This is a genomic window from Candidatus Protochlamydia sp. R18, from assembly GCF_000648255.1.
Taxonomy (GTDB): Bacteria; Chlamydiota; Chlamydiia; order Chlamydiales; family Parachlamydiaceae; genus Protochlamydia; species Protochlamydia amoebophila.
In genome coordinates, this window is record NZ_BASL01000613.1 from 1 (window position 1) to 41,936 (window position 41,936).

At 34.1% G+C, this 41,936-nt stretch carries 37 protein-coding genes, 2 tRNA genes and 1 pseudogene; 13 read left to right on the top strand and 27 right to left on the bottom strand.

What is annotated here, in order from left to right:
- Positions 1 to 476 (bottom strand): annotated as a pseudogene (locus TY19_RS01805) (IS982-like element ISPasp2 family transposase); the annotation flags it as partial.
- A 176-nt stretch (positions 477 to 652) separates the two neighbouring features.
- Here TY19_RS01805 and TY19_RS16105 point away from each other — a divergent pair.
- From TY19_RS16105 to TY19_RS16110, 4 genes are all read left to right on the top strand, one after another.
- A complete protein-coding gene (locus TY19_RS16105; protein ID WP_158383103.1) occupies positions 653 to 823 on the top strand; it encodes a hypothetical protein in 171 nt (56 codons plus the stop codon).
- Between the two features lie 312 nt (positions 824 to 1,135).
- Positions 1,136 to 2,035, top strand: a complete 900-nt coding sequence (locus TY19_RS01810) for a hypothetical protein (RefSeq protein ID WP_042279560.1) — start codon at positions 1,136 to 1,138, stop codon at positions 2,033 to 2,035.
- Positions 2,036 to 2,118: 83 nt separating this feature from the next.
- Positions 2,119 to 2,610 carry a hypothetical protein gene (locus tag TY19_RS01815; protein WP_042279562.1) on the top strand — a complete coding sequence of 164 codons (492 nt, stop codon included), beginning with the start codon at positions 2,119 to 2,121 and terminating at the stop codon, positions 2,608 to 2,610.
- 354 nt (positions 2,611 to 2,964) lie between these two features.
- Positions 2,965 to 3,138 carry a hypothetical protein gene (locus tag TY19_RS16110; protein WP_158383105.1) on the top strand — a complete coding sequence of 58 codons (174 nt, stop codon included), beginning with the start codon at positions 2,965 to 2,967 and terminating at the stop codon, positions 3,136 to 3,138.
- Between the two features lie 444 nt (positions 3,139 to 3,582).
- Here the strand turns inward: TY19_RS16110 and TY19_RS01820 are convergent, their stop codons facing one another.
- From TY19_RS01820 to TY19_RS11490, 9 genes are all read right to left on the bottom strand, one after another.
- Positions 3,583 to 4,677 carry a CDP-glycerol glycerophosphotransferase family protein gene (locus TY19_RS01820; protein WP_042279564.1) on the bottom strand — a complete coding sequence of 365 codons (1,095 nt, stop codon included), beginning with the start codon at positions 4,675 to 4,677 and terminating at the stop codon, positions 3,583 to 3,585.
- A gap of 10 nt (positions 4,678 to 4,687) precedes the next feature.
- On the bottom strand, positions 4,688 to 5,764 hold the full coding sequence (locus TY19_RS01825; protein ID WP_042279566.1) for a protein arginine kinase: 1,077 nt from the start codon (positions 5,762 to 5,764) through the stop codon (positions 4,688 to 4,690).
- Positions 5,748 to 6,326 carry a UvrB/UvrC motif-containing protein gene (locus tag TY19_RS01830; protein ID WP_042279568.1) on the bottom strand — a complete coding sequence of 193 codons (579 nt, stop codon included), beginning with the start codon at positions 6,324 to 6,326 and terminating at the stop codon, positions 5,748 to 5,750. Before TY19_RS01830 ends, TY19_RS01825 begins: the two co-directional genes overlap by 17 nt.
- Positions 6,327 to 6,715: 389 nt before the next feature.
- Positions 6,716 to 6,789, bottom strand: a tRNA-Lys gene (locus tag TY19_RS01835).
- Between the two features lie 4 nt (positions 6,790 to 6,793).
- A tRNA-Glu gene (locus TY19_RS01840) sits at positions 6,794 to 6,868 on the bottom strand.
- 107 nt (positions 6,869 to 6,975) lie between these two features.
- Positions 6,976 to 7,527: a ribosome recycling factor gene (frr, locus tag TY19_RS01845; protein WP_042279570.1), complete on the bottom strand. Its 552-nt coding sequence runs from the start codon at positions 7,525 to 7,527 to the stop codon at positions 6,976 to 6,978.
- 11 nt (positions 7,528 to 7,538) lie between these two features.
- A complete protein-coding gene (pyrH, locus tag TY19_RS01850) occupies positions 7,539 to 8,294 on the bottom strand; it encodes a UMP kinase (RefSeq protein ID WP_039360562.1) in 756 nt (251 codons plus the stop codon).
- 836 nt (positions 8,295 to 9,130) lie between these two features.
- The gene (locus tag TY19_RS01860; protein WP_158383107.1) at positions 9,131 to 9,952 is read right to left on the bottom strand and encodes a glycosyltransferase family 2 protein; all 822 of its coding nucleotides are present in this window, start codon (positions 9,950 to 9,952) and stop codon (positions 9,131 to 9,133) included.
- 128 nt (positions 9,953 to 10,080) lie between these two features.
- Positions 10,081 to 11,166 (bottom strand): inverse autotransporter beta domain-containing protein, encoded by a 1,086-nt coding sequence (locus TY19_RS11490; protein ID WP_052354724.1) that lies wholly within the window; start codon positions 11,164 to 11,166, stop codon positions 10,081 to 10,083.
- Positions 11,167 to 11,275: 109 nt separating this feature from the next.
- On the opposite strand from TY19_RS11490, the gene TY19_RS01870 reads away from it, so the two are divergent.
- The 5 genes from TY19_RS01870 (at position 11,276) to TY19_RS01890 (ending at position 17,218) form a co-directional block, all read left to right on the top strand.
- The gene (locus TY19_RS01870; RefSeq protein WP_042279575.1) at positions 11,276 to 12,322 is read left to right on the top strand and encodes a M24 family metallopeptidase; all 1,047 of its coding nucleotides are present in this window, start codon (positions 11,276 to 11,278) and stop codon (positions 12,320 to 12,322) included.
- 161 nt (positions 12,323 to 12,483) lie between these two features.
- Positions 12,484 to 14,253, top strand: a complete 1,770-nt coding sequence (locus TY19_RS01875) for a sensor histidine kinase (RefSeq protein ID WP_042279576.1) — start codon at positions 12,484 to 12,486, stop codon at positions 14,251 to 14,253.
- 66 nt (positions 14,254 to 14,319) lie between these two features.
- Positions 14,320 to 15,312, top strand: a complete 993-nt coding sequence (locus TY19_RS01880) for an AAA family ATPase (protein ID WP_042279578.1) — start codon at positions 14,320 to 14,322, stop codon at positions 15,310 to 15,312.
- Positions 15,309 to 16,187, top strand: coding sequence for a DUF58 domain-containing protein (locus TY19_RS01885; protein WP_042279580.1), 879 nt, complete (start codon positions 15,309 to 15,311; stop codon positions 16,185 to 16,187). The genes TY19_RS01880 and TY19_RS01885 overlap by 4 nt, the downstream gene beginning before the upstream one ends.
- Positions 16,184 to 17,218 carry a hypothetical protein gene (locus tag TY19_RS01890; RefSeq protein WP_042279582.1) on the top strand — a complete coding sequence of 345 codons (1,035 nt, stop codon included), beginning with the start codon at positions 16,184 to 16,186 and terminating at the stop codon, positions 17,216 to 17,218. Before TY19_RS01885 ends, TY19_RS01890 begins: the two co-directional genes overlap by 4 nt.
- A gap of 306 nt (positions 17,219 to 17,524) precedes the next feature.
- On the opposite strand, the gene TY19_RS01895 is transcribed toward TY19_RS01890, so the two are convergent.
- The 15 genes from TY19_RS01895 to TY19_RS01965 form a co-directional block, all read right to left on the bottom strand.
- Positions 17,525 to 18,178, bottom strand: a complete 654-nt coding sequence (locus TY19_RS01895; protein WP_042279584.1) for an outer membrane protein — start codon at positions 18,176 to 18,178, stop codon at positions 17,525 to 17,527.
- Between the two features lie 175 nt (positions 18,179 to 18,353).
- Positions 18,354 to 19,463, bottom strand: a complete 1,110-nt coding sequence (locus tag TY19_RS01900; RefSeq protein WP_042279587.1) for an ABC transporter permease — start codon at positions 19,461 to 19,463, stop codon at positions 18,354 to 18,356.
- A 9-nt stretch (positions 19,464 to 19,472) separates the two neighbouring features.
- Positions 19,473 to 20,600 (bottom strand): ABC transporter permease, encoded by a 1,128-nt coding sequence (locus tag TY19_RS01905; protein WP_042279589.1) that lies wholly within the window; start codon positions 20,598 to 20,600, stop codon positions 19,473 to 19,475.
- Positions 20,597 to 22,327 carry an ATP-binding cassette domain-containing protein gene (locus TY19_RS01910; RefSeq protein WP_042279592.1) on the bottom strand — a complete coding sequence of 577 codons (1,731 nt, stop codon included), beginning with the start codon at positions 22,325 to 22,327 and terminating at the stop codon, positions 20,597 to 20,599. Before TY19_RS01910 ends, TY19_RS01905 begins: the two co-directional genes overlap by 4 nt.
- Complete coding sequence (locus TY19_RS01915) at positions 22,324 to 23,172, bottom strand: efflux RND transporter periplasmic adaptor subunit (RefSeq protein WP_042279594.1); 849 nt, start codon at positions 23,170 to 23,172, stop codon at positions 22,324 to 22,326. Before TY19_RS01915 ends, TY19_RS01910 begins: the two co-directional genes overlap by 4 nt.
- Positions 23,173 to 23,293: 121 nt before the next feature.
- Positions 23,294 to 24,265, bottom strand: coding sequence for a small ribosomal subunit Rsm22 family protein (locus TY19_RS01920; RefSeq protein WP_042279595.1), 972 nt, complete (start codon positions 24,263 to 24,265; stop codon positions 23,294 to 23,296).
- Positions 24,266 to 24,319: 54 nt separating this feature from the next.
- Positions 24,320 to 25,147 carry a hypothetical protein gene (locus TY19_RS01925; protein WP_042279597.1) on the bottom strand — a complete coding sequence of 276 codons (828 nt, stop codon included), beginning with the start codon at positions 25,145 to 25,147 and terminating at the stop codon, positions 24,320 to 24,322.
- Between the two features lies 1 nt (position 25,148).
- Positions 25,149 to 25,946, bottom strand: a complete 798-nt coding sequence (locus tag TY19_RS01930; protein WP_148300614.1) for a hypothetical protein — start codon at positions 25,944 to 25,946, stop codon at positions 25,149 to 25,151.
- Entirely contained in the window at positions 25,915 to 26,388 is a 474-nt protein-coding gene (locus TY19_RS01935) for a hypothetical protein (protein ID WP_042279601.1), read from the bottom strand. Before TY19_RS01935 ends, TY19_RS01930 begins: the two co-directional genes overlap by 32 nt.
- Positions 26,389 to 26,440: 52 nt before the next feature.
- A complete protein-coding gene (locus tag TY19_RS01940) occupies positions 26,441 to 27,013 on the bottom strand; it encodes a prepilin-type N-terminal cleavage/methylation domain-containing protein (protein WP_226988461.1) in 573 nt (190 codons plus the stop codon).
- A 15-nt stretch (positions 27,014 to 27,028) separates the two neighbouring features.
- The gene (locus tag TY19_RS01945) at positions 27,029 to 27,433 is read right to left on the bottom strand and encodes a type II secretion system protein (RefSeq protein ID WP_042279604.1); all 405 of its coding nucleotides are present in this window, start codon (positions 27,431 to 27,433) and stop codon (positions 27,029 to 27,031) included.
- A gap of 18 nt (positions 27,434 to 27,451) precedes the next feature.
- Positions 27,452 to 28,639: a type II secretion system F family protein gene (locus tag TY19_RS01950; protein WP_042279605.1), complete on the bottom strand. Its 1,188-nt coding sequence runs from the start codon at positions 28,637 to 28,639 to the stop codon at positions 27,452 to 27,454.
- 2 nt (positions 28,640 to 28,641) lie between these two features.
- A complete protein-coding gene (gene gspE / locus TY19_RS01955) occupies positions 28,642 to 30,273 on the bottom strand; it encodes a type II secretion system ATPase GspE (RefSeq protein ID WP_079979189.1) in 1,632 nt (543 codons plus the stop codon).
- The gene (locus TY19_RS01960) at positions 30,260 to 32,812 is read right to left on the bottom strand and encodes a type II secretion system protein GspD (RefSeq protein ID WP_052354725.1); all 2,553 of its coding nucleotides are present in this window, start codon (positions 32,810 to 32,812) and stop codon (positions 30,260 to 30,262) included. Before TY19_RS01960 ends, gspE begins: the two co-directional genes overlap by 14 nt.
- A gap of 99 nt (positions 32,813 to 32,911) precedes the next feature.
- Positions 32,912 to 34,330: a hypothetical protein gene (locus TY19_RS01965; protein WP_052354726.1), complete on the bottom strand. Its 1,419-nt coding sequence runs from the start codon at positions 34,328 to 34,330 to the stop codon at positions 32,912 to 32,914.
- A 313-nt stretch (positions 34,331 to 34,643) separates the two neighbouring features.
- On the opposite strand from TY19_RS01965, the gene TY19_RS01970 reads away from it, so the two are divergent.
- A complete protein-coding gene (locus TY19_RS01970) occupies positions 34,644 to 35,168 on the top strand; it encodes a hypothetical protein (RefSeq protein ID WP_042279607.1) in 525 nt (174 codons plus the stop codon).
- Between the two features lie 80 nt (positions 35,169 to 35,248).
- On the opposite strand, the gene rpoN is transcribed toward TY19_RS01970, so the two are convergent.
- Both rpoN and TY19_RS01980 read right to left on the bottom strand, forming a co-directional pair.
- Complete coding sequence (gene rpoN, locus TY19_RS01975; protein ID WP_042279608.1) at positions 35,249 to 36,727, bottom strand: RNA polymerase factor sigma-54; 1,479 nt, start codon at positions 36,725 to 36,727, stop codon at positions 35,249 to 35,251.
- A 903-nt stretch (positions 36,728 to 37,630) separates the two neighbouring features.
- A complete protein-coding gene (locus TY19_RS01980) occupies positions 37,631 to 37,870 on the bottom strand; it encodes a hypothetical protein (protein WP_042279611.1) in 240 nt (79 codons plus the stop codon).
- Positions 37,871 to 38,234: 364 nt separating this feature from the next.
- On the opposite strand from TY19_RS01980, the gene TY19_RS01985 reads away from it, so the two are divergent.
- The 3 genes from TY19_RS01985 (at position 38,235) to TY19_RS01995 (ending at position 41,080) form a co-directional block, all read left to right on the top strand.
- Complete coding sequence (locus TY19_RS01985; protein ID WP_042279613.1) at positions 38,235 to 38,687, top strand: hypothetical protein; 453 nt, start codon at positions 38,235 to 38,237, stop codon at positions 38,685 to 38,687.
- Positions 38,688 to 39,212: 525 nt separating this feature from the next.
- Positions 39,213 to 40,127, top strand: a complete 915-nt coding sequence (locus tag TY19_RS01990; RefSeq protein WP_042279617.1) for a hypothetical protein — start codon at positions 39,213 to 39,215, stop codon at positions 40,125 to 40,127.
- Complete coding sequence (locus TY19_RS01995) at positions 40,124 to 41,080, top strand: hypothetical protein (RefSeq protein WP_042279620.1); 957 nt, start codon at positions 40,124 to 40,126, stop codon at positions 41,078 to 41,080. The genes TY19_RS01990 and TY19_RS01995 overlap by 4 nt, the downstream gene beginning before the upstream one ends.
- Positions 41,081 to 41,936 lie beyond the last annotated feature (856 nt).

A 41,936-nucleotide genomic window follows, 5' to 3' on the forward strand; every position in this document is an offset into this window, starting at 1 on the left:
ATTTCTCCTTTCTCATTGATCATGAGATGCAATTTAAACCCGAAAAACCACCCTGAAGTTGTTTTCCCTCTCTTTGCTAAACCTTTAAAGACCTTGTTTCTTTTTATGCGTTTATTGTGGCAAACATCTATCGATGTAGAATCAATAAAAGCAATTCCTGTGATTTCTCCTCTTTTGTCCAAAAGATAAGCAAATAGAGGAACAAAAAGGTTCTTCTTTAAATAAACAAAGCGGCTATAACTAATTAAGTTTGGAAATTCTTTAACTAAGTATTTGGTAACATACCCATAAAAGTGCTTAAATGTTCGATAATTTGATTGATGAAATAAAATGACAATTGTCATCATCTCTGGTATCGATCATTCAGGTTGAGGTCCTCGCTTTGTTTTGCCATGATCAATTAACTGTTTATTCCATTTCTGCTCAAAAGACTTCCAAAAATCATCCACACTACAATATAATTTGATTAAATCCATTTTGACCTCTCATGCATATTAAACATTAGTTTGGGGAAACAAATGTTTTAAATGATACAAAGGTCTTTTGTCATTTAAATTTTATTCTTCTTATTTATTATCAAAGAGATAAATTCAAAATTCAGGTTATTAATAAAGTTGATGTGGTAGGGGAAACACCTAATTCGGAATTTTTTATGGAATTTTGCTACTCAGGAGAAAAATTTGTTGATCCATTTAGCTGTGATAATACAGAAACGTATGTTCGTAGATGGTTAATAGGAAGTAAAGAATTTCGTTTAATTCAAGATAATGAAAATATTTCCTATGAGTTACTGGATCGTATTAATAAATCTATTATTCAATAAAAAAATCTACTTATTCCACAACTTGAAACTATTCAAGATAAAATTAAATGTCTTTTAAGCTGAGAATTAATAATTAATGACGATCATACGCCTTCTTTTATACTACCTCCTACCTACGAAATTTGCCATCAATGGGAAATTGAAAATAACGAAATTACTTTGTTAAAGAAAAATAATGATTTAATTTGGCAGCTATTTAATAAAAATACTAAAACAATTGCTCAAGTTCCATTTAATGAATAAACTTTTAAAACTTTTTATTGTGAATCCACAACTAAAAGTAAAATCGAAATAGCGCTTAAAAATTATCCCTTGGAACATAAAATTGACTTTATCAAAAAACATCTTGCATTAGTTCCTATCACCCATTCAATCGCTCGTATTCAATTTTTATGTTTTAAGATATTTAGTCAGTGCTATGTAAAAAGTTGTTGCCCTAAATATCAATTTCAATTTGCAGCAAAAGAGGAATTAAGTATTTTAGGTTCTGGTAGAGAATTTGTTATTAACACTTCCGATAAATGGATGTTTAATGGTCCCAGTTGCGTGTTTAGTCAGATTATCATTAAAACTAAAGAATTAGACCATCCTATCCATCCCTTTTATATAGGAATTGAGCCAATAAGTAAAAAAAGCCGAATAGATGATCGTGTATCCGTGAGTCAACTGATATGGGCTGTAACTTTAGTCGCCCATACAGGTTGTGATGGTAATCATGCAGAAATTCGTATTGAAGGAATCAATGATGGATTTGACAATAGCCAATTTTCAACTAGTAAAAACCCTATTTCTTTGGAACAAGGTCAATATTTTATGTACGTATCTCATTATCGACCATCAATTGAAAGTGATGTAATTTTTCCAGGAAACGAGGAAGCTGAATATGAAGAAAGGTCTGCCATTTATTTAGTCCCTAGTGAAAAAATAAAAAAAATGCTTATAGAAATTAAAAAAGAAAAAGAGACTCCTCTTAAAGAAAAAAATCCTTTTTCGTTTTTTGGAAGTGATTCGATAGTTGGTCGAGGATGCCATAATTGCACGACTTGGGCTAGAGAAAAGCTTAAAATGTTAAATATTAATCTCGATGATCAAGTAAATTATTTAAAATTAATGTCAAACCAATATAAACAAATTTTAATTACAAAAGCTAAAGATTATACAGAAAAAGATGAGGTACATTTAAATTGCCCTCCACCTTTACAAAGACTATAAACTAGTTTACTTTAAAAATAATTAAAAATAAAATAAATAATTTTTAATTATTTAATATTTAAACTTAAATAAATGAGGATTAAATGAAATTTAATTTAAATAATGTAACACACTTAACTGAATTATTTTCTATTGTAAAAAATGCTAAAGAAAATATTTCTTTTTGGGGATATCGTTATATCTATATCGTGGGCTATGAAAATACATTACCAATTGATGCTTTGGCATCAAAACTCATAGAGTTAGTTAGAGTGGATTTTGATTTTAGTGAGGACGAACGATTAATTGGCAAATCTATAACTCCTATTATTGAGAATCTTTATGAACAAAATAAAAAAAGGATTAATGATAAAAATTGGTTTACTCAAATTATTTGCAAAATAAGAGATCTTTGGAAATTTAATAAAGAAGGTGGATACGGAATCAAATTTGAATGGGATAATTATTTTTGGAAAGATACTTTTGATTATTATACAGAATATCAATACAAAAAAATATTTAACAAAGATCCTATTCGATGCACAGATTGGCATGATGCTTATACAGGTCCAAATAGATGGCTTGCACCAGCTTGAAAATTTGTCAGGTAATAAGAAGAATCAAAAATAAATGATAACCTATATAGTTAGAATTTCAAACATCAATAAATAGAACGTATTCAAAATTATAAAAAAGAAATTCTTATCGCTAAACTTGTTTATTAAATAAAATTAGGTAGCCCTAAATAGATAGAGATATAAGTTTTTATTTTATGAATGCTTTATTTTTTTATTTTAAAAATATGGGAGCATTTGATGAACATTTTCTGCTTTAATCGCCATTCACATCCCATGCGTGAAAATGGTTCCATTCAAATCGTAAAACAAAAATAGGAATGCCTTGCATTTCGAAAGCAGTCATTTGAGAACCTTCAAAATAAAAACGGTTTCATGGAGCAAACTTTTCAGTTATTGCCAAAAAACTTAAATGCATCAGTCATTGTTGAAAATGAAAAGTTCGGAGTGCTTATCCTTAAAGGAGTTGAAATGTGGAGTTTTGTGGGAAGTTCGAAAAATGTCAGTAGCTATGGCTTTTCATGCATTCAACAACACGCCAAATCTTAGCATGTTATGCAAGAAAAAGGCCAAAAGCTTCAGGAAAGACTTTGATGGCAAAACTGCCTACAAAATAAGAAAAAAGCCCACTTTTTCACAGATACAGTCGCAGCTTAGGATGAAATGATCCCATAGCAGCAGCACAGTCCTGTTGGCAAAGAAACAAGAAGACGAGTGACACGGAAAAATTTGAGTATCCAATCAGACAGCGATGCGCAAGACTCATTCGAAAAATAGGATCTTTTTCAAAGAAAATAGAAAACGATATTGATTGATCAAGGTGTTTTTATCTGTAACGACAATAGCAATTTGAAATCACTACCTACCTATTTAGGACTACCTTCTATTTGAGAAGAAGCATATAAATTGAGCTACTGAGTTTAAGAAAATTCAGTGGGAGCTAGAGGAATTTTTTTCCGTTTGAATGTAGGTTTGAATATAAATTTGTTATCATCAATCAAATTTTTTTGGAGAAAAAGTTGCCTGGTAAATCCTTTCTTTTAAATGATCAAAAGAAACTTCTTCACCAAAAGTATATTGGTAAATGTCTTGACGTATTTGATTATAGCGTGCTTGGTCAAAACAAAGTTCTTTCTCTAAAATTTGATAAAACTGGGTATAGTTATGAGGTTGAATTTCAAATCCACAGCGGTATAGAAATAAATTTCTATCTTTTTGAACGTCTCGTTTTCGCTGATTTAAGAAAAACATCGGGCGGTTGAAGGTGAGAAAATCATAGCCAATTGACGACATATCTCCTAAATAAATATCAGATCGCGCGAGTAAGGGATAAATCACTGGAAAATCTTGAACAAAAATAATATTTCCTTTTTTTTCATATTTTCCAATCATTTGATAAAGAGCGGGGCCATCCGTTTCCTCTAAAGCAGGATGAATTTTAACCAACAAATTGTAATCCTCAGGAAGATTTTCAAAGATAGCCTGTGCATGCATAAAGGATGTCGTATGATCTTGGTCGTGACAAGTTGGAGCATACAAGATTGTGGTTTGCTTTTTTTTAAATCTCCCCCAAACCACTTCTTCAGCTATGGAATCAAAATGAGATTGAAACATTTTGTAATACAAATAGCGATAATTTCCTGTCCTAGGAGCAACATTAAGATGATTTAGAATTTTGAAATCTTTGAACAAATCCAACATGTTTTGTCCGTATATTAATACAATATCTTCCCATACACTCTTTTCTAGCCAAAAGATTTTATCCGAAAAACCATGAGGACAATGGACATTTCTTACCTCTTTTTGAAAAGCTTTTTCAAGTCCTTGAAATTTAGCATAGAAATCGTGGCGGTGCCAAGGTTCCGACTGAAAGAAGACATCAAAATTTTCAATTAAATAACGAGGTGTAACATCTTCCCAATCATGTAGGAGGATTTTTAATTGAGGATAGAGTTTTTGAGAGTTGATCGCGTGTTTTTCATCCGTTAAGAGTAATGGCATCTCCATTGCTACACAAAGAGGGGCTAAGTGTTCAGTCAAATGAACATACGAATTAGGATTTAAGCCGACACAGGCTTTTTGCTTCATATTTCTACTCTTAAATTAATAATGAGCTACCTTTTAAAGCTTTGTGGATAAATTCAGCCCTTTTATGAGGTATTTCTTCAGGGGTCAATTTTTGTTTTTGGTGGCAGATTAAATGAGCTCGTCTGATACTAAACAACAAATCATTTAATGTCTTTTGATCGATACCTTTCAACCAGTTCAAATCAAGACCCAATTTAAGTAAACTAATGGCTTTCATTGCCTCAATAGATTCAATTTGGTAAGAATGTAAAAGAATCGCATACGCACGACTAATTTTATCTTTGAGATCAGAAATTTCTTGGTCATGCTCTTGTTTCAAAATATTTCGAACACTTTTTTCTTCCAGGACTAATTTAGTCGCCAAAGTCCTTAATGAAGAAATAATATTTTCTTCTGTCATTCCAAGAGTATAATTATTATGAAAAGCCACAATATCGCCTATGATTTCATGGGGATTTCCTTGTAAACCTGTTTGCTCAATTCCCTCATCTTTATCTTTTTGCAAAACGTCATTCAAACGGTTTGTATAAATCAATCCGGGTAGATGCAAAAAAATAGTCACAATGAGGCCTGTTCCACATCTGGTAGGATCTGCGGTTAAAAAACCAAATTTTGAGGAAAAAGCAAAATTTACTAAATTATTTAAATTTGTTTCGATTTTAACTAATCGCTCCCAAGCTCCTTCTAGTTCTTCTTTAGTATCTACCCAATGCAGCATCAAATGATCGCGTAAATTGAAGCCGGCTAAAAATTCTCCCGAGGCATCTAATACAAATGCTTCACCCGTATTCGCTTGATGAAAGCTTTCTGGTGTTAGAAAATGTTCTACCAACAATTCTTTTTCAATCGGTTGCATATCTTCAGCTTTAAAAAGCTGTGATTTTTTTAATAAATCATTTTTTAAAAGGTCTTTGTATAAAAGAGAAACGATCTGTTTCCGTTTATCTGTCTCCAGCTTACTTGGGAATTTGAATTTTTCTAAATTTCTTAAAAGCGTCAAAGTTGTTCCTAGCCAAATATCATTTCCATTAACACTCCAAGGGTTTTGGTCAGATAATAAAGAATAAGGGTTATTTTGATTCGCCACGCTCTTCCCCTTCTTTTTCTGGTTTTAAATCTTCTTTATGCTCTGTTAAGGCACGAATTTGATCTCTCAACAAAGCCGCTTGTTCATAATCTTCTCGTTGAAGAGTTTCTTTAAGAGCTTCATCAAGGGCTAATAAGCGAGAAGAAGGCTTAATGACTAGAGTTTCTCCAGGAGCTCGACCGATATGAATAGGTGATGATTTTTTAATCGAAACAAGGCGAGAAGTAAGTCGATTAGCGGCTTGAATTTCAGCTAATAGAATATTACCAAATACATTGTAGCATTCTGGACAACCTAACTGATGTCCTCTTTTAACTTCTTCTAAAGTAGTTCCGCAATTTCCACATTCTAGAGCAGCCCCCAAGCCTACTTGACTTTGAATATATTCTTTTGGGCTTGTTCCATGCAGTCTTCGTTCCAACTCTGGACAACTTGCACACATACTAGTATGAGTCATATTCTCACCCACAATTTCTGTGTAGCGAACAGCAATTGGTTTTTTACATTCTCCACATTCAAGTGGTCTATCGGAAAAGTTTTTGTCTGGATTTTTATCGACCATCGAAATAAAACCTCTGAAATTAAACGTTATTAACCAACCAAATGATTTTTATTAAGAATTGAGCATTAAAGAGTTCCAGCTTATTAAAAATTCAGTCTCATCAACCCTAACATCGTTATCATTAAAGTCATACCAAATCACACTTTAATGTAAAATTTTTTTCAAATAGCAATGTAAATTTTTTGCAAGAAGGATAAAAGGAGCCTTTGCAAAAGTTTTTAAAAAAGAGGTTTTCGAAAGATTAAACGATTTAAAATTGTGGACTGATTTGTTTCAATATGTAAGAAATTAAATATTAAAAAATAAAGAAAAAGCTTTTTGAAAAAGCACCTTATTAAAAGTAATCGCAAGAAAAGAGCTTATTAGAATAAGTCTGCCTAAAAGACATATGAGTCTTGATGGACTCGAACCATCGACCCCCTCATTAAAAGTGAGGTGCTCTAACCAACTGAGCTAAAGACTCTTGATGACCCCAAGGGGATTCGAACCCCTGTTATCGGAATGAAAATCCGGTGTCCTAGACCTGGCTAGACGATGGGGCCAGGTAAAAAACTTAAATCGTATTTAGAATAAATAGGATCCAAACTATTCTTCAATTTTTGATTGAAGAGGCTTTATCCTAAAATAAAGCCTCATTTTTTTACAAGCATTAAATTGTGGAAATTTCTTTTTCTTTTTTTTCCGCGATTTCATCAGCTTCTTTACAAAACTTATCCGTTAACTCTTGAATATTTTTTTCGAGTTTTTTTAAAATATCTTCTGCAATGATTCCTTCCGATTTTTGTTTTCTTGCTAATTCATTGGCATCGCGTCTGATATTTCGAATACTGACTTTTGTCTTTTCTTTTTCTTCATGGCAAATTTTTGCCATTTTTTTTCGAATTTCTTCTGTCATAGGAGGAATTTTTATACGAACAGAATGCGCATCAACAATAGGCATTAAACCTAAATTTGCTTTTTCAATACCTTTGCCAATCGATCCCGCATTTTGAGGATCAAAGGGAGTGATTAATAGTTGACGTGCTTCGGGAGCAGAAATCGAAGCAACATCTTTTAGACGCATAGGGCTTCCATAGACTTCTATCATCACATGCTCAACCATTCCCGGATTGGCACGACCCGTACGAATATTTTTCAAATCATTCTTTAAATGTTCGATTGCCGTTATCATTTTGGTTTTAGTTTGATCAACTATGCTCATATTAACTCCTATTATCTATCTAGCTTGTTAGCTTCATGACCAATTTCTCCATCATCAACTAAAGTTCCATGGCTATAATCTGTTAAAACATGGTCTAATCTATTTTCAAATAGACGCTTCATGTTAAACACAAAGATAGGAATTTGATGATTTCTACATAAAGCAATAGCAGTAGCATCCATGACTTGTAATTTTTCTGCAAGCACTTGAGAATAAGAAATTCGATCATATTTGACAGCTTGGGTATTTTTTAAAGGATCCTGATTATAAATCCCATCCACCTTAGTCGCTTTAAGCAATAAATTTGCTTGTATTTCACTTGCTCTTAAAGCTGCAGCTGTATCTGTTGTAAAATAGGGGTTACCTGTTCCTCCGACGAAAATGACAACCACCCCCTCTTCTAAATATTGCAAAGCTTTACTCCATTGATAAGACTCTGCTACTTTTGGACAGTCTAAGGCACTCATCACGCACGTTTTGACTTCTAAACTTATTAAAGCTTGTTGCAGAGCGATCCCATTTAAAAGCGTTGCAAGCATTCCCATATGGTCTGCAGGAACACGAGGCATTCCATTTGCTTTAAGGTTTATTCCTCTGAAAATATTTCCTCCTCCAATCACAATTCCTAATTGAATTCCCAATTGTTGAATTTGTTGAATAGATTTAGTAATTTGAAGGCAAGCTTGTTGCTGGATACCAAAGCCTTGGTTACCAATCAACGTTTCTCCCGATAATTTGAGTAAAATGCGCTTGGGAAAGATGCTCATAAAATCCTTAGAAAAGGTAAAAATAATTTAAAATCCTTAAAAAGCTCTAGCTAAACTTTCCATTTGTAGATCCATATTGCGTTTAACTTCTTATAAAGCTCTTTTTTTTCAATGACAACTTTTTTGAAAGTTAAAATTTTAAGGAGGCATTAATTGCCTCTTTATTGACAAAAATCGCATGCATTGAAATAAATTTTGGAAACAATTTTTTCACAAGCACTTCTTATGATGAAACTATTAAGAAATTAAAAGATGTGCTTATGTTAAACCCGAAATCAAATAGACAAGATCTTTTTAAAGCTTATTTAGACATTGTTCAAATTGAGCAAGCCAAAATGTCTTTTCGTTAAAATCAGTCAAAAACCATTATTTACTACATAAAAAAAGCCTATGAGTTAACTCATCAAAATGGCCCTTATCTTGTCGAATTAATGAAAATTTATTTAGCAGACAAGTTTTTCAAATAAGCAGCTTCTCTATTCATTGATATTAATCCCTAACCTGGGGAATATCAATTTAGTTTAAAAAAGAAGCGTATGAGACTCTGGCAAAAGGAATAAATCCTTTTAATAGACCACTAGCGCTTACATATATAGAAAAAGCATTTAAACTAGACCTGTTTAATAAGTCATATAAAAAGCGAGTTATCAGCTAATCTTTAAGTAAATAAAACATTTACCGATGTGATTAGTTTAGAAGATTTAGAAGAAAAAATAAGTAGTACTTCTTTTATTTAACTTCCTAAATTTTTGATTTATATCATTTTGAAAAATGCCATCTCAAACACTATATTGATTGTTTTCAGTATTCTAAAGATCTGTGAAGAAAGGGAGTCGTTAGGGCCTTAAATCCGCTATTCTCCTAAGAATATCTATTGATGCCATGCGTTCTTTTTCTTCTTCTAAAGAAAGATTATCGAAAAAATGAACCAAATATCCATATTTTTTTTCATTACTAATATATTGATCGACATTTTTTTCACGTGCCTTCCTAGAAAAAATGACAAACTCATAATCCTCTGATCCATCAATATAGCTTAGTTGATCAATATATTTAGACTGAATCAGATAGGTGCAATGAACAACAGGAACTTTGAAAACACCAATCTTTTCATATGATACAATTTTTAAATAGTCGGGATGATAACTGTAATATCCCGTTTCATCAATTGCACAAAAAAAATTACTATAATAATTATTAGTTTCTAAAGATCGTAACAAGGGCGCAATAATAGGCTTATCTTGTTTGATAAGATCTGTTAAAGTATCAGCTGTAATAAAATTATCACAATCGACAACAAAATAATAATCTGACTTTAAAAGCTTGGCATGTTCCAAACTGTCATTTCTAATTTTTGCCAAAATTTTAAATCTTTCTGAAGTCCACTCATGAGGGCGATTTGTTAAAACTGTGTTCAAATCTTGTTTAACAAAGATGACATCCTTATATAAATTTCCTTTTTCTTTAATCCAAGCTTCCAAAATTTCCTGAGTCTTATCAACATTGTTGTTAGTATGAATATAAATTGAGATACATTTCTTATCATAATCTAAATGTTCAATACAATTTAAGAACGCAGGAAGTGTGTGTTCTTTATTACGAGCTAATAAGGCTAAAAGCACTGTTTGTTGATCACTGGGATGCAAATCTACAGCCATTAGCTGGCCCATAAAAATATATAAAAATAAAAAAAGATGTACTCTTCGAAGAAATGAATAAAACATAGGGGCTATTGGTGAAGGATTGTTTAAAAAAACTATAAATCTAATACAATTGAAAAATAAGCCTAATCATTTCCATCACTCATGGATCGATCACACCAATTCCAAGTCCAATAATGATTTTTACTAACAACTATCGAATCTTGACGATAAACAGATCTTGTCAATGATGAGTGAGAAGGCATAACCAAGCAAGTAGATTGATCATGAACAGGATTAAATAATGTGTAAAGATAATCAAACGGAACAATGATTTCAGCTCTTCCTTGCACTCTTGTATGCCAAACAGAATCATGAGTCGCTGCCATTGATAATTCGATAAAATCTCCAAGTGTTGCTAATATTCTGGCTTTTCCACCAATAGTGTGATGCTTTTGATCATGGAAAAAAACATCCTGGTCATGAGACCGTCTATAATAATAGGGTCCAGCAGCAACATAAAGTCCAATACCCTGACAACAAGAAGGTTTGACAAGCCAGGTACCAATTTCAGTGTCTAAGCCAGACCAAACATATCCACGCTCCCGCAATGTTGCAAAATAACTACCAGAATAGTCAAAAAGACAACATTGATCCCATCTGTTTTTATTGACAGGAAGATAGCCATTGACCCTAAATTCAACACAATCTCCTAAAAGTTCAACCCCTAATCCTAATTGATTTAAATCCCAGCCATTAAAACGTCGATAGTCGTAATAACCATTCAACCCAACCATCCATCCGTTATACGAAAAATGGCGCAGTCCAATTCCTACGCTTCCTCCCCACTTACCATGATCAAAAAGAAATACTTTTCCATCTAAAAAAATCTGAAATGGGCGACAGGAAGAAAAAAAGGGAAAGATCATCCCACCAAATGTCCCATAGCTTTTTTGGCAACCCAAACTTTTACCAAATGTATAACTCAAATCTAAGACTACCAAATTTTTTGTATCATTCCGATTTTCTTTAAAAGGATAGGCTTCCTTTTCGATATTATTAGGAAAATTTTCTAATGATATTTCTGAGTATGAAGAAGCGGAATTTTCTTGATGATCTGAAATAAAAACACTTTCTTCAAGCTCTGAATCTAAAGTTGAATGACCTTCACTAAAATCAGCCACAACTAAATAAGGAAACAGTATTAACAAAATTAAATAGGAATATTTCATTTAAAAACCTCTGGTTTTATTGCTTGAGATAATGATATTGTTGGTAATCTGATCTCCGTGTTCCTTTATTCAATATCACATAAAAAATAATTGGATCTTACTTATTCTTATGAACTACGTCAATCGATTATGCAAACTTAGAGAAAAACTATCTTCTTTGCCTTGCGATGTACTCTTAATTGAACATCCCACCCACATTCTCTATTTAACAGGATTGGAATTATCTGCCGGGAAAATTCTAGTTAGCGAAAATCAAACATGTTTGATTGTGGATGGACGATATTTTGAAATTTGCAACCAACAAACTCTTTATCCTGTCATTCTTCTTCACGAATCTTCTCTCACAAATTGGTTAAAAGAATACCAATTAAAAAATTTGGGGATAGATCCAGAGACAACAACTTTTGGAAGATACTCTTTTTTATCTAGCTCTCTTTCTTCATGCGCTATCATCCCTATTCCTTCTCCCTTACAAGAGATGCGTTTGATTAAAGATCAACAAGAGATTATTTATTTAAAAGAATCGGCAAAACTAGCTTTAGAAGGGTATCATTATTTAAAAACTTTACTCCAAGTAGGAGTAACAGAGGCAGAATTAGCCTTTGAATTGGAATTTTTCTGGAAAAAAAAGGGGGCGAAACAATTAGCCTTTGATCCAATTATTGCTTTTGGCTTTAATAGCTCAAAGCCTCATTATCGAGCTGATAAAGAAATTTTACAGGCTAACATGCCTGTGTTAATCGATATTGGAGTTGTCGTTCATCATTATCACTCGGATATGACTCGAGTTGATTTTTTTGGGAATGTTTCTGAACAAATTCAGTCTATTTATTCTATTGTTGAGGAAGCAAAGCATCAAGCAATGCATTTATGCAAACCAGGCACTTTGATAGGAGAACTCGACAATACTGCGCGCTCTTTCATTGAATCCAAAGGATATGGCGATTATTTTACCCACAGTCTTGGACATGGAGTTGGTTTAGATATCCACGAATCTCCTACCATTCGACGCTCAGGTCCATTTAGTGATTATCCCTTACAAGCAGGAATGGTCATCACGATTGAACCGGGAATTTATCTTAAAGGAGTTGGAGGCGTACGATTAGAAGATACTCTTTTGATTACAGAAACGGGTTACGAGATTCTGACTCAATAGTCATTACAAAATATATTCATTATCTATAAAAAAATTAGAAAATAATGGATTACTTCATTAAGTTAACCCAATCTTAACTAACTAACAGCAAATTATTTACTTTTTCTTAATTAAAATAGTTGTTACAATTTTATTAAATAAAAAAATTTCCTGGCTTAAACATGTTTAGTTTCCGACAAAAAATTTTTATTAGCTATGTATTTGTCTTTTGTATCTTCATTATTCCTTTGTTTCCTTTAGTTTCTCATTGGGTTCATCGAATTATCATCAAAGGGATGGAAAATCGTGCTTCGGAAATTATAGCTCATATTCAAGATGCCCCTAATAAAGAGACTTTAATCAAACGCTTAAAAGATCAAAAGAGTAATATTTTCTTTCGCATGGGAATTATCAGTGAAGAAAGTAAAGTATTATACGATTCTCACGTTAAACGTATCCTAGGGCCTAAATTTCATCAGAATTATGTCCTAGATCATCCTGAAGTTCGTGAAGCATTTGATTGCGGATTAGGTTTTCACGAAGCATATTCTAAAATTCTTCAGCAAAAATTTACTTATTTTGCTAAATCGTTTGGTTATCAGAATAAAACATACGTTTTGAGAACCGCCTTTCCTCAGCAATATGTCGATGAAATGACTCGAGATTTTGAAATTGGTTTCTTGGTATTTGCAACTGCGATTTTACTTTTATTTAGCGTGATCACATGGATTGCCATGAACCATTTAACAAAACCTATTCAAAAAATCATCCAATCAGCTAGATCTTACCAAATGGGAGGCCAACAAAGCTTTTCAGAGATAGATACAAGTAATTTAAATCCTAAAGATGATTTTACAAAATTAGCTCTTACTCTCAATAGCCTATCAGCAAAAATTAGAAATCATATTCATATTTTAACGCAAGAGCGAGATGAGAAAGAAGCCATCTTAGAATCACTTGTGGAAGGAGTAATTGCCGTTGACCGTACAATGTGTATCGCTTATGCAAATCACATGGCAATCAAATTTATTGGATTAAATCAACTTGATTTAATAGGTCAAAAATTTTCTTCTCTAAACCAAGAAAAATACTTAACACTATTAAGACAATGTCAGGAAGAAGAAAAACCTTTAATAGACACTCTAGAAATAAATATTGAGGGGAAAAAACTTTATCTTGATATTGTTGCGGCTCCCAAAAGGAATAACAGTGGAGCCATACTTGTTCTACAAGATAAAACAGCGCACTATAAAATATTCGAAATGCGAAGAGATTTTATTGCTAACGCTTCCCATGAATTAAAAACACCTATTACTATTATCCGTGGATTTGCTGAAGCACTTTACGATAATCCGGGGCTACCTCAAGATATTCAAAATGAAATTACCACTAAAATTGTCCGTAACTGTAAGCGCATGACGGCTCTTATTAAAGATTTGTTAACCTTAGCAGATATTGAGAACATTCCCTCTTCTCGCTTAAGCTTATGTGATCTTTTTGATTTAACAACTCGTTGTCAATCTATGCTTCATGAAATATTTCCTGATGCCGAAGTGAATATCGAAACGTCAAGCGATGACATTAAATTAATAGTAGATGAAGATTTATTCGAATTAGCGATCATGAACTTGATTGAAAATGCTGCGAAATACTCTTCGAGGCCGGCGCATATTTTTGTCAAATTAAACGATTTATCCGATCATATTGTGATTGAAGTTGCTGATCAAGGTATCGGCATTCCGCTTGCCGATCAAGAGCATATTTTTGATCGTTTTTACACGGTAGATAAAGCTCACTCTCAAAAAATGGGAGGATCAGGGCTTGGGCTTTCTATCGTTAAAACAATTATTGAAAAACACTTTGGTACAATTACCTTAAAATCTGAACTAGGTAAAGGATCGACTTTTACGATTACCCTTCCTAAATCAATTCGTCCAGAAGTGGAATTCTAAAGATTTTATTTACCGAAAATAGTGAGATTTCCCACAATGCGAGAAAACACTTGATAGGGAGATTTGATGACTAATGATGTTCGCTTAACTTCAGATTTAATTCACGAAGCCCAAAACAAAATTGATCAGATTAGACAAGAAATAGGAAAAGTTGTTGTTGGGCAAACATTTTTGATCGATTGTTTATTAATTGGTCTATTTGCTGATGGCCATCTTCTCTTAGAAGGTGTACCTGGTCTTGCTAAAACCCTTGCTGCCACCACATTTTCTAAAATCATTGACTGTCAATTTAAAAGAGTTCAGTTTACTCCTGATCTTTTACCTGCAGACTTAGTTGGAACCCCTATTTATAATCCTAAAGAGGGAACTTTTAGTATCAAGCAAGGCCCTATTTTTACCAATATTCTACTTGCTGACGAAATCAATCGCGCCCCTGCTAAAGTTCAATCCGCCTTACTAGAAGTCATGCAAGAAAAACAAGTGACAATTGGAGGAGAAACATTTGAGGCCCCTCGACCTTTTTTAGTTTTAGCGACTCAAAATCCGATTGAGCAAGAAGGAACCTATCCTTTATCTGAAGCACAAACAGATCGTTTTATGATGAAAATTTTGCTTACTTACCCATCTCGAGCAGAAGAAAAAGAAATTCTCAAACGTATTGGTTCTTTATCCCCATTACCCGCTATTTCAGCTATTCTTAGTGCAGAAGACATTCTTTTTTTTCGAAAGCTTGTCAATGAAGTCTACTTAGATGAGAAAATTTTTGAGTATATCTTAGATATTATTCAAACAACGCGTAAACCCGAAGATTATCAATTAGGACAGATTAAAGGGTTACTCGAATATGGGGCTTCTCCAAGAGCCACCTTAGCATTAAAACAAGCTGCGAAAGCGCATGCTTTTATTAGAGGGCGTTATTTTGTAAACCCGCAAGATATTAAAGATGTGTGTCTTCCCATTTTAAGACATCGTTTACGACTTTCTTATGAGGCTGAAGCCGAGAATTTAACAACAGATGCTGTCATTCGACAAATTTTAGATACGCTGCCTATCCCATGAATCCAACTCTACTAGAAATTTTTCAACATATTCGCCGCATCCAAATTGAAACGACCCGTAATGTGGATGATCTTTTTGCAGGAATTTACCGCTCAGCTTTTAAAGGTCGCGGCTTAGAATTTGAAGATGTTAGAGAATATCAACCAGGTGATGATATTCGAAGCATTGACTGGAATGTCACAGCTAGACTTCAAACACCCTATTTAAAAAATTTTCGAGAAGAAAGAGAGCTCACAGTGATGTTGGTAGTTGACATCTCTGCCTCGTCTCATTTTAGCCATATCAAACAGTTAAAAAGTGAATTCATTGCAGAAGTTGCTGCTTTATTAGCTTTTTCAGCTATTAAGAATCAAGATAATGTGGGATTGCTTCTATTTTCCAATCAAATAGAACTCTACCTGAAACCTAAAAAAGGGCTTCGACACGTTTTGAGAGTTATTCGTGAGCTTCTATTTTTTCAGCCTCAGTATCGGGGAACAGACCTTCAAAAAGCTTTAAGATTTTTAGGAAACGTCCAGAAAAAACAATCAACTTGCTTTCTAATTTCAGACTTTTTGACACAACCTTTATTTCATGCAATTCATGTCACCGCCAAAAGACATGAACTTATCGGAATTCAACTCTATGACGAATATGAACAAATTTTCCCCTCTATGGGATTAATTTCATTATATGATTTAGAATCAAATAAAAAAGCATTAATAGATTCATCTGACAAGTCCTTACAAAAGTTTTATCAAGAGTCATCAAAATATAGACAACAATTATGGCAAAAAATATTTGCCAAAGCTGGCGCAGCATGGATTTCAATTCGAACAGATGAATCTTCTACTCAAGCACTGTATAAATTTTTTAAATTTAGGCATAAAAAGTGAGTTTTTGGATCCGATTCATCCTATTATTCCCTATATTCCTTCAAGCAGAATTAACATGGAATACTATCCAAAATGATATTTCTATTGGATTGGAATTTTCTTCAGAACATATAACCTTAGAGCAGCCTTTGACCGTGAAGGCGAACATACATTCTCCCTCTTCTGATAAAATGAATAAAAATATGCTTATCCATCAAATGACACATTCATTTAATCCCCTTCAGCCAGTTTTTGCAATCCAGGAAGTTGTTCAAACATCTCAAGAAGAAAATCAAAAACAACGTACAAACTTTTCTCTTATCCTTTCTCCATTGCAAGTTGGAGAAATTCCTTTATCTTTTTTAAATATTTTATTTGAAACAACAAAGGAAGAGAAAATCAAAAATATTTTTACACCCATTTTTCCTATCGAAGTGGCAAATTCTGAAGAATTGGATAAACAATTCTTACCTATTGCACCCTTATTCTCCATTGATCGTCAATTTCCTTTAACATTAACAGAGCGTAACCGAATTGATATCTACGAAAATAAAAAACAACTGGATTTAGAAGCAGAAAGAAATCAAAAAATTTTTTCAGAAAGGACGGTTCCTTGGCTAACAATCCTGCTGTTATTGTGTTTACTGCTTACCTGGTATGGTCGAAATATATTTTTCCTCAGGCATATAAATTTGCTTTCAGAAAAATCCCCAGAATTAAACGCTCAACAAACTTTATTGCTATTAAAACAAGAACACCTTCCCCAACAAGGTTTATACAAATCTTTTTACACACAACTTCAAGATCTACTTTTATCGTATTTAGAAAAGCATTTAAAGATGCGCTTAAAATCTTTCACTGCAGAAGAGTTACATTTTCAACTTATTCAATCTAATTTTTCCCCCACATGGATTGATCCCATTATCAATTTCGTAAAAAAAGCCAATCAAATTAGATTTTCTAATGATCCTCTCATAAATATAGAATGGGAGATGGATGAAAAACTTGTAGAAACAATTGTTTTTTCTCATCCATCCAGCAATCAACTTTAGCGTATTTCTCTAAAATCTTCTCGTTTTACTTCTGGTGAAAATAAAGAGCTTTCTAGTTGAAAGTCATTAGAATAAACAAAGAACATATATTTTTTGCACAGGAAGGAACAAGCCTCGCTCGTAACTCCGATTAAAAAGAGAAATACATAAAAAAAAGACTAAAATTCAAGGGAAATTTATTTAGCAAAGGTCTAGATTATTTCTTTTATCAATAGAAAAAAAATTAGTGATTGAAGCTCATTCTAAACTGAACAACCTCAATCACCAATATAAGAAACAATTTTGAAAATCGGTACGTCCTAAAAATTAGAAACGATAACCGAGACCACCACCAACTTTAAATCCATTCAAGTTAACTTTGTGATGATGGCTAACATAATCACTGCTATTATGAGAATGGAACTTAAACTCTTGGAATACATAATCTACAAATACGTCAGCGAAAACATTTTCTGCCAAAGAGTAGTAAGCGCCTAGTTGCACAATACCGCCCCACGTTTGCTTTTTACTTGTTTCATGAGCAAAAGAAGAATGATTTTTAACTCTTACCCAATTGTAAGAAGCACCTGCTCCGACATATAAACTTGCATACGGATTGATATTGAATAAATATTTGACACCCAAAGTTAATGGGATCATACGGAGTTTTGTTCTATCATGGTCGCCAATCGAGTGACCTTTCTTTTCAAACCCGCTTATACCAACCCATCCGCGCCAGTTATTGCAAAAACTTTTAGAAAGCTCAATTTGGTAGTCTGCCCATCCATTTCCATAAATATGCCTAACTTTTTTAGAACAAGGACGGAAGTAAGCAACTCTAGCTTCTACTGCTACATCATCTAAGAATGAAAATGAGCCATAGGAAGAATCACATGAGCCACAATCATTCCATGCTTGTACAGTACTTGAGGCGCTGAAAATAGCTACTGCAGCTAAAAATGTTGAGAAGAAAAGTTTCATATATATCGCCTTTTTAAGGGTTACAGAGAAATTTTTTTAGGCTTTGCGCATTTTTTCCGACTATATAAATTGATTTCAAAAAATGCAAGAGTCAATTTTTTCTCTTTTATAAATAAAAGAAAAACAAATAATCGGCCTAAACGCAATTTATCAATAAATCATTTATTATTAAAGCCTAAGTTAAACGGCGTTTAAAAAGCCACTTTGCGCAAGCTAATGTAAAAATAGCCATCAAAAACATAGGCCATAAATTTTGAAAAACAATATTTAAAGGCATGTTTTTCAAAAAAACCCCTTTCACAATCACTAAAAAATAGCGAAGAGGGTTAAGTAATGTCACGGTTTGTAACCAAGATGGCATATTTTCAATCGGTGTAGCAAATCCAGATAACATCACAGATGGACTCATAAAAACAAATGTTCCTAAAATGGCTTGCTGCTGGGTCATACAAAGAGAAGAAATAAATAACCCTACCCCTACTACCGCACTAATAAATATAAATAAGCTTAAATATAAAATCGCGACCGAACCTGTAAAAGGAATTTGAAAAATAAAAACTGCGGCTAAAAGGATTATTGTTCCTTCTATTATCCCAATTAATAAAGCGGGAATTGTTTTACCGACCAAAATTTCCATGGGTTGAAGAGGAGAAACGAGTAACTGATCAAACGTCCCTAACTCTCTTTCTCGAGCGACAGATAAAGCTGTCACAATTAACCCCACCAACATTGTTAAAATTCCCATCAAATTGGGAACATTAAACCATTCATACAGTAAATTGGGATTAAACCAATGACGCATGATGAGCTCAGTAGAAGAGATTGAAAATCCCGCCTGTTGAGCATAATCTTGGTTAAATTGATCAATCACTCTTGCGACATAACCTTGAACAATTTGAGCTGTATTGGATTTTCTTCCATCCAGAATCAATTGAACGTCTGTTGCTTGCTCTTTTTTCAAGTTGCGAGAAAATTGTTCATCTAAGTGAATGACTAACATCACTTCTTGCTTATCTAGGAGTTCTTTAATTTCATGGACAGATTTCAGGTAATAAATAGGAGTAAAGGTACGCGAATCATGAAATCGTTGTAATAATTCAAATGAGGATGGTCCCCTATCAAGATTGAGAATACCGATTGGTACATTTTTTACTTCTAATGTGCCAGCGAGTGCAAAAACAAATAGCTGAATAAGGGGAGGAACTATTAAAATAAATCGACTCTTTTTATCTCGCCAAACAGCTAAAAGTTCTTTAATAATTAAAGCTATAATACGATCAATCATTCGTTTTTCCTAATCGAGTCTTTTCACTGTTTTTTTAGCAGTTAACAAATAAATCACACAGCCAATCAGTAACATCACTCCTGTATTGGGAATGATAAGTTTCCAAATGTTGCCAACTAAGAAAATCGTTTGTAAACTAGAAACAAAATACCGAGCCGGAATCAAATAGGTAATCCAACGAATAGGTGTTGGCATACTAGAAATTTCAAAAATAAATCCTGACAAAATAAAAGCCGGTAAATATGAGGCAACAATGGCCGCTTGTGCTGCAGTAAATTGATTTTTTGTTAGCGTGGAAATTAGCAGTCCCAATCCCAAAGCTGTCCAAAGAAAGATGGCTGTGACAAATCCGAGTAGTAGCCAAGAGCCTCTTAAAGGAATGTGATAAAAAAAGACTGCGATACACACACAGACAATCATAGCAAACATTCCTAGAATGAAATAGGGCACGAGTTTACCAATTAATAATTCTGTAATTGTTACAGAAGTAGACATCAAAGCTTCCATTGTCCCTCTTTCCCATTCCCTTGCCACAACCAAAGCGGTCAAAAGTGTTCCAATTAAGGTCATAATAATCGCTAAGGATCCTGGAATTAAAAAATTTCGACTTTCTAATTCTTCATTAAACCAAAACCTTGGCAAAGGACGAACAAACGGGATCTTTTGGTTAGACTGAATTGTTGATTCTTGAATAAGCCAGTTTTGCCATGCTCCTTGAATATAGTTTTGAACGAAGCTAGCTGTATTTGGTTCACTCCCATCCGTTAAGACTTGAATAGGAGCCTTATGGCAAGAACGCATTTTAAAGGAAGAAAAGTACGAAGGAACAATGACAATTCCTTTAATGGAACCAGCAACCATAAGCGTATTTAAAATATGCCTATCATGAGCCACAGTGACTTCAAAAAAACGAGAATCTTTTAAAGTTTGAGCAAAACTTTGTGCATCTGGGGAAGTATCTTCAAGAATCAATCCTATTTTAATATGATTGGCATCAAGCGAGACTCCATACCCGTAAAGAAATAAAAGTATCAGAGGAAGGATCAAGCTGATAGAAAGACTGCTTGGATCTCTCACAATTTGAAAAAATTCTTTGATTATCAATGCTTTTAAACGAATAAAAGAATTTATATTCATGTTGGATTCTCTTTTTCGTATTCTTCAATAAGGTGAATAAAAGCATCTTCAAGTGTTGGGTAGGGATTTTGAACTGTTTTTGCAATGCTTTTTAAATTCTCTGGAGTTCCCACCTGAATTAAACGACTTCGATAAATTAAGCCAATTCGATCACAGTACTCCGCTTCCTCCATAAAATGTGTTGTTACCATTACCGTCACACCTTTTTTAACAAGGCCATTAATGTGATTCCAAAACTCTCGACGGGTAATAGGATCAACGCCTGAAGTTGGTTCATCTAAGAAAAGAACTTTGGGATAGTGCATTAAGGAACATGATAAGGCTAAGCGTTGTTTTAATCCTAATGGGAGGGTTTCTGCGGATTCATTTAAATAGTCTTGCAATCCAAAAATAACAATCATCTGATCGATCATTTTTTGACGATGTTTTCCTTTTAAATTGTAAATACCTGAGAAAAAATTTAAATTTTGAGAGACACTTAAGTTTCCATATAAAGAGAATTTTTGAGCCATATACCCGATTTGAGAGCGTACTTTTCCAGCGGCAAGCTGTAAATTTAATCCATTTACAATGGCAGAACCCGCAGTCGGTTTGAGTAATCCGCACATCATTTTAAATGTCGTCGATTTCCCAGCTCCATTAGGACCTAATAATCCAAAAATTTCACCTTCCTCGATTGTAAAATTAATATGATCTGCTGCTGTAAACGCCCCAAATTTTTTAACAAGGTCTCTTGCTTGGATAATTTCTTTTTGGCAACTGGAAATTTGAGGAATCTGCACTGCTAAAGGTGAGGGTCCTTTCGGTCCCCCACCTAAAATATCGACAAAGGCATCTTCAAAACGAGGTAGGATTGGGATGACAGTTGCAGATAATCCTGCTGGTAAAGATAAGGGATTCAACTCTACATTGGAATTTTCTGTCACAAGACGAATATCATTTCCTTGAATTATTCCATCTTTAACAAACGGTTGATTTAAAATATGCGTGAGAATTTCTCGTCGATTTCCTTGTAAATGCGTGAGTTTGAATGTACGACCTCTGACCCGTTCCGCAAATTCATAAGGAGAACCATGATAAAGTAACTGACCTTCATTTAACAAAATGACAGAATCGCATTTTTCGGCTTCATCTAAGTAAGCAGTACTCCACAAAACTGTTATTCCATTAGTAATTAAATCCTGAACCATTCTCCATAATTCGCGACGAGAAATCGGATCTACCCCAACATTGGGTTCATCTAATAATAATAACTGAGGTTTGCGAAGCAACGTGCAAGCTAACCCTAATTTCTGTTTCATTCCTCCTGATAAAGCTCCAGCCAATCGTTTGGTGAATGGCTTTAATCCAGTAAAATTAAGAAGTTTATCAAATATTTCTTTTCTTTCTTCTTTTTCAAGACCTTTTAAATCGGCATATAGTGCGAGATTCTGATCAACTGTCAGATCTTCATATAAACCAAATTTTTGAGGCATATAACCAATGAGCGAATGAATATGTTTTGCTTGTTGAACGGTATCGTATTTAGCAACTGTGATAGAGCCACTAGAAGGTAAAAGCAAACCAGCAATTAAACGAAGTAAGGTTGTTTTGCCAGCTCCATCTGGACCGGCAATCCCAATCATTTTTCCAGGCATAAGCTTAGCACTGAGAGAACATAAAGCAGGAGGATGGGTGGGATCAAATATTTTAGAAACATTCTGGAGGAAAACTAAAGCTTCCGTCACAGTATTTCCTTAGTTTGTTTTTTTAATCGAAGTGTTACGGGCATTCCTTGACGCAATCCTTTATCAGGATTTTCAGCAATAATTCGTAAACGATACACTAAGTCTGTGCGTAATTTAGTTGTTTCTACTGATTTGGGGGTAAATTCAGCTACGGGAGAAATAAATCCAATATGCCCCTGATAAACCTTTCCTTCTTTTGTATCAGTGAATATTTCAACCATCATACCGGGATAAATCTCTCCTAGTTCAGGCTCTGCTACAAACGATCTAATCCAAATCGGAGAAAACAAAGACAGAATATAAACGGGATCTGCTTCCCTTACAATAGAACCCGGCTCTCTGATACGTGTTAAAATCGTTCCATCATTGGGAGCGTAAATTTCTGTATCTTGTAAATTAGTCAAAGCAACTCCTAAAGCTGCTTGTGCTTCTTTTAAATTTGCCAATAAGACGTCACGAGAAGATAGAGTATCTTCATATTCCTCACTTGAAATCGCTCCAGTTCCAATTAGTGTACGTCTTCGTTCTATCAACTGTTCAGCATTTTTTAAAGAGGCTTCAATTGATTCTACCTGAGCTTTGGCTTGTAAAACTAAATCGACATAAGGCTGTTTATCAAGAGTGGCTATTAATTGTCCAACAGAGACAAAATCTCCTTCTTGATAAGACATCTGATCCACTCTTCCTTTTACTCTAAATCCCAAATCAACTTGTCTCACATCGACATTTCCGTAGAGAGTAATAGAATCCTCATCCTCTTTTTTTTCTAAAAAATAATGAAAGTAAATATGAGCTACTGCTGCCAAGATAAAAAGGAAAAGACAAATTAAAGCAAATCGTTTCACAAATCAACCTATTGTCATTTAGACTTTCTTCATTAAATTTATTCTCAATTGACATAATCTTTTATGCAAGAAAAGTCAAAGATTAAAAATAAAACTCATTTTGTTATTCACGAAAATTTATTTATTTTGCTGATAAAGAAAAGACCTCCCCCCATTTGAGTTTTTTAGCTATCTTGTATTCAAGGGGAGTTCGCTTGGAAATCGTTTCTTGTTGAATTCCGTTTGGAGTGCACAACGTAAACAGACTATGACCGGATCGATGTTGAGGATGGCGTAAAATGCGAGCAGGTGGTAATAAAAGAGAGGACTTAGAAACAACAATATAGGAAAACTTTTCGTCTTCATAATTTAAAGTTCCTCCCTTCAAACGCCTGTGGAAAGAACTTCTTTCGATACGAGCTGTAAAATGGCACCAATCTCCTCTCAGAATCGGACACTTTAGGGCATGAGAGCAAGGAGCTACGATATGTCCTCCCATATCGATTAATGTTTGGCGAATAAGTCGAATCCTTTCAAAACCAGTCGGAGTCCCAGGTTCGATGATCACCAAAATTTCTTTTGTGGCTTGCCAACACTTCTGTAACACCGGAAAAATCGAGGCAGAAGATAATTCGCCTATTGAATAGGAAAGAGTAACCATATCATGCACCGGAAGCTCCTCTAATAGCTCTAGGTCCCCTATTTTCCATTGGCAATTTTGAAAAACAGCTAATTCTTTCCTCTGAGCTAATTTTTGACCCAGTAGAGCTAAAGACTGATCTTTTTCAAATAAAGTTGCCGTTTGCAAAGGAAAAATTTGCGCAGCAGCCCACAGAGTTGTTCCAGGACCTGCTCCTAGATCTAATAAAGAATGGATAGATATGCCGTTGACTGTTTTTTTAATTTGATTGAGCGTTTGATAAACGGCAGCATAAGTGGCTGGTAAACGTGTAGCTAAATAAGAGAGGCGTTGCTGATCATTAGTCATGAACTGCTGTTTTTGGTGGGAGCGGTAACGATCTGTTAATATTTCTCTTGCATTTAGCAGTTCATTCCAACCTGCCTGTTCTAACGCTTCAATCACACCATTTTGTAAATCTTCGGGAAGTTGCATGTTTTATTACCTAAGCATGTTTCTTTCGTTTTTTTATTCAATAAGTAAAAAGGATTAATCATAAGGCTTTTTATCCGTTTTAGTCAGTTTAAAGTTAAGTAATTCGTTACTAATTCCTGGTTTTTGCTTTCCTTTAAAAGCTTCAATGAACTGAGCTCCGATATCTGCAGATTTTTCATTCCGCTTGATCAAAATAGCCTCCACAATCTCTTCGTTTCCAAAAATCGCTAAAAGTAATTCCCGAGAAGCAAGCTGAATCTCAATTTGAGGTTTTTCTGTATGCTTGATAAAGTTGAGCAATGAATAATACCCTTTCTCTTGATTGCGTTGCGAAAGGGCAATTTTTTCATCAGTTCCTTCTTTTGTTTGCAATTCTTTCAACTTTTTTTTTGTTATAGTTCCTTTTAATATATGATAAAAAGCTTGTTGTAATACAGGATCTTCTAAGCGAATACGTTGAATATCTTCGATTTGCCTAATTTTATTGATTTTATTTAATTTGTCCGCAGCTGCCATGAAATCATCTAACATTTCGTGCACAAAATTGGGACGCTGACTTTCAAGCTTTTTGTAAAAAGCTGCTTGCCCATACAAAACTTTGATTAAATCCTCAGTTATTTGACGTATTTGTCGAAAAACTTCTGGGTTTTTCTCCCGATTTTTCTTGTTAAAAAACATTGTAAAGGAGAGCTGACGCTGGGAAGGTTCATATTCTGCATAGAGATTCCTTTGGTGCAAATTCAAAGCCTCCCGCTCGTCTTCTTCTAAATAGAGTTGATATTGCCGTTGAACAATAACTGTAGATTTAAATTTTTCTAATTTTTCCACTGTGATAACAGCTGTCATTAGAATAAGCATTAAAACGAGAGGTAATACATTCATATCAGCCCTCAGTTGAATAAAAAATATAATTTTGGCTAGAGGGTAAGACAAACGCAAACATTAGAGTCTTCGTTTCGATTTTACCTGCTCGTTTATTTAGCGCTTGGCGATTAGTAACCACGCGAACTTCTAAACGCAATATGGAAGGCATTTGTGAATAAGCTTTAAACCATTCTTGATGCCATCGATTTTTTTCTGGGGTTTTCTTTTCAGGATATGGCTGCATAGGATCAATCGGATGAATATTAGAAAGGCGTTCAGGGGCAGCGTAAAAGCCAAAATTGATACTTGCCACATTTTCTAATAAAATTTCTTTTTGCATCTCTTGATAAGGTTTATCTGAATAAATTGGCCACATAGCCAAAGCAAGGCGATGTTGTTGATCAACATACAGCCTAGCTAATATGTCGTTAGAAAAATTAGGATTAGCTCGCGTTTCGTTATTAAAAGTAAAAATGAGACTAGGGGCATTAGAAATATGATCGTCAGGAGGTTGAGTATAAAAGTAAAATCGTCTAACAGTGCCTTGGTTTTCATTCACAAGTCGTTGAAATAAATAATTTAAACGAGTTTCCGTGTAACGCATTTGAAAACTTTCTTTTTCTCTTTCCTCCGTCCAAGTATCAATCAAAGAAAGCTCTCGAAAAAAACCAAAGATAAGTGTCAGTAAAAGGGAAAGCAACAACATGGCAATTAATGTTTCAAGCAAAGTAAAATATTGTTTGCGATGCTTAACAAACCCAGAAGAAAGCTCTCTAGCTCTTCCTTTATTCAGTAGCATGTTCTTTTTCAGGAACATCTTTTTCCTCAGAATCTAAAGGTTTTTTGAGCCCTGATTTAAAAGCTTTCGCGCCTCGATCGATGTAAATATGATAAGTATAATCAAACGAACTTTCTTGCTTTTTATCTTGTAGTTGAATGACCAATTCAACTAAATATTTTTTAGCTGTTTTAATATCTTTTTCGGAAGACAGAAAACACAGGGAATAAACAGCTTCATACCCAATTTCCTCCAGTTTTTTTTTTAATTCTTCTTCTTCAAAGGGAGCTTGAAACCGGCCCAAAATTTGATCGAGAGAGATCATCTGTTTGTATAATTTTTCAATTAAATCGGCATGAATTAGGTGAACAAGGTGGTCACGTTGATTGACTCGTATCACATTTGCTTGTTGTTTATTGATGTTAACGTAAATTTGAAAAGAGGGAATCACGCAAATCAAAATCAACAACATCGCAATCATCACCTCCAACAATTGAAAATGACGTTTATTTTTTTGGGGTTGAAGCATTTGATTATTGCAGATCTGAGTTGGTATCTGGATATATCTCTTCATAGATCTCTGCAGGATAAAGACGTTGGCTTTCTTCTATTTTATCCATTTCTTCTCCGGGGGGTTGTCTTCCAATGGGACTGGGATAACCACGTAAATAAATAGTTTCTTTGTTAGCATGCTTACCGGTTAATACAAGTGAGCCTTGACTCATATTTCCCAAGGAAAAAACCAATTTTAAAACTTCCTCCGTTCTTCCTCCCAGTTGACAAGTTTCGATAGCAGATAACATTAATGGGCGCTCAATCATCTTTGCCCAAGCATCGTTTAATGGCTTTTCAATTTCTAGCGAACAAGCCACCTGGTTATTCCCCATATGGCTTATTATAACATACACATCGGCATCTAATAGCAACATTAACTCTTGAGCCGTTCTTAAGCGGTTGAGAATTTCTTGACATTCAGAATAAAAGCATTGTTCATCATAAGCTTTTTTTAATTTTATTCCAGTTAAAGTAGCGCCCATCGATAGGATTAAAAGGACGACTAATACTTCTAATAACGTAAAATGAGCCTTATGTAAGGCATTTTTCACAGACCACTCGTTCAATTATTTTGAATCCTTGAATAAACTGCCCTGCCCTTTTTTATTCAGATAATCTGTATATTTCGCAGAAGTGATTTCAATCTCTCCATTTTCTTTAGTCGTGACAGTATATTCTACCCCCCACCCATCTTTTTCGAGATCACGAGAATTTTTAACGAGCTGTGACTTCTTTAAAATATTTTTCCAATCCATTGCTACATTTTCTTTTTCTTCCGGATGCATGGCAAAATGTAAATCTAAAACGGTATGAATTTTTTCAATTCCCGCTTTTGTTTTAAAGGCCTTTCCTTCATCTAAACTACCTGTATAGTTATAAGCTATCACGCCTGTAATCATTGCGATTAAGAACATGACGATCATCATTTCTACAAGTGTAACAAAATGCTTTTTACTTTTTACAACTTTCATAACATCCTCTTTATTTTTTCAACCTGCTGAAAACGAGCTGACATCTGTTAATGGCAACATAATAGCCAAAAGCACTGTGCCAATAACGAGTCCCATCACAATTAAAATAACTGGCTGTGCCAAAGCCATCACCCGATCTAATGTTTTCTCAATTTCTTGTTCATACATATCTGCAATACGACTTAACATCACGATAGACGTCCCTGATTCTTCACCAACAGCTAACATTTTTGAAACCAATGGAGGAATATATTTAGACTTCCCTAATTCTTGGCTTAAAGAGTGCCCTTCGATAATCTTCGCTTCAGCCTGTTGAATTTCTTTTTCCAAAACCACATTATGCATCACTCCACGAGAGATGCGAAGAGACTCTATCATGTTCAATCCCCCCTGAAGAAGCGTTCCCATCGTACGGCAAAATCTTGCCACAGCCGTTTGAATAACTAAAGTATTAATCACAGGTATGCGCAAAAGCGTTTTTTCCATCCATAACTTTCCTTCTGAAGAACGAAATTTCCAAATGACAAAAATTGTTCCTGCTACGAAAGTCGGCAAGTATAACCACCAATAATTTCTAAAAAGGTGGCTTAAACCTAAAATGGCATTTGTAAAAGCATTGAGTTTACGTTCTGCAAAAATTCCTTCTAAAGAGGGAACGACAAATCCAAGTAAGAGGGTGATAATCAACAACGAAAATCCTCCTAAGATACAAGGATAAATCATTGCTGTCGTGATTTGTTTTTTTAATTTCATTTGTTTAGCAAGAAGTTGCGTGAGCTTTTCTAAAATCGGACCTAGCATCCCAACAGCTTCTCCAGCCGCTACCATTCCGCAATACAGTTGGTCAAAACTCTCCGAATACGTTGCCATTGCTCCAGACAAACTCATTCCTGTACGAATTTGTTCACATAAACTTAAAACAACGCGGTGGAAAGACTCTCCTCTCGATTGCTCTTCAATAGCAATTAAGCTTTCATAAAGGGGAATACCAGCATTGACTAATTGAGAAAGTTGAACTGTAAAAGCTAAGAGAGCCTCTCCTTTTAGGTTTTGCTTTCCGTTAATTTTACTTTTTGTTTGAATCTGCGTAATGAGTAATCCTTGATCGCGCAATTTTTCTTTAGCATCACGTTCACTGATCGCTTCAATCACTCCTGTTCGACGTTTTTTTTTCTCATCGACATACTGATATTGATAAAGTGGCATACCTACCCTTCTTCCTCAATTCCTCTTGCCACGCGCAGTACTTCTGTTACAGTCGAAACACCTTGTTTAACCAGTTCTGCTCCATGACCAAGTAAGCTCACCATTCCTTGCGACAAAGCCACTTTACGCATTTCTATGGCATCCGGACTTTGGATAATTTGTTTATTGATTGCATGATTAACTGGCATTAACTCATAAACGCCCTGACGCCCTTTAAATCCAGTTCCATAACAAGAGGAACACCCTTTACCTCGATAGAGGAAACCATTTTTCAATTCTTCTGACCGAATTCCCAAACTTTGCAACTCTCGAAGACTCGGTTCATAGGTTTCTTTACAATCTGAACATATTCTTCTGACAAGTCTTTGGGCTAGAACACCTACAATACAAGAAGACAGTAAATAAGGTTCAATTCCCATATCGACAAGGCGAGTAATCGCAGAAGGAGCATCATTGGTATGAAGCGTACTTAAAACAAGGTGCCCTGTCAAAGCAGCTTGAATGGCTATTTCTGCGGTTTCTTTATCTCTAACCTCTCCCACCATAATCACATCGGGGTCTTGACGTAAGATATGTCTTAAACCCGTAGCAAAATCGAGCTTAATTTTATGGTGAACCCCAATTTGTGCAATCCCTCTTAAATTATACTCTACTGGATCTTCAATGGTCATGATGTTGATCTCATCATTTGTCATATCACAAATAGCACTATAAAGAGTTGTCGTTTTTCCGCTTCCCGTTGGCCCCGTCACTAAAACAATACCTTCTGGTAATGAAACGAGCTTTTGAAATTGCTCAAAAACAGAAGGAAGCATCCCAATTTTATCCAATCCAAGTAAGACATTTCCTTTATCTAAAATACGCAAAACAATACGCTCGCCTCCTGCAATTGGCACTGTACTTACACGAAAATCTACTTCCCGTCTTCCCATACGTAATTTGATACGTCCATCTTGTGGCAAACGATGCTCGGCAATATCTAATTTGGACATGACTTTGATACGAGTCAATAATTGAGTTTGGTAATCTTGCGAAGGAGCATGCCTATTTTGCAAAACTCCATCAATGCGATATCGAACCCGCATTCCATTTTCTGAAGGCTCAAAATGAATGTCAGAAGCCCCTTGCTGAATGGCTTCTGTTAAAATTAAATTAAGGAGCTGGACAACTGGGGATTGCAGCTTGCTTTGATCAAAAAGATCAAAAATTTCAATATCGCCTTCTTTTCCTTCTTCGCTTTTGTCTCCCATCCCAGCAATCAGTTGCGAAGCTGCACCATGTTCAGTGTTATAACAATCATGTATAGCTGACAAAATCACATCACGAGGGCTATAAACGGCTTCAATTTCAGCGTTTAAAAAAAACCGAAGCTCTTCTAGTGGAGCTAAATTAAGAGGATCAGCCACAGCGACAACTACGATAGTTCCCTGATCTTCCACAGGAAGAATAACATGCTTTTTGGCAAATGCATAAGGAACTTGTCTATAACGCTCTTTACTTACTCGAAAAGAAGACAAATCAAGGTAACAAGTCATCCCAAATTGTTCGGCAAGCTTCGCTTGAGCTTGTTCTCCTCCTAATTTTTCTTTTAATAAAAACTCTTTATTTCCTGTTTCCTCATTATCGCCCGTCATATTCTCCTTCAAGTTGGCTATGGTCATCTACTTTGCAGCAATCAGAGATGTAATAACGTTCACGAGGACGACCGAATAATACCGTCATACTCCCTTCCATCAATCTTGTTTTTTCATAACGATGAGCTTCTTGAACACATTCTAGAAAGTAAGGAACATCCCCTGGACGCAAACATAAAAGTTCTTGTCTTAGACATTGGAGCTGCTCTTTCGGATCTTTTACAATATGAGGAGTAATAAAAATAAACATTTCAGAGCTACTATCTTTAAGGGAATTCGTACTAAACAATTTACCTAATCCCGGTAATTCTCCCAAAAAAGGAATGGAATCTTTATTATCATTCGTCGTCTTTCGTCGTAATCCTCCTAAAATTATTGTGTCTCCATCAGGAACTTGCACTTGATTAGTAATATGACGTCTCGTCACATCAGGTCGTGAGCGATCTCCTCCCGCATGAATTGTATCAAAAGTAATATCCGTTTCAAGTGTCACATAATCAAAATCCCATTCATCCTCTGTATCGTGTTGATTTAAATGAATAGTCGGTTTAACACTAATTGTAATCCCGTATTGAGCACGTGTAAAAGCATCTTTCAGCGTTGTTCCTTTAGCAGTCTCCACTTCAAAAATCCCCGTATTGATAGAAATATCTTCATTGACAGCGATTGTTGCGGGAGTTTGATTCATGGTCAAAATGGATGGATTTGAATTAATCTGTACATCATCCTGAGACAATAGAAAGCGATAAGCTAAATCAAAGGCTGGAATACCACTACTTGTTTGTTTCCGGCTTAATAAAAAGTCAAAAACCCCTGCGTTAGCTGGAGTAAATTCTCCCTTAACGGGAAAAATGTTATTAAAAGTTGCTCCAGTTAAATTTGTGTTTTTAGCAATATGCTCACCAATTTTTAAAAGATTTAATCCAAATGTATTTTCACGGGTTAAAATCTTTTCAAAAAGTAGTGTTTCAATCTGTACCATTTTTTTAGGAACATCTAATTTTCTGAGTAACTCTTTGATTTTTGGAAGAATGTCAGCTTCCACAACCATCACGATTGACCCAGATTTTGCATCAACAATAAAATTATCTCGTCCTACATTGGGATCTGTTTGGATAAAGGCACCAGGTTGAGCAGGAGCCGGATTAACAATGAACCCTCCTTCTTGGTAATAACCTTCTTGTCCATATAAGGTTTGGGGAGGCTCTTTTTGTGGGTTAAGAATAGGGGGCGCTATGGGAGGAGGAGCTGAATTATTATCTATAACATTGATTTCAGTTCCTGCATTTTTTGAAACTACTCCTTGTCCGTCTGGTCTAACCCCAGTCCCTGTTGTGATCATTAAATTGTATACTTTAAATAAAACATCAGCTAGCTCTTCAGATTCAGAATGTTTTACGGTATACCAAAAAACTGTTTTGTCTCTTACTCCGCCAATCCGATTTTCTACATTTCGTACAACGTCTTCTGCTTTGCGGATCTCTTCTTTTGTTCCCACAACAAAAAGTGCTTGCGTCATGTTATCTAAGACAATAATTTTCAATCCATTGACATCTCCTCTAGCATATTGTCGGGAAGATTCTCCATTTGCAGGAATGGCTAAAGAAGTGTCTCCTTCTTCTTGATCAAAAATTGCTGTTAAAATACGGGCCATTTCATCTGCACGAACCTTACAAATAGGAATGAGGCGATAGTCTTTTTCTCCGCGATTTGAGGCAATAAAATCATAAAGTTTTAAAATATCTTGAATTTCACCCACTTGACCCACTAACAGAATATCTCTTCCAAGAACTTGTAAAACTGTTGTATTATGATTGATAAATCTTTCTAGGAAAGAATAAGCTCGCCGAACTTCTGATGGTTCTGGAGATAATACAAAAGCAATTTTTGAATCTATCGGAAGAATTTCTAAATCTTGCCGCTTGTTAGTAATCAAACGTAGGTTAGAATTATTGAGGGTAATTAAGTAAAGTTGACGGAGGTAAGGGTTCAAAGTTTTAATTCCTACTCCATTTTGATTTAAAATTAATTCTAACATTTCATTCCAAGATGACCTGGGAATTGGTAAATTAGAATCAATACTTAAGCGAATTGCACCTACGTCTGGAGGAATTAAATAGACATAATCTTGAGATCCATAATCAATAATCAACTGTTCTAAAGTTGTATCTGGGGCATGCCAAAGTCCATAAGCCTCGCCTTTATTACTTCGGACAGCTAAGTCACGCCATCTATTTTCAAGTTGATTCAAATGCTTTTTATGTTGGTTAATGCGATTGAGTAATTCTTTGTAATCTTCTACAGGAGCCTTTGCTTGGTAAAGTTTAAAAACCTCATCATAAAGTCGTTCAATTTGAAATTGAATGTGTTGAGATTCTCTATTTACTTGCGTCAAGAAACGATCCATTTCTTGATCTAAATCACTTTCAGAAGATTGAAGGTTAGCTTTTTTTTCTGATATTGATTGTGCCCACAATTGATGAAAAGGGGATCCTGCTAGACAAAAAAGACCTACTATCCAAATCAGTTGCTTTATCATGTTTACCGTCGATTCGCTTTAATCTACTCTTACCAAATTTAATTCAGTGTCAATGAAATCTATTGTCATTCAACACATAACTTTATAAGAAGCCTTGTTTTAATTCTTATTCGAGAGATTAGGAACAACTGGAATACGATTTGCCAAATCAGCTTCAGTTTTACCAACACTAGTAATCCCTTTTTCTGTTTGCAAAATCGTTTCTCCTGGTTCTTTAACCTCTTTATCTTTCATTTCTTTAGTTGTAAAAGATTTATTGCTATTACCTTGTTGTAAAGTTAGTTCAATCGATTGACTATCACTACGAGTAGAATTATATAAAGTTCCCAACATCAATTGACGATCATCTTTACGCACTAATCTTTCAAATACAAACAATGTCCCAGCCGTTTTACGCTTTACATAATCATCTATTTCCTCAGCAGAAGTAAGTTTTTTCCATCCTTTCTGAGTCATCAAAAGCCAGTCGGAAGGACTAACAATCATTCTTTCATTATTAATTTCAAATACACATTGCGACCTTGTTTTGGCCCCGACAAATTTAAACATATGCTGAATATTTTGAGCATTTTGTACCATCCAAGGTTCAACAGATTTTAATAAATTCAACAGGATCTTACCTTTCCCTTCTACATCCCACAATTCCAAAGTCAATAATCGCTCATCAATTTTTTTGACGACCAAAAGTGGGTAAGCCCGTGAACCTGCTCCTGGTTGAATGACTTTCCATTGATTTTCATCCCAAATTAAACAATCTCCAGGGCCAATAAAAACAGAATAAATATTTTCATTTTCTCCAAAATCGACTCTTTGTTTGCCCAAGCAGTGTTGGTATTCGTCTCCTCCGTGCTTTTCTAAAAATCGATCAATCCCAAACCAGCGCGCTTTTTGTCTGGCTAAAAGTGTTCCATCGACTCTCCATGTTCCCAATTCCCAAACTTTCCCAGCAAAGCGAATGAATTCTTTTTCAGGAAGTCGAAATTGATAATGATTTTCAGGCTCTGTAATCAAGTCACCTTTGTCATTTTCCAAAGTTAACTTAACAACAACTTCAGAATCAGCCAACATTGCTTCTATCCACAAAGACGTTTTTTTATTCTGAGGACTAAAAATGTATTTATTTGGAATACTTTCTTTATCATAAACTAAGTAAAGTCGCTCTCCAGGAGGAATCGATACAATATTTTTATTTGTATTAAAAGCAAAATGCAACAAGGTTTGTTCAGACTGAGCATCTGGTCTACTGTTTTTTCCATAATAAATCAATTGTTGTCGCAAATCGGGAAGCTGCAAAGAAGGAGAAGCTTCATTTAAAGCTAATAAAGGGCCATTTAACTGTTCATAAGACTCTGTTGATAATTCAAAAGCTCCTTTTGGCAATCCACATAGCTTTGCCTTAGGATCTCTACAAATAATCTGATTGGAATAAGTAAACTTCATCACTCCAATTCCAATAGCCAAAAGACAACAGCTTCCTAAGATAATAGAATTTAAGCCCATTAACCAGCGATTGATCATCTGTTTCTCTTTTTTTATTTTTAGATTTACCTATTGATTAATAATGGATTATGTCATTTTTATTTAAAAAAAACAAACAATTAGTAAAAACTCATATCAAGTGAAAAATTATTAAATAAACTGCGAGTAAAATTTTAATAGCTTCTAAAATTAAAAAAAAGATTGCATGGTTCACAAATGCATATTATAACGAGTTTTTGGATTTTATAAGAGTGTAAGCTGGGAAATTTGAAACTTATCAATAGATCCAACGAAAAAAGATAGTGTAAAATCAAATGTTTATTCTAACAAAAGATTTAAATAAGGAAAAATAATGAACAGTAACGATTCAAATCAATCTAATAATGAACCTAACAAGCCTTTTACGCCTTACAACGCTTCTCAATTAAGTCAAAATTCAAATCCTGACACGACACAAAAAGACAAAAATTTTTCTCAAAAAGAAAGAGCTGAAGATAAAATTAGAGAACAATTACGTTTTGCTAGAGAATCGAAAAATAATGATGAAATTTTCGATTTTGCAAAAAACAACAAAGAACAAATGATTACTTATCTTCTTTTAGGGCTAGGGATTGTTCTCATGATGTTTATGTATGGTAGCCTATTAGGAGAGCTAATCATTGGAATGGTTGTAGGCTATCACTTTGCATCCGAAATTGTCTTTTATCTCCAAAACGTCAGGCATTTTTTTTCGAATAAAGAGCAACTTCGCTCTATCGTATTAACAGTTATTCTAGTGGCTTTATTTATTGCAGCACCAGGAATTTTTATCGGCGCAGCCATTATTGCAGCTATACAACAATTCATGCCTAATAAGGGCGGCAATCGTGATGAATAGCAAATTGTAATATACAAATGGCGTTGATTCGATGCAGAATTAATCCGCATCGAATCAACGCCATTTATTCTTATAGCCTCTTAAGATTGATGAAATTTTTTACGCTGTTGTGTATTTCCTAAATCTAATGCTTGTCGATATTTAGCAACGGTGCGTCTAGCGCAGGTAATCCCTTTACTTTTTAGTAATTCCGATATTTTTTCATCGGAAAAAGGACGAAGCTTATTTTCGCCACTGATAATTTCTAAAATGGCTTCTTTTACTGTTTTAGCTGAAAGATCTTCTCCTTCTTCCGACGTATATTTGGTTGTAAAAAAAGACCGGAGAGAAAAAATTCCTTTGGGACTATTGATATATTTATTAGAGACAGTTCTCGCAATTGTCGATTCATGCAATTCTAAAGCATCTGCAATCGTTTTCATGGTTAAAGGTTTTAACAGTCCATCGGGCTGTGTAAAAAATTCATATTGATTAACCGCTAAAAATTCAGCAATTCTTTCAATCGTCGAATATCGCTGTTGCAAATTTCGCACAAGCCACCGAGCTGAAAAAAGATGTCGCTTAATGAATTGCTTTGTTTCATTTGATGTTGAAGAATCGTTCAACAAGCGCAAATATTTTCGGTTAATTTTTAGGGTAGGAGCTCTATCACGATCGACATCAACAATAAGCTTTTCTCCTTCTTGACGCAAAGTAACATCGGGAATAATTACTTGAGATGTTTGAGCAGAGAAATGCGTGCCGGGATGCAAATCTAATTTTGCGATATCTTTTTCAATTGCTTCTTGAATTTCCGAGAAAGAACATTTTAATTGTTTTTGAATCAAAGGAATATGATTGTGTAGCAATTCATTATAATAATCTTTAATAAGGCGGTAAGCAAGTTTTCCCTCCTTGTGCAAGCATCTTAATTGAATTAATAGCGACTCTTGAATAGAAGCGGCAGCGATTCCATAAGGCTCAAACTCCTGCATTTCTCTTAAAACATCTTTTACCGCAGACTCATCAAGAGTATGCAAAAGGCAAATTTCTTGAAGAGGTGTTTTTAAAAAACCATTAGTGTCAATATAACCAATTAAAATATCTGCAATAGCCAGTTCTTGTTGATTATTAAATGTATCGATCGCTTGTTGATGCAATTTTTCCAACAAACTTGGATCTGCGCAAATTGAATTTTCTAAATAGCTTTTTAACTTTTCTTCTTCACTAGACCTTTTCATTGGCGTTGCTTCACTTCCTGCAAAATGCTCTCGATAATCTTCATCCAATCGGTTCAAAATAGCCAAATCACGATCATCAATCGTGATTTCTTTTTCCATTTTTTCAGAAGCTGAAGTGCGTTCTTCTATAAAAGCTCCCTCTTTTTCTATAGGGATAATATCGAGCAAAGGATTTGCAACGACTTGTTCTTCAATAAACGGCTCTAATTCTAAAATAGGTAATTGAAGTAAATGAATGGCTTGTTGCATATGAGTTGACATCATCAAACGCTGTGTCAAGTTCATTCCTTGTTTTTGCTGCATTTGCAAAGAAGAAGAAGGAATCCCTACTGTACTCATATGAAATCCTTGGTTGCTTTTATTAACTACTATTCAAATCAGACATAATAGGTTTATCCTTATCTCAGCAATCTAAAACTTAAATAATGAATTTATCTTTATAACACCATAACACAAGCGATTGTCATACAAATACTTAATACATCAAGCTACATAAATCTACTGACTAAATATTTCGTCAATAAATTTCTCAAGAGAAGCTTTTATAACTAACAGAGGTTAAGTAAGTAAGATACTCATGATAGTCCTAAAAAAGGGATTGATAAAAAGTAGAAAAAAGAAAAAATCAGGAAAATAATTGATGTAGAGATTACGCTTTAAACTTTGTGGCATAATCATTTAAGTGTTTCTGCAGAAGAAAATATTTTGCTTTGGAAAGAAATGCAAAACAATCCTTGCGGTGGATTTTTTCAAAGATGCGCTATAATGGAAAAAGGATTCCATTTTTCCAAGAACAGATTGAGCTTTTGAAAATTGAAAAAATTAAATAAAATTTGTTAATATACGAGCTTATTTTTATTGTCTGTAACTTCTGAAACAGACAAAACTATTTTAGTGTCTGCTTGGATAATTAGCACAAATTTTTAAAGAGAACTTATAAGCCTTCGCACTACTTTTAATTTGAAACCACTAAAATTGAAAAAATAAAATGAAAGTTTGAAGCCTTGTTGATGTTGATGTAGATTGATGTAAAAACCTGATTAAAATTTAGAAACTCTTTCCAAAAAATATTCATTTATAATTAAAATGAAATTAAATCAATTAAATTTTAGTATTTACATCAATCAAGCGAAATAAATTCAATCGTCAGCTTTTAAAAACAAAAAATTTAAATATTTAATAGAAACTTACTTAATTATTCAGACCAATTAAAAAAATGCATAGTAAAATATTCATTACAATTTAACTGAAATAATCATATTCTGCTTCCGCAATTTCTTTTGAAACACCCTTTTCTTCCATAATCAAATTAATAAGAACATCACGTTCCTCAAGTTTTTCCAGAGGTTGTTCTTTTTCTTCTTTAATTTCCGTTAATTGCTTTTTGTGTGTCAGCGTTAAGGGAGTAATGTTTTTAGAATCTCGCATTTCACCCTTTCCAAATTGATCCCAATTAAAATGATGATAATTTGAACTTACCATAGCTCCCCCTTTTTTATAATTATAAACTATTTCGTAGAATTTATTGTTAATTGGAATTCCCAAATCACTAGACGTGGGCAAGACTATCATAAAAATTGTCTCAAAAGGATAACTTATTTATAACTGCTAACTTATACCGCCACAATTCCCAACTGTTAGGTGTTGCGAAGAATGAGTTGTTGCGTATCAAAAGTGATTCCATCTTCAACACACGTCAATCCTGCAATTTCCGTGATGATGCGCTATACATTGTTAATTTGATTGAACATTTTAGCAAATAAATCAATATCCGTGGTAGATCTATGAACCTATTTGAATCCTAAATTTAGCATAAGACCACCTTTAAGAAACTCATAAAAATAATATGATCCTTCTAGGACCTAAAGAGTTACCAAAAGACCCTCGTTCAAATGTTTTTTTAGTTTTCGAACAAAGTCCCGATTTTACCAATAATGAAAGATCGCAATTTATAAATAGCCCTCTTTATGGCCGTTTAAAAGCTGACGTTTTTTTGTCACATGATGGAACGATTCGGTTTCTATTTTTAAAAAATACTTTGGGACATGTATTTTTAGCGGAAGCCGAGTTAGTGAGCGAACCTCTTACAATACGAGGGCTTAAAAAAAAGTGGGTGAAATTAGGTGCTTTATCTCTTCCACTTAAAGAATATCCTGATCAATTTGTTCATACATTTATTAGTGATTCAGAGCGGGAAAAAATCCAACGAGGAAAGCGGTTAAATTATGTCCAAACATGGAATTACTTAAGGGAGATGCCTTGCATTCAAAATTATTATCGTATTCCTCCACAGCTATAGTAAACCTTTTTCAGCAAACCTTCTTCAATAAGAAGCTGTACTGACTTCATACTTGCGACAAACTTCTACAAGAAGGATTCTTGAGTCGACTTCTTTTAGGATTTTAATAATTTGTTTTTCTATAAAACTTTCCTTCATGCTGTTTTCCTTTTTTTAAAGGATAGCATAATTTTTTTTACTTTCTGTTGAACCTTTTTTGCGGGGCAATGCCACCTCAAGCCCTATTCTTCCATTTTCTCAAATAAGAATTATCATTTAGCAATGATAATTCTTATATAAAATCTCGTATAAAAATAAAAAAACTGTATACAAAATTATTTAATTATATATACAATTTTTGATTAAATGATTGCGTATTATAGAAAATAAGCACTTTCACGTAGTTGTAATGTGTCTCATTGAAACGGCAATTAATACCTTTTAAAAAAATTTATTGAGTCAAAACCTTTTTGCGAAATGAAAGGATTTGATCATTCAAAGGCAAAAAGTAAAGTTAACATCCATCCACCATATAGGAGAAATACTATGCAAGTTAACAGTAAAACATTGACAAGTCCCTATCAAAATAATGCTTGTCAAACAGATCCCATCTTGTCTACCGTTTACGGTCATATCGCGAACATTGTACAAACCCAAAATTCAGATCAAGAAAAAGTAAGGCTGATTACAGCTATTTTTACCGAATCTATAAATCAGTCTCGCAGCGCTTCAGACGCTTTAGCTTTACAATGTTTAAACGAATTAGAAAAAGAAAACCTCCTATTATTAGAGGCTAATAATAAAATTGATTCTGGTAAGCAAGAACTTAAAAAGCAAAATGAAGAGCTTTGTTCAAAAATTAAAAAATTGGTCCAAAAAGCCGATTTAGTTCAAAGAAGTCATAATGAAATCAGTGTAAATTTCAGAAACCTGGAACAAGAAAAACAAGCTATGCTTCAAGCTCAAGAACAATTAGAAAATGACAATGCAGTATTAACTGCCAAAGTGCAGGGACTTATTAATGAAGAACAAGTACTTCAAACTCAAAAAATAGCTATTGAAAAAGAAAAAAAAGACTTAAAACAAGAAATAGATTTATTGAAAGTACAAAATGGAGAATTTGAGGTTCGACAAAACAATATTGAACAGCAGCTTGTTGTTTTGAACCAGAAAAATCAGCAGTTAAAACAACAAGTTGAAAAATTAGAGCGTTTGGAACATCGTCCAAGTATAGCCAATCTTGTATGTTCCCTTCCTCTTTACGGTTGGAATGCTTTACTTGCACTTAATGAAATGAGTATGAAACAAAGAGAGGCAGATACTAAGGCTATAATAAAGTGGCTATATAGAAATAATGAGTTAGAAGCTAAGGCTATAATAAATTGGCTAGATAGAAATAATGATCAGATTCAATCTTCTGTATCTGCCAATGAAGTTTCAACACAGGAAATAAACTTATGATGATCTATCAAGAAGGAATTTTTTTACCTACAGGGCTGCCTTTACAAGATAAACTTTTAGCCATACAGACACGAAAAAAAACAATCCAAGAAAATCTCTCTAAAGCTCAACAATCTGATGAAGAAAGTCTTCAGCTAGGGAATCTTATCTTAGAGCAAACAGAAGAAGCGATGCATGCATTCGACCGCATTGAACAGGAACGAAAAATTCAATTTTTATCCATACAGAGGGCATCTGCTGATCTTAAAAATTTGCAGCAAAACATAGATGCAGTTGCGGCTAATCAAATCCAGCTTTCGCAAACTCTTCCAGGAATTGAGAAATCATTTTTAGAGTTGACTTCGAATTTAAATAAGCAACAAACGGAGCTTTCAATAATTGCTGAAGATTTCACTCCAAAACGAGGAAGTCATCAAAAAATGACTACTCAATCTCATCTCTTAAATGAACAAGTTCAACTTGTTAAACAAGAAATGGAACAGTTATCTATCGAAGTGGGGCAAAAAATAAATGTATTTTCACCTTACCTAGCTAAGAAAATCCATAGAGTGTATACGGGAAGTCTAAATCGGCTTCATGACTTGAAAACGGCAATGAAGAATAAACAAGAAGAGATAAAGTTGGGGGTTAAAGCGCTTTCTTTGTACTCTTGGACCCATATCACCGCCATTGCTTCTCAAACAATAGAATGGACTAAAGGTGGTATTTCAAGTGTGGGAGAAATGAAAAGCACCCTGACAAACCTAGGAAAATGGGGATATACATTGCTTGCTAAAAGTGCCAATCTTACCTATTGGGTGGTATTAGGCATCATGACTATTTTAATGGCTCAGTCATTTATTTATCATTATCCTTTGATAAGCCTGGCTCTGGGCGGATCTATTGCTGTTATTCATATAAAATACAATCTCATCCAACCAATCATGCGTTCTTTGGGCACGTTAATAGAATGATGATGTTAAAACCATGCCTTTCTTTAAGGCATGGTTTTAATATTAAAGATAGCTAAAACAAAAATTTTCTAATTTTATTAAGCTAAGTCGTCAATCAATAGATATACGACTGTATATTATTTAATTTGAGTGAGAGATTGATAAAAAAGAATAAGAAAGAATTTATAAGTTTACCGAAGATGTACTCAGAAAAATTTTTGACATCTATTTTGCTTGTAAAGAATTTAAAATAAAAAATGTATTTATGAATAAGCAAAAAAAAATGAAGTTATTTTCAACAAAACAAAATACATTTCCAATCAATATCAACCCTTTAAAATTAACAACTCCTTTAGGAGATATTACATTTGAACGTAAAGTGAATAACCATTTTATTAATCCTCATCTATGTTCCAAATTAGAGTCTACAAACCCAAACAATTACTTGGCTATTTGGAATAATAAAGATTATTCAATAAATTTTTTGAGAACAAAATTTAAATAAGGGGATTAGAGTTGAATTGCCAATATTATTCAAAGAAGAGGAAATTCAAATTCACTTTTTAGTTGTCTGGTCTTCAAAAAAGGATAGAAAAATATCTACTTGGCAGGTATGCCGTCGAGCAATCCCCTTTAGAAATTTTGAATCAATCAGGATTTTATTAATTAATTTTAACGCCAGTTTAACGTAAGCTATCTTCGGGCTATATTCTGAGTGATCTTTGTTGAAAAAAGGCCTCTTTTCTGTTAGAAGATTTTGTTTTTCAGAACAAAAACTAATGAAAGAGGCCAAAATGAACGAGATAGAAATGATCAAACTGTTTTGTCTTGTTGATGATTTTTCTAATAGATTTCACCAAATGTGTTCCCAAAAACA

Excerpts from the sequence above, each read along its gene's own strand:
- TY19_RS16105 (WP_158383103.1), top strand. The coding sequence starts at position 653 with ATGGAATTTTGCTACTCAGGAGAAAAATTTGTTGATCCATTTAGCTGT.
- TY19_RS01815 (WP_042279562.1), top strand. The coding sequence starts at position 2,119 with ATGAAATTTAATTTAAATAATGTAACACACTTAACTGAATTATTTTCT.
- TY19_RS16110 (WP_158383105.1), top strand. The coding sequence starts at position 2,965 with ATGGAGCAAACTTTTCAGTTATTGCCAAAAAACTTAAATGCATCAGTC.
- TY19_RS01820 (WP_042279564.1), bottom strand. The coding sequence starts at position 4,677 with ATGAAGCAAAAAGCCTGTGTCGGCTTAAATCCTAATTCGTATGTTCAT.
- TY19_RS01830 (WP_042279568.1), bottom strand. The coding sequence starts at position 6,326 with ATGGTCGATAAAAATCCAGACAAAAACTTTTCCGATAGACCACTTGAA.
- frr (WP_042279570.1), bottom strand. The coding sequence starts at position 7,527 with ATGAGCATAGTTGATCAAACTAAAACCAAAATGATAACGGCAATCGAA.
- pyrH (WP_039360562.1), bottom strand. The coding sequence starts at position 8,294 with ATGAGCATCTTTCCCAAGCGCATTTTACTCAAATTATCGGGAGAAACG.
- TY19_RS01860 (WP_158383107.1), bottom strand. The coding sequence starts at position 9,952 with ATGGCTGTAGATTTGCATCCCAGTGATCAACAAACAGTGCTTTTAGCC.
- TY19_RS11490 (WP_052354724.1), bottom strand. The coding sequence starts at position 11,166 with ATGAAATATTCCTATTTAATTTTGTTAATACTGTTTCCTTATTTAGTT.
- TY19_RS01870 (WP_042279575.1), top strand. The coding sequence starts at position 11,276 with ATGAACTACGTCAATCGATTATGCAAACTTAGAGAAAAACTATCTTCT.
- TY19_RS01875 (WP_042279576.1), top strand. The coding sequence starts at position 12,484 with ATGTTTAGTTTCCGACAAAAAATTTTTATTAGCTATGTATTTGTCTTT.
- TY19_RS01880 (WP_042279578.1), top strand. The coding sequence starts at position 14,320 with ATGACTAATGATGTTCGCTTAACTTCAGATTTAATTCACGAAGCCCAA.
- TY19_RS01885 (WP_042279580.1), top strand. The coding sequence starts at position 15,309 with ATGAATCCAACTCTACTAGAAATTTTTCAACATATTCGCCGCATCCAA.
- TY19_RS01895 (WP_042279584.1), bottom strand. The coding sequence starts at position 18,178 with ATGAAACTTTTCTTCTCAACATTTTTAGCTGCAGTAGCTATTTTCAGC.
- TY19_RS01900 (WP_042279587.1), bottom strand. The coding sequence starts at position 19,463 with ATGATTGATCGTATTATAGCTTTAATTATTAAAGAACTTTTAGCTGTT.
- TY19_RS01905 (WP_042279589.1), bottom strand. The coding sequence starts at position 20,600 with ATGAATATAAATTCTTTTATTCGTTTAAAAGCATTGATAATCAAAGAA.
- TY19_RS01920 (WP_042279595.1), bottom strand. The coding sequence starts at position 24,265 with ATGCAACTTCCCGAAGATTTACAAAATGGTGTGATTGAAGCGTTAGAA.
- TY19_RS01925 (WP_042279597.1), bottom strand. The coding sequence starts at position 25,147 with ATGAATGTATTACCTCTCGTTTTAATGCTTATTCTAATGACAGCTGTT.
- TY19_RS01930 (WP_148300614.1), bottom strand. The coding sequence starts at position 25,946 with ATGTTCCTGAAAAAGAACATGCTACTGAATAAAGGAAGAGCTAGAGAG.
- TY19_RS01935 (WP_042279601.1), bottom strand. The coding sequence starts at position 26,388 with ATGATTGCGATGTTGTTGATTTTGATTTGCGTGATTCCCTCTTTTCAA.
- TY19_RS01945 (WP_042279604.1), bottom strand. The coding sequence starts at position 27,433 with ATGAAAGTTGTAAAAAGTAAAAAGCATTTTGTTACACTTGTAGAAATG.
- TY19_RS01950 (WP_042279605.1), bottom strand. The coding sequence starts at position 28,639 with ATGCCACTTTATCAATATCAGTATGTCGATGAGAAAAAAAAACGTCGA.
- gspE (WP_079979189.1), bottom strand. The coding sequence starts at position 30,273 with ATGACGGGCGATAATGAGGAAACAGGAAATAAAGAGTTTTTATTAAAA.
- TY19_RS01960 (WP_052354725.1), bottom strand. The coding sequence starts at position 32,812 with ATGATAAAGCAACTGATTTGGATAGTAGGTCTTTTTTGTCTAGCAGGA.
- TY19_RS01965 (WP_052354726.1), bottom strand. The coding sequence starts at position 34,330 with ATGATCAATCGCTGGTTAATGGGCTTAAATTCTATTATCTTAGGAAGC.
- TY19_RS01970 (WP_042279607.1), top strand. The coding sequence starts at position 34,644 with ATGAACAGTAACGATTCAAATCAATCTAATAATGAACCTAACAAGCCT.
- rpoN (WP_042279608.1), bottom strand. The coding sequence starts at position 36,727 with ATGAGTACAGTAGGGATTCCTTCTTCTTCTTTGCAAATGCAGCAAAAA.
- TY19_RS01980 (WP_042279611.1), bottom strand. The coding sequence starts at position 37,870 with ATGGTAAGTTCAAATTATCATCATTTTAATTGGGATCAATTTGGAAAG.
- TY19_RS01985 (WP_042279613.1), top strand. The coding sequence starts at position 38,235 with ATGATCCTTCTAGGACCTAAAGAGTTACCAAAAGACCCTCGTTCAAAT.
- TY19_RS01990 (WP_042279617.1), top strand. The coding sequence starts at position 39,213 with ATGCAAGTTAACAGTAAAACATTGACAAGTCCCTATCAAAATAATGCT.
- TY19_RS01995 (WP_042279620.1), top strand. The coding sequence starts at position 40,124 with ATGATGATCTATCAAGAAGGAATTTTTTTACCTACAGGGCTGCCTTTA.